General features: G+C 72.6%; 20 protein-coding genes and 1 pseudogene (2 of these 21 only partly in view). 16 read left to right on the top strand and 5 right to left on the bottom strand.

Annotated features, from left to right (window positions below):
• Positions 1-762, top strand: partial view of an MFS transporter gene (locus tag M8C13_RS08530; protein ID WP_252479941.1) — the 3' portion only. It extends 471 nt beyond the left edge of the window; the window shows 762 of its 1233 coding nt (coding positions 472-1233); its start codon lies beyond the left edge, outside the window; the stop codon is at positions 760-762.
• On the opposite strand, the gene M8C13_RS08525 is transcribed toward M8C13_RS08530, so the two are convergent.
• On the bottom strand, positions 728-1201 hold the full coding sequence (locus tag M8C13_RS08525; protein WP_252479940.1) for a hypothetical protein: 474 nt from the start codon (positions 1199-1201) through the stop codon (positions 728-730). The two genes, M8C13_RS08530 and M8C13_RS08525, sit on opposite strands and share 35 nt — an antisense overlap.
• Positions 1188-1892, bottom strand: coding sequence for a TetR/AcrR family transcriptional regulator (locus M8C13_RS08520; RefSeq protein WP_252479959.1), 705 nt, complete (start codon positions 1890-1892; stop codon positions 1188-1190). Before M8C13_RS08520 ends, M8C13_RS08525 begins: the two co-directional genes overlap by 14 nt.
• 88 nt (positions 1893-1980) lie before the next feature.
• Here M8C13_RS08520 and M8C13_RS08515 point away from each other — a divergent pair, with 88 nt between their 5' ends.
• Positions 1981-2283, top strand: a complete 303-nt coding sequence (locus tag M8C13_RS08515; RefSeq protein WP_252479939.1) for a DUF1330 domain-containing protein — start codon at positions 1981-1983, stop codon at positions 2281-2283.
• Here M8C13_RS08515 and M8C13_RS08510 read toward each other — a convergent pair.
• Positions 2280-2714 carry a nitroreductase/quinone reductase family protein gene (locus M8C13_RS08510; protein WP_252479938.1) on the bottom strand — a complete coding sequence of 145 codons (435 nt, stop codon included), beginning with the start codon at positions 2712-2714 and terminating at the stop codon, positions 2280-2282. The two genes, M8C13_RS08515 and M8C13_RS08510, sit on opposite strands and share 4 nt — an antisense overlap.
• Positions 2711-3859, bottom strand: a complete 1149-nt coding sequence (locus M8C13_RS08505) for a GDSL-type esterase/lipase family protein (RefSeq protein WP_252479937.1) — start codon at positions 3857-3859, stop codon at positions 2711-2713. Before M8C13_RS08505 ends, M8C13_RS08510 begins: the two co-directional genes overlap by 4 nt.
• A gap of 526 nt (positions 3860-4385) precedes the next feature.
• Between M8C13_RS08505 and M8C13_RS08500 the strand changes: the two genes are divergently transcribed.
• The 3 genes from M8C13_RS08500 (at position 4386) to M8C13_RS08490 (ending at position 6131) form a co-directional block, all read left to right on the top strand.
• Complete coding sequence (locus M8C13_RS08500; RefSeq protein WP_256508779.1) at positions 4386-5024, top strand: helix-turn-helix transcriptional regulator; 639 nt, start codon at positions 4386-4388, stop codon at positions 5022-5024.
• Positions 5025-5153: 129 nt separating this feature from the next.
• Positions 5154-5840 (top strand): thioesterase II family protein, encoded by a 687-nt coding sequence (locus M8C13_RS08495; protein WP_252479935.1) that lies wholly within the window; start codon positions 5154-5156, stop codon positions 5838-5840.
• Between the two features lie 84 nt (positions 5841-5924).
• Positions 5925-6131: a DUF5988 family protein gene (locus tag M8C13_RS08490; protein ID WP_252479934.1), complete on the top strand. Its 207-nt coding sequence runs from the start codon at positions 5925-5927 to the stop codon at positions 6129-6131.
• A 159-nt stretch (positions 6132-6290) separates the two neighbouring features.
• On the opposite strand, the gene M8C13_RS08485 is transcribed toward M8C13_RS08490, so the two are convergent.
• On the bottom strand, positions 6291-7322 hold the full coding sequence (locus M8C13_RS08485) for a GDP-mannose 4,6-dehydratase (protein WP_252479933.1): 1032 nt from the start codon (positions 7320-7322) through the stop codon (positions 6291-6293).
• Positions 7323-7951: 629 nt separating this feature from the next.
• On the opposite strand from M8C13_RS08485, the gene M8C13_RS08480 reads away from it, so the two are divergent.
• The 11 genes and pseudogenes from M8C13_RS08480 to M8C13_RS08425 form a co-directional block, all read left to right on the top strand.
• Positions 7952-10513: a LuxR family transcriptional regulator gene (locus M8C13_RS08480; protein ID WP_252479932.1), complete on the top strand. Its 2562-nt coding sequence runs from the start codon at positions 7952-7954 to the stop codon at positions 10511-10513.
• Positions 10514-10516: 3 nt separating this feature from the next.
• Positions 10517-13345 carry an AAA family ATPase gene (locus M8C13_RS08475; RefSeq protein ID WP_252479931.1) on the top strand — a complete coding sequence of 943 codons (2829 nt, stop codon included), beginning with the start codon at positions 10517-10519 and terminating at the stop codon, positions 13343-13345.
• Between the two features lie 196 nt (positions 13346-13541).
• The gene (gene asnB / locus M8C13_RS08470) at positions 13542-15389 is read left to right on the top strand and encodes an asparagine synthase (glutamine-hydrolyzing) (RefSeq protein WP_252479930.1); all 1848 of its coding nucleotides are present in this window, start codon (positions 13542-13544) and stop codon (positions 15387-15389) included.
• 74 nt (positions 15390-15463) lie between these two features.
• Positions 15464-16903, top strand: a complete 1440-nt coding sequence (locus M8C13_RS08465) for an NDP-hexose 2,3-dehydratase family protein (protein WP_252479929.1) — start codon at positions 15464-15466, stop codon at positions 16901-16903.
• Between the two features lie 75 nt (positions 16904-16978).
• The gene (locus M8C13_RS08460) at positions 16979-18379 is read left to right on the top strand and encodes a glycosyltransferase (protein WP_252479928.1); all 1401 of its coding nucleotides are present in this window, start codon (positions 16979-16981) and stop codon (positions 18377-18379) included.
• Positions 18380-18400: 21 nt separating this feature from the next.
• Positions 18401-19387, top strand: coding sequence for an aldo/keto reductase (locus M8C13_RS08455; RefSeq protein WP_252479927.1), 987 nt, complete (start codon positions 18401-18403; stop codon positions 19385-19387).
• Between the two features lie 24 nt (positions 19388-19411).
• Positions 19412-20671 carry a nucleotide disphospho-sugar-binding domain-containing protein gene (locus tag M8C13_RS45340; protein WP_252479926.1) on the top strand — a complete coding sequence of 420 codons (1260 nt, stop codon included), beginning with the start codon at positions 19412-19414 and terminating at the stop codon, positions 20669-20671.
• A 32-nt stretch (positions 20672-20703) separates the two neighbouring features.
• Positions 20704-21429, top strand: coding sequence for a class I SAM-dependent methyltransferase (locus M8C13_RS08445; protein WP_252479925.1), 726 nt, complete (start codon positions 20704-20706; stop codon positions 21427-21429).
• Between the two features lie 13 nt (positions 21430-21442).
• Positions 21443-22615: a DegT/DnrJ/EryC1/StrS family aminotransferase gene (locus tag M8C13_RS08440; RefSeq protein WP_252479924.1), complete on the top strand. Its 1173-nt coding sequence runs from the start codon at positions 21443-21445 to the stop codon at positions 22613-22615.
• Between the two features lie 149 nt (positions 22616-22764).
• Positions 22765-45543 (top strand): type I polyketide synthase, encoded by a 22779-nt coding sequence (locus M8C13_RS08435; RefSeq protein WP_252479923.1) that lies wholly within the window; start codon positions 22765-22767, stop codon positions 45541-45543.
• 2 nt (positions 45544-45545) lie between these two features.
• Positions 45546-57671, top strand: a pseudogene (locus tag M8C13_RS08425) (SDR family NAD(P)-dependent oxidoreductase) (its annotated part continues 3108 nt past the right edge of the window); the annotation flags it as partial.

Here is a 57671-nt window from a genome sequence, read left to right as displayed (position 1 = left end):
GCACTGTTGCTCAGCGCCCTGGTGCTGGTGCTGCTGCCGGACCGCCCGGAGACCGCCCGCTGGCTGCCCGAGACCGAGGCGACCGCGCTGCGTCTGGCGCTGGCGGCGGACCGGGCGGCGGTGGCCGGGCACGGCCGGAGCTCGCTGCGCGCGGCGCTGCGGGACTGGCGGGTCTACCTCATCGCGCTGATCGGCTTCGGCATCAGCGGCGGGCTGTACGCGCTGACCTTCTTCCTGCCCCAGATCGTGGCCGGACTGCGCGGCGATCTTTCCACTGTCCAGATCGGCCTGGTGGCCGCGGTGCCCTCGGCCGCCGCCGCGCTGTCGATGTGGTTCTACGCCCGCCACTCCGACCGGTCGGGGGAGCGCATCCGGCACATCGCCGTCCCGCTGGTCCCGGCCGCGCTGGCGCTGGGCCTCGCGCTGTACCTGGACTCGCCGGTGCTGGTCATGCTGGCGATCACGGTCACCACGGTGGGCGCGTTCATCACCCTGCCGGTGTGGTGGCAGCTGCCCGGCGCGTTCCTGACCGGGGCGGCGGCCAGCGGCGGCATCGCGGTGATCGCCTCGCTGGCCAACACCTCCGGCTTCCTCGCCCCGTACCTGACCGGCTGGCTGCGCGACCTGACCGGCGACTACCGGGCCGGGATGCTGGTCATCGCCGGGTTCATGCTGCTCGCGGCCGGGTGCACGCTGCTGCTCGGCCGGGATCCGGCCTTCCGCGCGGTCACAGGTAGTCGAAGAAGCGGTCCCACCAGCTGAACCGCTGGTAGCGGCGGTGGTGGGGAATGGCTCCGTCGTAGGTCTGCCACAGCAGGTGCTCGGAGATGGCGTGGTAGCCGAGGGCGGCCAGCGCGGCCGCGATCTTGTCGCGGTCGGCCTGCTCGAAGAGCACGTCCTGCTCTTCCTGGTCGTGGCTGTCCGGGTTGCCCAGGGTCACCGCCACCAGCGAACCGAAGTTGGAGACGGTGAGGGTGAGGTGCTCGGTGGAGGCGGTCGCCTCGGCCGGGATGACGATGGTGCCGTGGTGCGGGACCCACTGCGCCTGCCGCTCGACCGAGCAGGGGCCGAAGCTCGCCTCCAGCCGGGTCACCAGCTGCTCGAACCGGCGGCGGTTGGCGGTGCTGTGGTAGTCGGCCGGATGCTCGGCGGTGTCCAGCTCGCGCAGCAGCGCCCAGGCCCGCTGCTCATCGAGGAACATCGGCGCCCACCGAGTCGAGCAGGTCGAGCAAGTCGGCCCGGTAGAGCGCGGCCGGATCGGCGGAGACCGAGCCCAGGTGCCCGAAGACCTCCAGCGTGACCAGCCCGTGCAGCCGCCCCCAGACCCGCAGCGCGAGTGAGACCACCGCGGGCGAGACCTCGGGCACGTCCGCCCTGACCTTGGCCGCGTACCCGGCCGGGAACGCCGACCAGTCCACCTGGTCCGCGGCCCTGGGCCGCCCCACCTCGGCGACCAGTCGGTTGAGGCCGGCGCAGATCCGGCGCGCGGCCTGCTCGGCCGGGCCGCCGGGCGGAGGCTGGTAGCCGGGCACCGGGTCGCCGTAGACCAGCCGGAAGCCCGCCGGGTTGGCCACCGCCCAGGCGCGCAGGGCCTCACCCCAGGCGAGCAGCCGGTTGCCGGGTTCGGTGGCGGGCACCGCGTCCCGCGCGGACTCCAGCGCACTGGCCAGCGACTCGCTCAAGCCGCCGATCAACGCGGTGACCAGGTCGTCCCTGGTCGGGAAGTAGCTGTAGATGGCCCTGGCGGTCATGCCCATCTCGCGCGCGATGCCGCGCAGCGAGATCGCGCCCGGCCCGCCCTCGGCCATCTGCGCCAGCGCGATGGTGGTGATCTCCCGGATGGTCTCCGCGCGCAGCCGCTCCCGCCGGGTGGGCGGCTGGTCCGTGGTCATCGGCACCATTGACACTCTACTGCGTTGCCGTAGTATCCGGCGTGTCAAAGGTACACGCCGTGTAGTAAATGACCGCTGGGGAGCAGACATGCCCGCGTACGTGCTGGTGGACGCAGTGCAGCTGGACGAAGAGGGCGCGCTGAAGTACCGCGAGCTGGCCGAACCGTCGATCCACCGCTACGGCGGCCGCTACCTGGTGCAGGGGCAGGTGCCGGAGGTGGCGGCAGGCAGTTGGCCCTCGCCGGACCGGGTGGTCACGGTGCTGGAGTTCCCGGACATGGCGCGGCTGCGGGAGTGGCACGACTCGCCGGAGTACCAGGCAGCGGTGAAGTTCCGGGAAGGCTCGATCGAGCTGCGGATGCTCTTCGTCGAAGGCAAGCGCGCCGGCTAAGGGGTGAGGCGGATGACCGCGATCTCGGTCAGGTGCTCGCGGATCACCGAGGCGGGCGCGTCCTTCGGGAACGGCCACATGTTCGCCCCGCCCGGCCGGACGTTGCCCAGATAGGTGGCCAGGACTGTGGCACCGATGTCCGTTTCCACCAGCTCCGCGCGGTAGGTCCGGCCGGGGTCCTGCTCGATCCGGCACGCACCGGCGGCGAGCAGGTTGGCGGTCCAGTCCCGGCGGCGGCTGGGCGAGCAGATGTAGTACTGCCCGTCCAGCTGGGTCACCGCCAGCGGCACCTCGCGCGGTTGGCCGGTGCGGCGGCCGGGCATGTGCAGGATGCGGAGCACGTGGCGGCCCTCGGTGTAGGGCTGCGGCTCGGCCTCGCGGATCTTGGCGATCATCATCGCGTTGCGCTCGCGGGGAGTCGGGTCGGTCACCGTGGCGCTCCGTTGCTCAGCGGGCCGCCGGGGCCGAAGGCCAGGGCGGCGAAGCGGGCCCCGATGCGGCGGTGGGCGGCGGCGTCCGGGTGTAGCCGGTCGGGCAGCGGCAGCTCGGCGAAGTCGGCCTCGCCGTAGAGCTCGCGGCCGTCCAGGTAGTGCAGGTTGGGGTCCTCGGCCTGGCGCTGGGCGACGATGCGGGCCAGCTCCTCGCGGATGACGGTGAGCGTCAGCTTGCCGGGCGCGGGTTCGCCGGTGGCGTAGAAGAGGACCTGGCCGGTGCTGAAGTCGGGCATGCCGGGGCCGGGGGTGTGCTCGTGGATCGGGCACAGGATGGGGGAGACCACCAGCAGCGGGGTGTCCGGGTGGCCCTCGCGGATGGTGTCCAGGAAGCCGTGCACCGCGGGGCCGAAGGCGCGCAGCCGCATCAGGTCGGCGTTGACCAGGTTGATGCCCAGCTTGAGGCTGATCACCTCGGCCGGCAGGTCACGCAGGGTGCGCGCGGTGAACGGGTCCAGCAGGGCGCTGCCGCTGAAGCCCAGGTTGACCAGCTGCACGCCCGCGCTCGCCGCGGCCCGCGCGGGCCAGGTGCCGGTGGGGCTGGCCGCGTTGGAGCCGTTGCTGATCGAGCTGCCGTGGTGTAGCCAGGTCCGGCCCTGCGGCGGCACGGGCTCGATCGGAGCGTTCGTGCGCAGGTCGACCAGCTCGGTCAGCTCGTTGTGCGGCAGCCAGATCTCCACCTGCTTGGCGCGCTCGGGCAGCCCATCGAAGCGGACCGTGCCGACCGGGCCCTGCTGCGCCTGGGTGGTGCCGGTGGCCAGGTCGATCAGCACGGTGAGGCCGCCGGTGGTGCTCGCCTGCGCGGTCAGCTCGCCGTCGACGAGCAGGTCGTAGACGCCGTCGGGCCGCGGTGGCGCGCCTTGGTAGTTCATCGTGGTGCGCAGGGTGTCCAGCTCGATGGCCGTGGCGGTGGTGCGGAAGACCAGGCGGACGCCGGAGGGCTGGGCCTCGGCCATGGCCAGCTGGCCGTCGGCGCACTGCGCGCGGGCGCGAGCCGGCAGGCGGTGCGGCCGGAGACCGTGCTCGGTGCGCTCCAGTTCCAGCGCGCCGCGCACCAGGTCCGCGGTGATGGGGCAAGTGATCACCAGACCAGCCTAGACCGCGTCCGGAAATCGCCAGGCACCTTAACGACACCGCGCTTATGGCCCTACCTTAAGAATTAGTCAAATCGAGGGGTGACCGGCTCTTGAGGTCCAGTTGAGGTGTTGTGCGGGCATGGATGACAGGAAATGTAGTACTTCCATTCGCAATCACCGGACAAGGCCGCACATCCGGCTACTGCGGGTGATTATCGGCTGCGTTCGGTCACAAAACCGGTCGAATTGGCCGGTGGTCGCCGGTCCGGCTACCGCCAACTGGCCGCATTGCTCCAGGTCATTGCGGGGGTCCGCACGGTCCGAACCTGCTCCGCCTGCGGACCACAGTGTTAAGACGGGCTGTTGGACTCTCGTTGACATGACTTGGGTGGCCACAGACGATCCATTCCGTAAGGGGCCACCCAACCGGGTGAAGGTGCCGGGCGGGTTTGGATCACAATCTCTCAACGGGAGGACTGATCATCCGATGAGTGCTGACGTGGCGGCGACGGCTTTGCATGAGTCGGTTAGCGTAATGCGGAAGGTTGACGACGCGCAGGAAATAGTGCGGTCTCTCTTCGACCAGTCCGGAATTTGTGTGGCGACGCTGGACTCGTCACTCCGCGTCATCGAAGCCAACGCGAAGCTTCTTCGTCTCTTTGGCAGGTCCGCTGGCGACACCTGCGGGCGAACGTTCGTGGAGCTGCTGCACGCCAGTGTGCGGGAGAGCGTCACGCAGGGCCTCGGCCGGCTGCTCGACGGGCAGAAGACCCGGTTCACCAGCCAGATCGCGGGCCTGCGCAGCGGCGAGCCGGACTTCAGCGGTGAGCTGACCGGGGTGGCCGTGGCTGGCGAGGGTGGCAAGGTGCAGCGCATCATGGTCATCGTGCGCCCGGAGGCCAGCGACCGCAGCGGTCACATGCTGTCATCGAGCCGGAAGCTGCTCACGGACATGGACGCGCGCATTCTGGAAGGCGTGGCGGCCGGAATTTCCACCGTGCAGCTCGCCTCCATGCTCCACCTGAGCCGGGGCGGCGTCGAATACCACGTGACCACGCTGTTGCGCCGGTTGAAGGCGAAGAACCGTCCCGCGCTGGTTTCCAAGGCGTATTCTATGGGCCTGTTCGGGGTGGGTTCCTGGCCACCCCGGGTGCTGCCCAGCTACGTCAAGTGACCGCACTGGCATGAGTGCGACAGTGGCGTGGACATGACGAAGGGATCAACGCCCGTGTCGATAGCCGATACCGAGACGACCCAGTGGATCCGTCGGTTCCACCCCTCGGCGGCAAGTACTACCAGACTGGTGTGCTTACCGCACGCCGGGGGTTCGGCCAGCTTCTACTACCCGGTATCCCAGAAGCTCGCGCCCGCGGTGGACGTGGTCGCGATCCAGTATCCGGGCCGGCAGGACCGGCTGCGCGATCAAGGTATCCCGGATATCGGGGAACTGGCTGACCACATTGCCGAAGAGCTTGCCCGGTTGACGCCCAAACCGACGGTGTTGTTCGGGCACAGCATGGGCGCGGCGATCGGTTTTGAGCTCGCGCTCCGGCTGGAGCGGGCGGGCGCCGGTGCGGTGGAGCTGGTCGCCTCCGGGCGGCGGGCTCCCTCGACCACCCGGCCGGAACGGGTGCACCTGCTCGGCGATGACGCGATCATCGCCGAGATGGCCGCCCTCAACGGGACCTCCGGCGCGGTGCTGGCCGATGAGGAGATCCTGCGGATGAGCCTGCCCGCGCTGCGCAACGACTACCGCGCCATCGAGACCTACCAGGCCCCGGCCGACCGTCGGCTGCGCACCCCGATCACCGTGCTGACCGGAGACGCGGACCCGAAGACCACCATGGCCGAGGCGGAGGCATGGCGCGGACACACCGAGGGCGAGTTCCGGGTCGAGGTGTATCCCGGCGGCCACTTCTTCCTCGCCGAGCACCAGGAGGCGGTGCTCGCCCAGCTGAGGCGGGCGCTGGCCGCAGGCACGGCGGTGTGACGAAACCCCAGGGCCGCATCCTTTGGAGATTTCCCTAGTGATGAATGTCGCACAATAAAGATAACCCAGAGGAGGCATCGAAAGATGAGCACTCGAATCTTTTTGTCCGGCGGTCCGGTCGAGCAGTCCAGGATTGAGCAGGTCTGGCACGTGGACCGGCTCGACGAGAAAATCAAGGTGGCATTCGGGGCGGGGTACGAGCACTTCGCCTACCATGGCCAGAACCGTCGGATCGGCGAGGAGAACCTGCCGGTCTACACCTGGTGCGGGAGCACGAAGATCGCCGAATGAAGTGAGCTGCTGATCAGGGCCGGTACGACCCGCTGTCGTACCGGCCCTGTCATGTGTCCGAAGTCGGACAGCCTTTGTCGTCCGTTGTCCTTCGTTCGGCTGACAACACAACGGCGCGCCGGCGGAGTGGCTCCGCCGGCGCGCCGGGAGTACCGCGGACTACCAGCCCGCGGCTGGCAGCAGTTCCTCGATCTGGTTGTTCCTGGTGGCCGAGCGGAGATCGGACTCCACCATCATGTTCATCAGTTCGGTGAAGTCCACGCTGGGCTTCCAGCCGAGTTCCACCTGGGCCCGGCTGGCATCCGCGCACAGGGTCTCCACCTCAGCGGGGCGCACCAGCTCGGGGTCGATGACCACGTAGTCGCGCCAGTCCAGGTCCACCGCCTCGAAGGCGATCCGGACCGCGTCCTTCACCGAATGCATCCGGCCGGTGCCGATGACGTAGTCGGTGGGCTCGTCCTGTTGCAGCATCAGATGCATGGCCCGCACGTAGTCCCCGGCGAAACCCCAGTCGCGCACCGCGTCCAGGTTGCCAAGGCGCAGCTCCTTCTGCAGGCCGAGCTTGATCTGGGCCACCGCGAGGGAGATCTTGCGGGTGACGAACTCGGCGCCGCGGCGGGGCGACTCGTGGTTGAACAGGATGCCGGAGACCCCGTACATGCCGAAGGACTCGCGGTAGTTCTTGGTGATGAAGTGCCCGTAGGCCTTGGCCACGCCGTAGGGGCTGCGCGGGTGGAAGATGGTGGTCTCGCTCTGCGGGGTCTCGGCCACCTTGCCGAACATCTCCGAGGAGGAGGCCTGGTAGAACCGGATCTGGTCGTTGCCGCCGGTCCGGGACTTGTCCAGGCCGCAGACCAGCCGGATCGCCTCCAGCATGCGCAGCGCGCCCATGCCGTTGACCTCGGTGACCAGCTCGGCCTGCTGCCAGGACAGCGGCACGAAGGAGATCGCGCCCAGGTTGTAGACCTCGTCCGGCTGGACCAGGTCCACCGCCGAGATCAGGCTGCCCTGGTCGAGCAGGTCCCCGTCCACGAACGACAGGTCCTTGACCAGCCTGCTCACCCGCGACTTGCGCGGGTTGGACTGCCCACGGATCAGGCCCCACACCTGGTATCCCTGCTCCAGCAGGTACTCGGCCAGGTAGGAGCCGTCCTGTCCGGTAACTCCAGTGATCAGCGCTCGCCTACACACGCGGTCTCCTTGATGCGGTCACAAGTGCGGTGTCGCGAGTGGACCATCAGGGTGACTCACCCGCTCTTCGGACTAATGAAACAGTTGCGGCACTTGGAAACGGCTAGATGATGTGGATCTTGCGACGGCCTGGTCAGCCCTGGCGGATGGGGGAGGCGCGACCCCCGGCGTCGGGTTATCGCCAGGGGGCCGCGCATCCCGGGGAGAGGTGGCCGTCGCAGGCGAGTCTCGGCTGGCCCGGACCGGGAAACTGCTAGGAGTGGGTCCGGGAGTGGCCAAAGGATCCTGGAATCGAGGTTTCTGTTCCGCCTGGTCGGAGATGAGCCGTACCGCCTCCGAGCTGGCGGGAACCTGTCATCAGCGGGTAAGTCCAGGTCGGCGCTCTTCGAAACCAGCGCGTTCCTGGATCAAGCGCAGCTCAAATTTTCGGCAAAACCCCAGGAGTGGCTTCAATATACTTGATATGGGTCTTTGCTGGTCGTCGCCGGTCATGGAGAGTGCGAACTCCAAACCGTACTAAGGGCAGCGGGTTCGAGGGATGCGGATGTGTCGGTCGCCGATCACGAATAGTGCTCGGAGCTGGGTGGGGCTTGCCTTCTGTCGGTTGCAGAACCCGGATAGGGGTCACCATGAGCCTTGTCCACCTCGTCGTCGAGGACGAGTCAGCAAGTGATACTTCGGCGGTCAGCGTTCTGGATGAGTTGGTTGACGAACTGGAAGCAGGTCAATCGAACATTGCCGGTGTCAGCGGCCCGATAGGTTCGGGTCGCTCGTTCCTGTTGCGGCACGCGGTCAACCGCGCGCGTTCATTGGGACTCGGTGTGACGTTAGCGCCGTGCCCACCCTCGGAGTCGGGGATTCCGTACGCGGTGGTGACCAGGCTGCTCTCCGAGCTGCTCCCGCCGGAGCGGATCGCCGACCTCGCGGTCAGCTGCGAGCGCGCCCCGTGCGCGGCCGGCCTCAACGCGCTGCTGTGCCGCGAGTTCACCGCGCTGGCCGCGGGCAGGCCGCTGCTGGTGGCCGTGGACGACCTGCACTGGGCGGACCGCTGGTCGCGGGACTGGTTCGCCGAGATGGCCGGCCGGGCGCCGGAGACGCCGATCCTGTTGCTGGGCTCGGCGCACGGCCCGCTGGAGCGGGTGGTGGCCACCGCCGCGCCGGTCCAGCTGCGGCTGCCGCCGTTCTCCGTGCGGGAGGTCGCCGACCTGCTGACCAAGGCCACCGGCCACCCGGTGGAGGAGGCGGTGGCGCGGGCGACCGCGCGGGCGGCCATGGGCCGGCCCGCGGTGGCGGCCGCGGTGGCCGGGCACTTCGCCGCCACCGGCCAGCCGCTGTCCCCGCCCCGGCTGACCGAGGTCTACGAGGTCGCGCGGCGGGACTGGTCGGAACGGATCGCCAGGGTGGTGCGCACGCTGCCGCTGGACGCGGTGGCCCTGCTGCGCGCGATGGCCGTCGGCGGCCGGGACTTCGGCTTCGAGATGACCGCCGCGCTGGCCCAGCCGCGGTCGGCCGGGGTGCTGGACGCGCTGGAGATCCTGGTCGACGCCGGACTGGTGGTCGGCGGCGGCGCACCCCGGCTGGCCTGCCCCTCGGTGGCGGTGGACGCCTTCTCCGGACGGGACGCCGCGGAGCGCGCCGCCTTGAGCATGCGCGCGGCCGAACTGGGTCGCGCGGTCGAAATGGGAGCGCTCACAGTGGCCGAGCTGCTCGGTGGCGTGCCGGTGGCCGGGCAGCAGTGGGTGGGCGAGGTCTTCGCCGAGGCGTCGGAGTGCCTGCTCAGGGAGGGCAAGCGGGCCGCGGCGGTAGCGGCCCTGCGGCGCGCCCTGCGCGAGCCGATGACCGAGGTCACCAGGGCCCGGCTGCTCATCCGGTTGGCCGGTCTTGAGGTGGTGGACCTGCCGGAGGCCAGCGACGGCAGGCTCCGGCAGGTCCTCATCCGGCACACCGGCCTGGACGCCTGGAGCCCGGTGGTCGAGGCGGCCGACCTGCTGCTGAGCCGGGGTGACGCGGAGACCACCCGCAGGCTGGTCTCCGACGTGCACCGGGAGGCGGCCGCCACCCGGCCGCGCGCCCAGCTCACTCCGCTGGCCGCGCTGGGCTGGCTGGCCCAGGACGAGGCGGGCCCCGACCTGGAGACCCCGGCCGCGGTGCTGCCCGCGCCACCGCCGGTCCCGCGGGACGGGGCCGAGGCCGCGGTGCTGGCCTGGCAGCTGGCCAGCCGGGCCGAGGACCGGCCCAGGGTGCTGGAGCTGGCCAGGACCGCGCTGGCCGAGGACAGCGGCGCGCCGCTGATGTGCCGCTTCGCCGCGGCCCGCGCGCTGATGTGCGCCGATGAGTTCGGCGAGGCCTACGCCGGGTACGAGTCGGTGGTGCGGCTGGCCCGCAGGCGCGGGGCCAGGGCGGCCGCCGCGCAGGCGCTGCTGGCCCAGGCCGGACTTATCCTGCGGCGCAGCGGCGAGGCCGAGCACGCGCTGGCCGGGGTGGAGGCGGCCAAGCTGGAGCTGCCGCCGGAGTCCTGGCACCCGGCGCTGGGCTCCCGGCTGACCGCGGCCGAGATCATGGCCAACATCCGCCTCGGCAGGCTGGACGCGGCCCGGCGGCTGGCCGCTCGGCAGTCCGCGCCGCTGGCCGACCACGGGGTGGGCTGGAGCTTCCTGCTCTTCGCCCGCGCCGAGCTGCTGCTGGTCGGCGGCGAGCCGGAACGGGCGCTGGTGCTCTTCGAGGAGTGCGGCCGGGTGCTGCTCAGCCGGGGCTGGCGCAACCCGGTGCTGCTGCCCTGGCGCTTCGGCGCTTCCCTTGCCCACCAACTGCTGGGCGCCACCGAGGAGGCGCTGGCGCTGCGCGCGGAGGAGGACGCGGTGCTGGAGCGGTGGGGTGTGGCCGACGCGCTGGCCCTGCCGGGGGAGGGGGCGCTGGTCGCCTTCCGGGCGATCGGGCTGGAGATCCCCGACCTGCCCGCGCAGCCGGACGATCAGGCGCCCGCGGCTGATCCGCTGGCCGCGTTGACCCCGGTGGAGCGCGAGGTGGTGCTGCTGGTGCTGGGCGGCAAGGCCAACGGCGAGATCGCCGCCGAGCTGGGCGTCACCCGGCGCACGGTGGAGCTGCGGCTGACCAAGGTCTACCGGAAGCTGGCCGTGCGCGGGCGGGACGAGCTGCTCGCGCGCCTGGGCCCCGCCGTGAGCAGGTGCTGAGTGATGCTGCGGGAACGCGGGCCGGAGCTGCGGATGCTGCGCGAGGCGGTGCAGGAGGTCGACTCCGGCCGCGGCGCCGTGCTGCACATCGGCGGAGCGGCGGGCACCGGCCGCACCGCGCTGGCGCGGGCGCTGGCCGAGCTGGCCCAGGCCGAGGGCGCGATGGTGCTCAAGGCCAGCGCGGCGGAGTCCGAACGGGACCTGCCGGTCGGCGTGGTGCGGCAGCTGGTGAACCCGTTGGTGTCGCGGGGCGGTGATCCGGGGGACACCTCGCACGGCATGCTCTCGGCCATCCTCAACGGCGGGCTGGACCAGGACAGCGAGCTGGGGCCGGGTTCGCTGAGCTGTTTTGTGCACGGGCTGCACGCCACGCTGAAACGGCTCAGCGGGGACCAGACCGTGGTGGCGGTGGTGGACGACCTGCACTGGGTGGACGAGGCCTCGCTGCGCGCGCTGGCCTTCCTGGCCACCCGGCTGCGCGGGGCCAGGCTGCTGCTGGCGGTGACCGCGCCGGACGCGGTGTGCGAGCGGGCCCCGCTGGTGCAGGAGGTCCTGGACTCGGCGGAGTACCGGCTGGAGTCGCGGGCCTTCAGCCCGGCCACCACCGCCACCCTGGCCGCGCAGCGCTTCGGCGCGGACTGCGACCCGGCCTTCGCCGCGGTCTGCCACGAGGTCACCGGCGGGGTGCCGAAGTCCTTGCTCGCTCTGCTGGATCGCGCTGCGGCACAACGGTTGTGGGGCCAGTCGCCGGATGTGCCGCGGATGCGCGAGCTGGCCGGGTCGCTGCGCCGGGAGCAGCTGCGCGGCCTGCTGCGCCGGGACCGGGTGGTCTCGGCCTTCGCCACCGCGATGGTGATCCTGGGCGAGCAGGCCACCGATGTGCTGCTGGCCAGGCTCAGCGAGCTGACCCCCGCCGAGTGCCGCACCGCGGAGAGCGTGCTGCGCCGGATGGGCGGCGCGGTGGAGGAGGTGGTGGGCAAGCTGGTGCCCACCCCCGCGCTGACCAAGGTGGTCTCGGAGGTCATCGGCTCCGCGGAGAGCTCCCGGCTGCACCGCGCGGCCGCCGACCACCTGGAGGAGTGCGGGGCCGGCCCGGAAGAGGTGGCCGGGCAGCTGGTCCAGGTGGACGGTATGCACGACCGCAGGGGACTCGATCTGCTCAAGGCGGCCGCGGTCTCCGCGCGCAGGCGCGGCGCGCCGGAGACCGCGGTCCGCTACTTCCGGCGGGCGCTGCTGGACTCACCGCCGGATGACGGCCGCCGCGCGGAACTGTTGCTGGAGCTGGCCGCCACCGAGCTGGATGCCTGGCCCGCGGCGGCCAAACAGCACCTGGTGCAGGCCGCGCGGCTGCTGCCGGATGACCGCAGCCGGGCCGTGGCGCTGTCCTGGATGCCGCTGCGGGTCTCCGGCTACGACCCGCAGCTGGCCGAGCTGCTGCGCGAGGTGCGCGGCAAGCTCGGTCCGGAATGCGCGCTCAGCGGGCACGAGCGCAACGTGGCGCTGCGGCTGGAGGCGCGCTGGCGGCAGGCCGGGATGACCGACGGCAAACTGCTGGCCACGGCGGGAAACCGCTTGCGGGAACTGGGTTTTGACGGCAGCCGGGCCTGTCCGGCCGAGCGCGAGCTGCGGGTGGTGCTGCTGGAGGCGGTGACGCTGACCGGGGAGGTGCACTGCGCCGAGGTGGCCAGGATGGCCCGCCAGATCGTCGCGCAGGTGCCGGCCAGCTCGGTGCAGATCAGCTCGTTCATGCAGATCCTGCCCGCGGTGCTGCTGGCCGCGGACCAGGGCGACGCGGCCTCCTCCTGGCTGGAGGCGGTGCTGGCGCACACCCGCAGGCCCGCGCCGCCGGCCTTCCAGTCCCTGGTGCAGGCGCAGCTCGCCTTCACCCAGCTGGGCCGGGGCGAGGTGGCCAGGGCCAAGGAGACCGCGATCAAGGCGGTGGACCTGGTCGGCGGGGACACCCAGGAGATGATCGTGACCTCGGCGCTGGCGCTGGGCGCGGTCGCCATGGTCACCCGCGACGTGGAGCTGGCCAAGCGGGCGCTGGAGATCACCGGTTCGGAGACCGACCTGCGGATGTACACGTTGCGGCGCACCATGCGTGGCGCGCTGGCCGAGGGCGCCGGTGACCACGAGGGCGCGCTGGCCCAGGTGCTCGACGGCGGCAACCGGCTGGAGCGCGCGGGCTGGCGCAACCAGGCGGTGCTGCCCTGGCTGTGCCTGGCCGCCGGGCTGCACCACCGGCTCGGGCAGCGCAGCGAGGCGGTCGCGCTGGCCGAGGAGCACCTGCGCCGGGCGGTGGCCTGGGGCTCGCCCAACGGGATCGGCCGGGCCAGCCACGTGCTGGGCCTGCTCACCCCCGGCCCGCGCGGCATCGAGCACCTGCGGCAGGCCGCGGAGACCTTCCGGCAGACCGGCAACCGGACCGAGCTGTCCTGGACGCTGCGGCGGCTGGGCAAGCGGATGCGCACCACCTCACCGGCTGAGGGCGAGCGGGTGCTGGCGCACGGGATGCGGCTGGCCGAGCAGCTTCTGGAGTCCTCAGGGGCAGAAGAAGGCATCCTGACGAGAACTCGCCAGCGGCCCGATCCGGTGCTCAGCCCGAGCGCGCCTGCCCCGGCTTCGCGGCTGACCAGGACCGAGGCGACGGTGGCCGAGCTGGCCGTGCGGGGGCTGGGCAACCACGAGATCGCGACCCGGCTGGAGATCAGCCGCAGGGCCGTGGAGAAGCATCTGACCAGCTCTTATCGCAAGCTGGGCATCGAGCGCCGGGCCCAGCTCGCGGACGCGCTCGGGGTGGTCGCGGGACCCGCCGGCGGACCGGCGGGCTGACCGCGAAGGGGACGTCGACGGGGGTGGCGGGCTGGCCGGAACCGGCCGCTCGCGGCCCCGTCGGCGATTGGTGCATCCCGCGACACTGGGGAAGTCACTAGATCTGCGCCGGTACCACTGCATCGCTGCGGCCGTCGGCATCCGGCGAGCGCTGGATGTCGTCTTTCCTGTTCCCGAGCGTGGTGGAGGCTTTCGCATGTGCGGAATCACCGGCTGGATCGCATTCGATCGTGACCTGACCCAGGAGCGGCAGGCCCTGGAGGCGATGACGGACACGATGTGCTGTCGTGGCCCCGACGACGGCGGCGCGTGGGTCCGCCGCCACGTCGCCTTCGGCCACCGCCGCCTGGCGATCATCGACCTGGCCGGTGGCAAGCAGCCGATGAGCGTGGACACCCCCGACGGCGAGGTGGCGCTGACCTACAGCGGCGAGGTCTACAACTACGTCGAGCTGCGCGACGAGCTGCGCGCCAGGGGTCACCGGTTCACCACCGCCAGCGACACCGAGGTGGTGCTGCGCGCCTACCTGGAGTGGGGCCCGGAGTTCGCCGAGAAGCTCAACGGCATGTACGCCTTCGGCATCTGGGACGCCCGGTCCGACCGGCTGGTGCTGGTGCGCGACCGCCTGGGCATCAAGCCGCTGTACTACTACCCGACCGAGGGCGGGCTGCTCTTCGGCTCGGAGTCCAGGGCGATCCTGGCGCACCCCGAGGCCGAGACGGTGATCAACCTCGAAGGCATGCGCGAGATGTTCGGCGCCTGCAAGACACCGGGACACGGCGTGTGGGCCGGGATGCGTGAGGTGCGGCCCGGCGGACTGGTGCTGCTGGACCGGAGCGGGTTGCGCGAGCGGGTCTACTGGAAGCTGACCCCGCGCGAGCACACCGCCGACCTGGACACCACCATCGGCGAGGTGCGGGACCTGCTCGGCGACATCGTGCGCCGCCAGCTGGTCTCCGACGTGCCGCGCTGCGTGCTGCTCTCCGGCGGCCTGGACTCCAGCTCGCTGACCGCGGTGGCCGCGCGGGAACTGGCGGAGCAGGGTGAGCGGGCGCGCAGCTTCACCGTGGACTTCACCGGCCTGACCGACAACTTCCAGCCCGACTCCATGCGCGGCACCCCGGACTCGCCGTATGCCAGGGAGGTGGCCGCGCACGTCGGCGCCGAGCACCGGGACATCGTGCTGTCCCCGGATGCCATGCTGGACCCGGAAACCAGGGCCGCGGTGGTGCGGGCGCGCGGGTTCCCGATCGGCATCGCCGATGTGGATGTCTCGCTGTACCAACTGTTCAAGGCGATCCGGGAGCACTCCACGGTGGCCCTCTCCGGCGAGGGCGCGGACGAGGTGTTCGCCGGGTACCCGTGGTTCCACATCCCGGCCATCCGCGAGTCCGGCATCTTCCCGTGGATGATGCCGCTGGTGGAGATGCTGGCCGAGGCCGAGGTCGACGAGATCTTCAACGACCGGCTCTCGGCGAACCTGGACCTGGAGACCTACATCCAGGACCAGTACCGCACCGCGGTCGCCGAGATCGACCGCTTCGACGGCGACGACGATGACGAGCACGCCACCAAGGTGCTGAAGTACCTGCACATCACCCGGTTCCTGCCGCTGCTGCTGGACCGCAAGGACCGGATCAGCATGGCGGTCGGGCTGGAGGTGCGGGTGCCCTTCTGCGACCACCGCCTGGTGGAACAGGTCTACAGCGTGCCGTGGGACATGATGACCTTTGACCGCAGGGAGAAGAGCCTGCTGCGCGCGGCCACCGGCCCGCTGCTGCCGGACAGTGTGGCGCAGCGGGTGAAGAGCCCGTACCCGGCCACCCAGGACCCGCGCTACGCTGCCGAGCTCCAGCGGATGGCCAAAGAACTGTTGGCGGGCAAGGACCACCCGGTCTTCGAGATCATGAACCGCAAGTGGGTGGAGGAGACGATGAGCGTGGATCCGGCCGCCATGCCCGAGGTGGTGCGGGAGAGCCTGGACCGGGTGCTGGACGCGGCCTCCTGGCTCGAGGTGTACCGGCCGCGGCTGGACCTGGGCTGAACTCTGGGGAAGTCCCTACCCCAGCGCGTGTACCAACGGCAGTGAGCATGCAGCCGATGGCGCGAGGAGCCGTTATGAGCAGTCGGACCGGAACCCCGCCCCTGCGCAAGCCGGACCAGGTCCTGCGCCATCGGCTGGCCCGCTCGGCCTGTGAGGTCGCGGGCACCCGGCACTCGCCGGGCGATGTGCTGGCCTGGATGGACGAGCGTGCCCAGGTGCAGACGCACGAGGTCGAGGTGATCCCGTTCGACGAGCTGGACCGCTGGGGCTTCGACCGGCTCACCGGCAACATCCAGCACGACACCGGCCGCTTCTTCAGCGTGCAGGGCCTGAGCGTGCAGACCAGTTCGGGGCCGGTCGGCAGCTGGACCCAGCCGATCATCAACCAGCCGGAGATCGGCATCCTGGGCATCCTGGTCAAGGAGTTCGACGGGGTGCTGCACTGCCTGATGCAGGCCAAGCAGGAACCGGGCAACGTCAACGGCATGCAGCTGTCCCCGACCGTGCAGGCCACCCGCAGCAACTACACCCAGGCGCACGGCGGGGCCGCGGTGCCGTACCTGGACTACTTCCGCGACTTCGCCCGGCACCGGGTGCTGGCCGATGTGCTCCAGTCCGAGCAGGGCACCTGGTTCTACCGCAAGCGCAACCGCAACATGATCGTGGAGGTGGACACCGAGGTCGAGCTGCTGGCGGACTTCCAGTGGGTCACCCTCGGGCAGCTCAACGCGTTGCTGGCGCACGACGACGCGGTGAACATGGACGCCCGGACCGTGCTCTCCTGCATGCCCGCGGGCTTCGAGGGCGCGCACGACACCGTCGGCGACGGGCTGGCCGAGGCGATCGCGCGCTCCTGCGACGCCTACGCAGGCAGCATCTCCTCCAGCGCGGAGGTGCTGAGCTGGATCACCTCCCGGCAGTCCGAGCACCAGATCAGCACCGAGCTGATCCCGTTGCGCTCGGTGCGGAACTGGCGGCACACCGAGCGGGAGATCCACCACGAGAGCGGTGGCTTCTTCAGCGTGATGGCGGTGCGGGTCAAGACGAACAGCCGCGAGGTCTCCGGCTGGACCCAGCCGCTGATCCAGCCGCACGGCCTGGGCGTGGTGGCCATGCTGGTGAAGAACGTGGACGGCGTGCTGCACGCGCTGGTCAACGCCCGCGTCGAACCGGGCTACCTGGACGTGGTCGAGCTGGCCTCCACCGTGCAGTGCAGCCCGGAGACCTACACCAAGCTGGGCATGGAAGAGCACCGGCCCCCGTTCCTGGACCACGTGCTCAGCGCCGAGCCCGGCCGAATCCTGTTCGACACCGTGCTCTCGGAGGAGGGCGGGCGGTTCTACCACGCGCGCAACCGATACATGGTGATCGAGGTGGCCCCCGACTTCGGCGGTGACGAGCTGCCCGACTACCGCTGGCTGACCCTGCACCAGCTCAACGGGCTGCTCCAGCACAGCCGCTACGTCAACGTCGAGGCGCGCAGCCTCATCGCCTGCCTCCGCGGCCTGCGCTGACGCTGTGGTACTGGGGTATTCCCGGTGGCGGGTGTGGGAGAACGTACTGGTGTCGTCTCTGGGAAGGTGCTGCGGATGAGTGCGGATGACCGGCGGCCCGTGTTGTTCGTCAGCAGGCCGGAGAGCGGGTTGCTGAACCCGATGCTGGTGCTGGCCGGTGAGCTGGCCGATCGGGGGGTGCCCGAGGTCTGGTACGCCACCGACGAGTCGCGGCGCGGCCAGATCGAGGGGCGGGGGCTGTCCTTCGCCTCGCTCGGCAGGGGCGCGCCGGAGCTGTCTCTGTCCACAATGGACGATGAGGCGTATTCCCGGTTCTCCAGCCGGAAGCGGTTCGTCTCGCACCGGGAGTCGCTGCGGATGGTCATGCAGCCCAAGCTGATGGCCGAGGAGTACCGCAAGCTGACCGCGGCGGTGGACGAGCTCAAGCCCGCGCTGATGGTGATCGAGAGCGCCAGCAGCTTCGCCACCTCGCTGGCCATCGCGCGCGGCATCCCGTTCGTGGCCACGCTGCCCTTCCTGCCCAGCCACTCCTACGCCTCCTGGGTGCCGCTGCTGGCGAAGTCGCACCTGCCCAAGGGTTTCCCGCGCCCGAACACCGGGCTGCCCTACCCGATGAACCCGCTCCAGAAGCTGCAAAACACGCTCTTCGGGCTGCGCACCTTGGCGATGTATATGGGGCCGAAGATGCGGCCGCACCTCCAGGAATATGTCAAGTTGCAGATCGAGTGCGGCATCACCCGGGAGGCGATGCGCACCGACGGGCAGGTCACCGACTCCAAGATGGTGATGGCGTTCTCGGTGGCGGAGGTGGACTTCCCGTTCCCCAAGCCGGAACGGCTGGAGCTGACCGGCGCGATGTTGCCCCCGCTGCCGGAGGTGTCCGGCCGCACCGAGGTGGGGGACTGGCTGGATGTGCGCGACTCGGTTGTCTACATCGGACTCGGCACGCTGGCCAGGCTCAGCCGCGCCGACGTGGCCGGCATCGTGCAGGTGGCCAGGAACCTGGACGGCCGGCACCACGTGCTGTGGAACCTGCCCAGGGAACGTCACCAGCTGCTGCCCGCGGACCTGCCGTCGAACCTGCGCATCGAGTCCTGGCTGCCCTCCCAGTACGACGTGCTGGCCCACCCCAGCGTCAAGGTCTTCTTCACCCACGCCGGCAGCAACGGTTTCCACGAGAGCCTGTACTTCGGCAAGCCGATGGTGACCCGGCCGATGTTCGCCGACTGCCACGACATCGCCACCCGCGGCGAGCACTTCGGCGTCAGCCTGACCGTGCGCCGCCCGCACCTGATCGAGCCCGCGGACATCACCGCCAAGCTGACCAGGGTGCTGACCGAACCGTCCTTCCGGGACAACGCCGAGCGGATCGCCAAGGTGCAGCAGGCCGCCGGTGGCCGGGAACGGGCCGCGGAGCTGCTGCTCCAGCTGCTCAAGGGCGAGTTGGCCGAGCAGCCGACCCGGTCTGCCACCTGAGCGCGGGCCGGAGGAGGAGTCATGGAGTACACCACGTTGGGCCGCACCGCGTTGCGGATCAGCCCGCTCTGCTTCGGCACGTTGAACCTGGGGGTGCGCACCACCACCGAGGAAGCCTTCGCGCTGCTGGACCTGGCGCTGGAGCGCGGGATCAACTTCCTGGACACCGCGAACCAGTACGGCTGGCAGAAGCACAAGGGCTACACCGAGGAGCTGCTCGGCGAGTGGTTCGCCCTGGGCGGCAACCGCCGGGAGAAGGTGGTGCTGGGCACCAAGGTCGGCAACCCGATGACCGACCTGCCCAATGACTCCGGCCTGTCCGCGCGCAACATCATCGCCTCCTGCGAGCAGTCGCTGCGGCGGCTGGGCACGGACTGGATCGACGTGTACTACATGCACCACATCGACCGGTCCGCGCCCTGGGAGGAGGTGTGGCAGGCGATGGAAACCCTGGTGTGGCAAGGCAAAATCCGCTACGTCGCATCCTCCAACTTCGCCGGCTGGCACCTGGTGGAGGCCCAGGCCAGCGCCAGGGAACGCAACTTCCTCGGCCTGGTCGCGGAAAGCTGCGTCTACAACCTGGTCACCAGGACGGTGGAACTGGAGCTGATCCCGGCCGCGCAGAAGTACGGCCTGGCCGTGCTGCCCTGGTCGCCGCTGCACGGCGGACTGCTCTCCGGCGCGACGAAGAAGCTGGCCGAGGGCACCGCGGTGAAGACCGCGCAGGGCCGGGCCCAGGTGGCCATGGCCAAGCACGCCGACGCGGTGGCCGCCTACGAGAAGCTGTGCCAGAGCCACGACCTGGACCCGGCCGAAGTGGGCCTGGCCTGGGTGCTGAACCGGCCGGGGGTGACCGCGCCGGTGATCGGGCCGCGCACGCAGGCCCAGCTGACCGGCGCGCTCAACGCGCTGGAACTGAAGCTGCCCCAGGCTTTGCTGGACGAACTGGACCTGATCTTCCCACCCGTCGGCAACGGCGGCCCCGGCCCCGAAGCGTGGGCCTGGTAAGTCTACTGAGGACGGAGTTCGGCTGTGCGGGTTCTCTTCGTCAGCTTCCCGGCTGCGGCCCATGTCTACCCGATGGTGCCGCTGGCCTGGTCGCTGCAGGCGCAGTGCCACCAGGTGCGGGTCGCGGTGCACCCGTCGATGGCGCACGAGGTCGGGCAGAGCGGCCTGAACGCGGTCGCCTTCGGCTCCTGCGAGAACGAGCGCATGCAGGCCATGCTGGAGTTCAACGCGAACCTGCACGACCTGGAGGAGCTGGACAACGACCTGGCCATCCGCGGCTTCGAGCCGGATGAGCCCTGGCACCAGGCCTGGCTGACCCTGGTCGGCGCGTTGTCCTTGCACACGCCCGATCTGGACGAGCTGGTGCGGCTGTGCCGGGACTGGAAACCGGACCTGGTGCTGTGGGACCCGCTGTGCATCCAGGCCGCGGTGGCCGCCGAGGCCACCGGCACCCCGCACGGCAGGCTGTTGTGGGGCCAGGACAACGTGGGCTGGATCTGGGAGCGGTTCTCCCGCCGGGAGAACACCGGCGACATGATCATCGAGGGCTCGCTGGACTGGATGATGGCGCCCATGCTGGAGCCGTACGGGCTGGAGTTCAGCGAGACCCAGATCCTCGGCGAGTTCAGCATCGACCAGCGGCCCGCGGACTGGCGCATCCCCACCGAGATCGACTACCTGCCGATGCGCTGGGCGCCCTACAACGGTGGCGCGGTCACCCAGGACTGGGCCACCACCGCGCCCGAGCGGCCCCGGGTGGTGATGACCTTCGGCACCTCCGGCCGCGGCCGGATGCTGTTCCAGGTCAGCGGATCCAGCTTCGAGGACACCGTGCGCGCGCTGTGCGAGCTGGACATCGAGCTGGTGGTCACCCTGGACAAGACCAAGCCGATCGAGAACCCGCCGGAGAACCTGCGGATCGTGGACTACGTGCCACTGAGCCAGATCCTGCCGACCTGCTCGGTGATCATCAACCACGCCGGCGAGGGCTCGGTGATGACCGCGGGCGTGCACGAGGTCCCGCAGCTGCTCTGCCCGGTGCCCAACTGGGGCGAGCACAACGTGGCGCGCGGGGTGGCCGCCACCGGCAACGGGCTGGTGCTCGGCGCCGAGGAGTTCACCCCGGAGAAGGCCAAGCAGGCGGTGGCCCGGCTGCTGACCGAACCCGGGTTCCGGGCCGGCGCGGCCCGTTTCCACCAGGAGCTGCGAAGCCTGCCGTACCCGGTGGAGCTGGTGCCGCTGCTGGAAGAACGGGTCCGGCAGCACCAGCGGCGCACCGGCTGACCCCGGACCACCCGAGACGAAAGAGACGACCCATGGGCACCGAGTACGGCCGCCGCCAAGCGGCGATCTACGACGCGATCTACGGCAACCGCAACGGCAAGGACTGGCACGCCGAGGCCGAGCTGCTGGCCGGCCAGATCCGCGAGCTGAAGCCGGATGCCACCAGCCTGCTGGACGTGGCCTGCGGCACCGGCAACCACCTGGCCACCCTGGCCAAGCACTTCGACACCGCCGACGGCGTCGAGCTCTCCGCCGGCATGGCCGAGGTGGCCGAGGCCAAGGTGCCCAGTGCGACCATCCACGTGGCCGACATGCGCGAGTTCGACCTCGGCCGCCGCTACGACGCGATCGTCTGCATGTGTTACAGCATCGCCTATCCGACCTCGGTGGCCGAGCTGAAGAAGGTGCTCAGCCGGATGGCCGCGCACCTGGAGCCCGGCGGCGTGGTGATCGTGGAACCGTGGTGGACGCCGGAGACCTTCCTGCCCGGCTACTTCACCGCCTCGGCCTACCAGACCGAGGAACAGGCCATCACCCGCGTCTCGCACACCGTGCGGGACGGCAAGACCAGCCGGATGACCATCCACTACACGGTCGCCGACGCCGACGGGGTGGAGAGCTTCACCGAGCTGGACGTGCTGTCGCTGTTCCACATCAGCGAGTACACCGAGGCGTTCGAGTCCGCGGGCCTTACGGTGGAGTACCACCCCGGTCCGCCCACCGGCCGGGGCCTCTTTATTGCCACCGCGCCGCGCTAGGGGAGAGAACCTGATGGCCAAGATCAACGTGTTCCAGCCGACGCTGGGGGCGGACGAGGCGGCGGCGGTCGCCGAGGTGTTCGAGAGCAACTGGCTGGGGTACGGGCAGCGGGCGCAGGCCTTCGAGGCCGAGTTCGCCGCCCACCTGGACGTGCCTGCCGAGCAGGTGTTCTTCATCAACTGCGCCACGGCGGGCCTGTTCCTGGCCATCGAACTGCTCGGGCTGGGCCCCGGTGACGACGTGGTGCTGCCCTCGGCCCACTTCGTCGCCGCGGGCAACGCGGTGGCCGCCTCCGGTGCGCGGCCGGTGTTCTGCGATGTGGACCCGCACACCATGAACCCCAACGCCGAGCACATCGCGGCGGCGCTCACCCCGGCCACCAAGGCCGTGCTGACCCTGCACTTCGGCGGCTACCCCGGCGACATCGAAGCCGTGGCGAAGCTGTGCCGGGACCGGGGGATCGTGCTGATCGAGGACGCCGCCTGCGCGGTGGCGTCCACTGTGGACGGTCGAGCCTGTGGCACCTTCGGCGACATCGCGGTGTGGAGCTTCGACGCGATGAAGATCCTGGTCACCGGGGACGGCGGCATGTTCTACGCCAAGGATCCCGAGCTGGCGGCCAGGGCCCGGCGGCTGGCCTACTTCGGGCTGGGCAAGTCGGCCAGCGGGTTCGTCAAGTCGAAGGCGCGGGCGCAGCGCTGGTGGGACCTGGAGGTCGAGGAGTTCGGCCGCCGGATCATCGGCAACGACATCACCGGCGCGATCGGCAGCGTGCAGCTGCGCAAGCTGCCCGGATTTGTCCAGCGACGGGTGGAGATCAGCGCGGCCTACGACCGGCTGCTGGCCGAGGTGCCCGGCGTGCGCACCCCGCCGCCGCTGCCCGAGGGGCACACCACCTCCGGCTACTTCTACTGGATCCAGTGCGACTCCGCGCTGCGCGACAAGATCGCGGCCGACCTGCTGGCGGCCGGGGTCTACACCACCTTCCGCTACCCGCCGCTGCACCGGGTGCCGATCTACGGGGCCGCCGACCTGGTCCTGCCCGGCACCGAGGAAGCGGCCGAGACCTCGATTCTGTTGCCGCTGCACCAGGGCATGAGCGATGAGGACGTGCGGGTGGTGGTGGACTCGGTGACCCGCTCGGCCGCGGAGTACGCCGCCACCCCGGTGGCCGCCGAGGCCTGACCCGATCCCGCCTGCGCACCAGGATTTCCCGGCTTCGGAGACTAGGGATTTCCGCTCAGTCACTGCGTGAGACTCCAGGCACCGGATTCCACCCTTGTGACTCGACGCGGAGTGGTAACTCACCGAGTCCCCGACTGATCCAGGTGCCGATGGACAACGAACAGAAACTCCGCGACTACCTCAAGCGCGCCAGCGCGGATCTGCAACGGACCCGGCGCAGGGTGCACGAGCTGGAGGCGGCCTCGCACGAGCCGATCGCCATCATCGGGATGGCCTGCCGCTATCCCGGCGGCATCGCCTCGCCCGAGGACCTGTGGCGGCTGGTGGAGTCCTCCGCCGACGGCGTCGGCGGCCTGCCGACCGACCGCGGCTGGTACCTGGACGAGGGCGCCTCCGCCTCGCCGATCAGCGGCGGGTTCCTCTACGACGCGCCCATGTTCGACCCGGAGTTCTTCGGCATCTCCCCGCGCGAGGCGCTGGCCATGGACCCGCAGCAGCGGCTGCTGCTGGAGGTCTCCTGGGAGGCGATGGAGCGGGCCCGGCTGGACCCGTTGTCGCTCAAGGGCTCCCGCACCGGCGTGTTCGTCGGCGCGATCCCGCAGGACTACCGGCTCGGCCCGCGCGACAACGTCGGCGGCTACGCGCTGACCGGCACCACCTCCAGCGTGCTGTCCGGCCGGCTGGCCTACGTCTTCGGCCTGGTCGGGCCGACGCTGACGGTGGACACCGCCTGCTCGACCTCGCTGGTGACGCTGCATCTGGCGGCCAGGGCGCTGCGCGCGGGGGAGTGTTCGCTGGCGCTGGCCGGTGGCGTCACGGTGATGTCCAGTCCTGGCACCATCACCGAGTTCAACAAGCAGGGCGGCCTGGCCGCTGACGGCTACTGCCGCTCCTTCTCCGACGACGCCGACGGCACCGGCTGGTCCGAGGGCGTCGGCGTGCTGATGCTGGAACGCCTCTCCGACGCGCGCCGCAACGGGCACCGGGTGCTGGCCGTGGTCAGCGGGTCCGCGGTCAACTCTGACGGCGCGTCCAACGGCCTGACCGCCCCGAACGGCCCGTCCCAGCAGCGGGTCATCGAGCAGGCCCTGCTGGACGCGCGGCTGTCCGCCCGGCAGGTGGACGTGGTGGAGGCGCACGGCACCGGCACCCCGCTGGGCGACCCGGTCGAGGCCGAGGCGCTGCTGGCCGTCTACGGGCAGGACCGGGAGCGGCCGCTGCTGCTCGGCTCGATCAAGTCCAACCTCGGCCACACCCAGTCCGCGGCCGGGGTCGCCGGTGTGATCAAGATGGTGCAGGCCATCCGGCACGGCGTTGCCCCGCAGACCTTGCACGTGGCCACGCCGACCACCCAGGTCGACTGGTCGGCGGGCGAGGTCCGGCTGCTGACCGAGGCCCAGCACTGGCCGGAGACCGGTGAACCGCGCCGGGCCGGCGTGTCCTCCTTCGGGCTCAGCGGCACCAACGCGCACGTGATCGTCGAGCAACCGCCCGCCGAGGAGGAGACCCCCGCCGCCGAGCCGGTGGCGGGACCGCTGCCGCTGCTGGTCTCCGGCCGCACCGCTGAAGCACTGCGCGAGCAGGCCGCGAACCTGTTGTCCCTGCTGGAATCCGGCGACACGCCACACCCGGCGGACCTGGCCTACTCGCTCGCGGTGGCCCGCTCCTCCTTCGAGCACCGGGCCGCCCTGGTGGTGGCTGACCTGGAGGCCGCCCGCGCCGGACTGACCGCGCTGGCTGACGGTGAGACCGCCGGGAACGTGGTGCACGAGCGGCCGAAGCTGGCCGTGCTCTTCGCCGGACAGGGTTCGCAGCGCCTGGCCATGGGCCGCGAGCTGCACGCCCGCTTCCCGGTCTTCGCCGAGGCTTTTGACGCGGTGCTCGCCGAGTTTGACGAGGACCTGCGCGAGATCATCTGGGGCGAGGACGCGGAGTTGTTGGCGCGCACCGGGAACGCTCAGCGGGCGATCTTCGCGGTCGAGGTGGCGCTGTACCGGCTGCTGGAGTCCTGGGGCGTCAGCGCGGACTTCCTGGCCGGGCACTCCGTGGGCGAGATCGCCGCCGCGCACGTGGCCGGGGTGTTCTCCCTGTCTGACGCGGCAACGCTGGTGGCCGCGCGCGCCCGGCTGATGCAGGAGCTGCCCAGCCGGGGCGCGATGATCGCGGTGGACGCCACCGAGGCCGAAGTCCTTCCGCTGCTTGAAGGTCGGGAGCACGAGGCCAGCCTGGCCGCGGTGAACGGCCCCCGGCACGTGGTGCTATCCGGCGACGAGGACGCGGTCGCCGAGATCGCCGCGGTGTTCGCCGAGCAGGGCAGGCGCACCCGCAAGCTGCACGTCTCGCACGCCTTCCACTCCGCGCACATGGACCCGGTGCTGGCCGAGTTCCAGCGCGTGGTCGAAGGCCTGTCCCCGCAGCCGCCACGCATTCCCGTGATCTCGACGGTGACCGGCGCGCAGGCGAGCGTGGCCGAGCTGGGCAGCGCTGAGTACTGGGCGGGACAGGTCCGCGCCACCGTGCGGTTCGCCGACGCGGTGTCCTGGCTGCACAACCACGGCGTCGGCGCGTTCCTGGACGTCGGCCCGGACACCACCATCGGCACCCTGACCGAGAGCTGCCTGGCCACCGCCGAACCCGCGCCCGCGATCACCTCGATGCTGCGGCCGGACCGCGGCGAGACCGAGGCGGTCACCACCGCGCTGACCGTGCTGCACACGCACGGGGTCTCGGTGCGCTGGCCGGAGTTCTTCACCGGCACCGGCGCCGCGCTGATCGACCTGCCGACGTATCCGTTCCAGCGCAGGCGGTTCTGGCCCAGGGACGGCTACAAGGCGGACAGCGGCAATGTGCGCTCGGCCGGCCTGGGCGCGGCCCGGCACCCGCTGCTGGCGGCCACCGTGTCGCTGGCCGGGGCCGAGGGCACGCTGCTCACCGGACGGCTGTCCGTCCGCGACCAGCCCTGGCTGGCCGGGCACCGCGTGGGCACCGCCGTGGTGCTGCCCGGTGCGGCCCTGATCGAGCTGGTCACCAGGGCTGGCGACGAGGTCGGCTGCGACCACGTCCGCGAGCTGACCACGATGACCGCGCTGCGCCTGCCCGCCGACGGCGGTGTGCAGCTCCAGCTGCACATCGGACCGGACCTGGACGGGCTGCGCGAGGTCGCGGTCTACTCCCGGCCGGACGGCGACGACGAAGGCCCGTGGACCAAGCACGCCAACGCGATCCTGGAACGCGGCCAGGCCCAGGCCACCACCTGGGAGTGGCTGCCGGCCGGGGCCGAGCCGATCGACGTGTCCGCGCTGTACGCCACCGAAGGCGAAGGCGTGAACTACGGCCCGTCCTTCCAGGGCCTGCGGGCCGCCTGGCGGGCCGGGACCGAGGTCTACGCCGAGATCGAGCTGCCCGCCGAGGTCGCCGGTGACGCCGGCGAGTTCGGCCTGCACCCGGTGCTGCTGGACGCCGCCCTGCACGCGGCCAACTTCGCCGAGCTGGACGACAGTGTGCGCGGCGGCCTGCCGTTCCACTGGTCCGATGTCCACCTGCACGCGGCGGGCGCGCGGACCGCGCGGGTGCGGCTGACCCCGGCGGGGGACCGGATCTCGCTGGAGATCGCCGACCAGGACGGCGCGCCGATCGCCTCGGTGGGCGAGCTGCTGCTGCGCACGCCCAGCGGTGCCGCGCCGGTGGCCACCGGCAACCTCTACCGTCTGGAGTGGACGGAGACCGGGCAGGAGCCGGACGCGGATGCCCGCCTTGCCCTGCTCGCGCCCGATTCCCTTGGCCTGGCGAATATTCTCGGTGTTGAGCCCGCCGCAGACCTGGACTCGCTCGCCGAGGGCGACCTGCCCACGGCCGTGCTGCACCCGGTGTTCGCCACCGCCGACCCGCGCACCGCCGCGCACGAGCTGACCTCGGCCGCGCTCGCCCGGTTGAAGGAATGGCTTGCCGACGAACGGTTCCCGGGCGTTGAGCTGGTGTTCGTCACCCGGGGCGCGACCGGCGAGGTGGCCGATCCGGCCGCCGCCGCGGTGTGGGGCCTGGTGCGCACCGCGCAGTCCGAGCACCCCGGCCGCTTCCGGCTGCTCGACCTCGATCCGGCCGCGACAGCCGACGCGATCCAGGCCGGGCTGGCCGGTGACGAGCCGCAGCTGGCCATCCGCGGCGGCAAGGTGCTGGCCGCCAGGCTGGCCAGGGTCGCCGCCACCGAGACCGCCCCGGAACCCTGGGACGACAACGGCACCGTAGTGATCACCGGCGGCGTCAGCGGCCTGGGCGCGGTGCTGGCCAAGCACCTGGTGGCCGAACGCGGGGTGCGCAACCTGTTGCTGCTCAGCCGCCGTGGCCCCGCCGGGGCCGAGGACCTGGTGGCCGAGCTGACCGGACTCGGCGCCTCGGTCGCCGTGGCCGCCTGCGACGTGGCCGACCGGGAAGCGCTGGCCCAAGCGCTGCACGGGGTCCGGGTGGCCGCGGTCTGCCACTCGGCCGGCCTGCTCGCCGACGGCGTGATCTCCACCCTCACCAGCGAGCAGTTGACCGCCGCGCTGCGCCCCAAGGTGGACGGGGCCTGGCACCTGCACGAGCTGATCGGCGACACCGCGCCGCTGATCGTGTTCTCCTCGCTGGCCGGACTGCTCGGCGCGCCCGGACAGGGCAACTACGCCGCGGGCAACGCCTTCCTGGACGCGCTGATCGCCCACCGCCGCGCCACCGGCGCCCCCGGCCTGTCCCTGGCCTGGGGACCGTGGGCGGACACCGCGGGCATGACCGCCGAGCTGGGCGGCGCCCAGGTGCAGCGGCTGCGCAGGCTCGGCACCCCGCCACTGTCCACAGAGGACGGTCTGGCGCTGTTCGACCTCGCGGTGTGCACTGGCGAACCGGTGGTCGCGCCGGTGCGGCTGGACTTCGGCGTGCTGCGCGAGGCCCCCGAGGTGCCCTCGGTGCTGCGCGGCCTGCTCGGCCAGACCCGCCGCCGGGTGGCCAAGAACGGTCCGGTCCGCGCCCGGCAGCGGGCCGTGCTCGGCCGCCGCGAGGCCATCGACCTGGTCACCCAGCAGATCGGCGCGGTGCTCGGCCACTCCGACGGCGGCGCCATCGACCCGGGCCGTCCGCTGGCCGAGCTCGGCTTCGACTCGCTGACCGCGGTGGAGCTGCGCAACCGGCTCAGCGCGGCCACCGGCCTGCGGTTGTCCCCGACCCTGGTCTTCGACCACCCCAACCTGGGTGAGCTGGTCGAGCACATCCTGCGCGAGAGCGGCGATGTGGCCGGTGCGGAGCCGGTCACCGCGGTGCCCGTCAACGGTTCGGCAGCCGACGACCCGATCGTCATCGTCGGCATGGGCTGCCGCTACCCCGGCGACGTCAACTCGCCGGAGGACCTGTGGCAGCTGCTGGCCGAGGGCCGCGACGCGATCACCGGCTTCCCGGACAACCGCGGCTGGGACCTGGCCACCCTCTACCACCCGGACCCCGACCACCCCGGCACCGCCTACACCCGCTCCGGCGGGTTCCTGCGCGACGCCGGGCAGTTCGACCCCGCCTTCTTCGGCATGGGCCCGCGCGAGGCCCTGGCCACCGACGCCCAGCAGCGCCTGCTGCTGGAGGTCTCCTGGGAGGCGGTGGAACGCGCGGGCATCGACCCGAAGCAGTTGCGCGGCAGCCGGACCGGGGTCTTCGCCGGGGTCATGTACGGCGACTACGGCGCGCTGCTGGCCGGTTCGGACTTCGAGGGCCACGCGGGCACCGGCACCTCCGGCAGCATCGTCTCCGGCCGGGTCGCCTACGCCCTCGGCCTGGAAGGCCCCGCGGTCACCGTGGACACCGCGTGTTCCTCTTCGCTGGTGGCCATGCACTGGGCCATGCAGGCGCTGCGCTCCGGCGAGTGCACGCTCGCGCTGGCCGGCGGCGTCACCGTGATGGCCACGCCGGGCGCGTTCATCGAGTTCTCCCGCCAGCGCGGACTGGCCAAGGACGGCCGCTGCAAGGCATATTCCGACCAGGCCGACGGCGTCAGCTGGGCCGAGGGCGTCGGCGTGCTGGTGCTGGAACGCCAGTCCGACGCGGTCCGCAACGGCCACCGCATCCTGGCCGTGGTGCGCGGCAGCGCGGTCAACTCCGACGGCACCTCCAACGGCCTGACCGCGCCCAACGGCAGCGCGCAGCAACGGGTCATCCGCGCCGCGCTGGCCGGGGCCGGACTCGCCACCGCCGACGTGGACGTGGTCGAGGGTCACGGCACCGGCACCGCGCTGGGCGACCCGGTGGAGGCCCGCGCCCTGCTGGCCACCTATGGCCAGGACCGCGCCGAACCGGTGCTGCTGGGCTCGGTGAAGTCCAACCTCGGCCACACCCAGGCCGCGGCCGGGGTGGCAGGCGTGATGAAGATGGTGCTGGCCATGCGGCACGGCCAGGTGCCGCGCACCCTGCACGTGGCCGAGCCATCGTCCCATGTGGACTGGACCGAGGGCGCGCTGTCCCTGCTGGCCGATCCGGTCGACTGGCCGGAAACCGACCGCCCGCGCCGCGCGGCGGTGTCCTCCTTCGGTTTCAGCGGCACCAACGCGCACGTCATCCTGGAAGCCCCCACCGTCCAGCCGGTCGCGGAAACCGTTGCCGCGCCGGACTTCGTGGCTCCGGTGCTGCTGGCCGCGCGCAGTGCCACCGCGCTGCGCCGCCAGGCCGCGCGACTGCTGCCGCTGGCCGACGCACCCCTTGCTGACCTGGCCTACTCGCTGGCCACCACCCGGTCCCGGTTCGAGCACCGCGCGGTGCTCACCGCCACCGATCCCCAGTCGCTGCGCAGCGCGCTGACCGCGCTGGCCGAGGGCAGCCCGAGCCCGGCCGTGGCAGTCGGCGAGGCCACCCCGAACCTGCGGCTGACCACCCTGTTCACCGGCCAGGGCAGCCAGCGCGCCGGCATGGGACACGAGCTGTGCCAACGGTTCCCGGTTTTCGCCGCGGCCATCGACGAGGTGTTCGCCGCCTTCGCCCCGCATCTGGGCCGCCCGCTTGCCGAGGTGATGTTCGGCGCGGACTCCGGTCTGCTGGACCGCACCGAGTGGACCCAGCCCGCGGTGTTCGCGCTGGAGGTCGCGCTGCACCGGCTGCTGGCGTCCTGGGGCGTGCGGCCGGACTTCCTCATCGGCCACTCCATCGGCGAGCTGGCCGCCGCGCACGTCGCCGGGGTGCTGTCGCTGCCTGACGCCGCCAAGCTGGTCGCCGCGCGCGGCGCGCTGATGCAGGCGCTGCGCCAGGATGGCGCGATGGTCGCGGTGCAGGCCACCGAGGAGGAGGTGCGCGCAGAACTTGTCGACGGCGTGGTGGTCAGCGCCGTCAACGGACCGCGTTCGGTGGTGCTGGCCGGCGATGAGGAACCCGTGCTCGTGGTCGCCGCCCGGTTCACCGAGCAGGGCAGGCGCACCCGCAGGCTGAACACCAGCCACGCCTTCCACTCCCACCACATGGACGGCATGCTGGCCGATTTCCTCGCGGTGGCAGCGGAGATCACCTACCACCAGCCGAACATCCCGATCATCTCCACGGTCACCGGACAGCTCGTCGAGGACTTCTCGCCGCAGTACTGGGCGGACCAGGTGCGCGGCGCGGTCCGCTTCGCCGACGCGGTGCGCACCGCCGCCCGGCTGGGCGTGGGCTCGTTCGTGGAGGTCGGCCCGGACAGCGTGCTCTCCGCGATGGCCGCGGAAACCCTGGGGGAGAGCACCGAGGTCGAACCGGTCGCCACCCTGCGCGCCGGTCGCGAGGAGGAACGCACCCTCGTCGAAGCCCTGGGCCGCCTGCACATCCAAGGCGTGGACGTGGACTGGGCGAAGTTCTTCGGTCCCGGCCGGGCGGTCATCGACCTGCCCACCTACGCCTTCGACCACCAGCTGTACTGGCCGCGCGTGGCGGCCACCGCCGAACGCCCGCAGGAGATCCGCTACCGCGTCGACTGGACCCGCCTGCCCGCGGTGGCCGAGCCCGAGCTGCCGGGCACCTGGCTGCTGGTGCGCCCGGAGGGCCACGGCGACGAGATCGCGGAAGCCTTGGCGGACACCGAGATTCGCGAACTGTCCTTCGCCGACCTCGACCCCGCCGAACTGGCCGGAGACTTCGCCGGTGTGCTCTCCGCTGGCGATCTGACCGACACGCACAACCTGCTGCGCGCACTCACCGAAGCCGGTCAGAACGCTCCACTGTGGACGGTCACCCGAGCCGCGGTGACCACTGGCTCCGACGAGCTGGCTCCCCGGCCAGACCAGGCGCTGCTGTGGGGCTACGGCCGCGCCGCCGCACTGGAGTTCCCGGACACCTGGGGCGGCCTGATCGACCTCGCCGAGGACGCCGACCCGGCTGACCTGCGCCGCGCGCTCAGCGGCGCCTGGCCGGGCGAGGACCAGATCGCGCTGCGCGCTGACGGCGCGTTCGGCCGCAGACTTGTCCGACACCAGGGCGTCGAGCCCGCCGCTGAGCTGCCCACCGACGGCACCGTGCTGGTCACCGGCGGCACCGGCGGCCTCGGCAGCGAGGTCGCCCGCTGGCTGGCCACCGCCGGTGTCCGGCACCTGGTGCTCACCAGCCGCCGCGGCCCGGACGCCCCCGGCGCCCGCGAGCTCGCCGCCGAGCTGCTCGAACTTGGGTCCACTGTGGACTTCCGCGCCTGCGACGCGGCCGACCGCGAGGCGCTGGCCGAGGTGCTCAAGGCCGTCCCGGCCGAGCACCCGCTGATCGGCGTGGTGCACGCGGCCGGGGTCGCCGAGCTGCGGCCGATCGCCGAGACCAGCCCGGCCGAGCTGGCCGAGTCGATGGCGGCCAAGGTGCGCGGCGCGGCCAACCTGGACGCGCTGCTGGCCGACCGCGAGCTGGAACTGTTCGTGCTCTTCGGCTCCATCGCCGGGGTCATCGGCAGCGGCGGCCAGGCCGCCTACAGCGCGGCCAACGCCTACCTGGACGCCCTCGCCGAGAACCGCCGTTCGCGTGGCCTGCCCGCGACCAGCGTGGCCTGGGGACCGTGGGCGGAGACCGGCCTGGCCAGCGACCAGACCGCGCACGAACGTCTGGCCCGGCACGGCATGCGTCCGCTGCTCACCGGCCCCGCGCTGGCCGAGCTGCGCCGCGCGCTGGCCGACGAGCGCCCGGTGCTGGCCATCGCCGACTTCGACTGGTCCACCTATCTCCCCGTCTTCACCGCCCGCCGCCCCAGCCCGCTGCTCTCCGGCCTGGCCGGAACCGCCACCGAAACCCAGTCCACCGGCGCGGAAACCGAACTCACCGCGCGGCTTGCCCGACTGTCCGAAAAGGACCAGCTGCGGGTGCTGGTGGACGTGGTGCGCGCCGAGGCCGCCGCCGTGCTCGGCCACGACAGCCCGGCCGAGCTGAACGAACGCCGCGCCTTCCGCGACCTCGGCTTCGACTCCCTGGGCGCGATCGAGCTGCGCAGGCGGCTGGGCAAGCTCACCGGCAGACCGCTGTCCAACACCATGGTCTTCGACCACCCCACCCCGGAAGCGCTGGCCCGCTACGTGCGCGGCGAGCTCGCCGGGGCAGGGGCCAGCGTGACCGGCCCGCTCGCCGCGATCGCCGCGGACGAGCCGATCGCCATCGTGGGCGCGGGCTGCCGGTTCCCCGGCGGCGTCACCACGCCGGAAGAGCTGTGGCAGCTGGTCTTCGACGGCGTGGACGCGATCACCACCTTCCCGCCCGCGCGCGGCTGGCCCGAGGCCGCGCTCTACGACCCGGACCCGGACAACCCGGCCACCACCTACACCACCAAGGGCGGCTTCCTCAGCGACCCGGACGCTTTCGACCCCGGTTTCTTCGGCATCTCCCCGCGCGAGGCGCTGGGCATGGACCCGCAGCAGCGCCTGCTGCTGGAGGTCACCTGGGAGGCACTGGAGCGTTCCGGCATCGACCCGCAGACCCTGCGCGGCAGCCTCACCGGCACCTACGTCGGCTCCAGCTACACCGAGTACGGCGCGGGCCACGAGGTCGACGGCCAGGTGGTCACCGGCACCATCCCGAGCATCCTGTCCGGCCGGGTGGCCTACGTGCTGGGGCTGGAGGGCCCCGCGGTCACCGTGGACACGGCGTGTTCGTCCTCCCTGGTCGCGATCCACCTGGCCGCCCAGGCCCTGCGCAACGGGGAAACCACCCTCGCGGTCGCCGGCGGCGTCACCGTGATGCCGAACCCCGGCCCGTTCATCGCCTTCAGTCGCCAGCGCGCACTGGCCGCCGACGGCCGCTCCAAGGCCTTCTCCGACGCCGCCGACGGCATGGTGCTGGCCGAGGGCGTCGGCATGGTTGTGCTGCAACGACTCTCCGACGCCCGCCGGGAAGGCCGCCCGGTGCTCGCGGTGATCAAGGGCTCCGCGATCAACTCCGACGGCGCCTCCAACGGCCTCACCGCCCCCAACGGCCCGTCCCAGGAACGCGTGATCCGCCAGGCGCTTGCCAACGCCCGACTGTCCACTTCGGACGTCGACGTGGTCGAGGCGCACGGCACCGGCACCGCCCTCGGCGACCCGATCGAAGCCCAGGCCCTGCAACGCACCTACGGCGCCGAGCGGGAGCAGCCGCTGTGGCTGGGCTCGGTCAAGTCGAACATCGGACACTCCCAGTCCGCGGCCGGTGTGGCCGGTGTGCTCAAGATGATCATGGCGATGCGGCACGGGCTGCTGCCCAGGACGCTGCACGTGGACACGCTATCCACGCACGTGGACTGGACCGCGAGCAACCTGACGCCGCTGGTCGAGCCGGTGGCGTGGGAGGAGCCGGGTCGGCCGAGGCGGGCCGCGGTGTCCTCGTTCGGGATCAGCGGCACCAATGCGCACCTGATCCTGGAGCAGGGCGATCCCGCACCGCAGCCCACCGCACCGCCCGCGGACCTGCCCGCCCCGCCCGCAGCGCTAGCCGCGGAACTGCCCGCGGACCTGGCCACCGTGCCCGCGGCATTGGCCGTGAAGTCGTCGGCGGAGCTGGTTGCCGCCTCTGCGGCGCTGCCCGCGCGATCGCCCGCCACGCCCACGCTCCTTCCCTGGATCATCTCCGCCAAGAGCGAGCCCGCCCTCCGCGCCCAGGCCGAGGCCCTCCTGTCCACAGTGGACACTGCCTCGGCCCTGGACATCGGCCACTCCCTCCTGCACAGCCGCTCCCTGTTCGACCACCGCGCGGTCCTGGTCCACGCCAACCGCGACCTGCTCAGCGCCCTCGCCGAGGACCGCCCCGCCCCCGGCGTGGTCACCGGCGTCGCCGACATCGACGGCCGCACCCTGTTCGTCTTCCCTGGCCAGGGCGCGCAGTGGCTGGGCATGGGCGCCCGGCTGCTCGACGAGTCCCCGGTGTTCGCCGCCCGGATCGCCGAGTGCGCAGCCGCGCTGGCTCCGTTCACCGACTTCGACCTCATCGACCTGCTGCGCACCGGCGCATCCCTGGACGACGTGGACGTGGTGCAGCCTGCCTCGTTCGCGGTGATGGTCTCGCTGGCCGCGCTGTGGGAGTCCTACGGCGTCCGGCCGGACGCGGTGCTCGGCCACTCCCAGGGTGAGATCGCCGCGGCGGTGGTCTCCGGTGCGCTGTCGCTGGCCGATGGGGCGCGGGTGGTCGCGTTGCGCAGCAAGGCGATCCGTCGCCGGATGGGCGGCAGCGGCGGCATGATGTCGGTGGCGCTGTCCGCCGAGGAGATCGCGCCCCGGCTGGCGCGCTTCGGCGAGCGGATCAGTGTCGCCGCGCTGAACAGTCCGCATTCCGTCGTGGTCGCGGGTATGGCCGAGGCACTGGATGAGCTGGGTGCGGAGCTGGGCGTAGAGGAGATCCGGTTCCGCCGGGTCGCGGTGGACTACGCCTCGCACACCCCGGCGGTCACCCAGCTGCGCGAGGACCTGCTCACCGAGCTGGCCCCGATCCAGCCTCGCCCGGCCGAGATCCCGTTCTTCTCCACGGTCACCGGCGACTGGCTGGACACCACCGCGCTCAACGCCGAGTACTGGTACACCAACCTGCGCGGGCAGGTCGGCTTCGCGCCCGCGGTGCGCACGCTGATCGAGTCGGGCTACCGCAGGGTGATCGAGTCCAGCAGCCACCCCGTGCTCACCTTCGCGGTCCAGGAGACCGCGGACGAGCTGGGCAGACCGATCGCGATCACCGGCACCCTGCGCCGCGAGGACGGCGGCCTGGACCGCGTGTTCACCTCGCTGGCCGAGGCGTTTGTGCGCGGCGTCGAGGTGGACTGGACCACGGTGTACGCCGGCACCGGGGCCAACCGGGTCGACCTGCCCACCTACGCCTTCCAGCACCAGAGCTTCTGGCTCGCCCCCAAGTTCCCCGAGGCGCCCGAGACCGGCGTGGACGCCTCCTGGGCTGAGCTGGAGGCGGCCGACCCGGCGCAGCTGGCAGCAGACGTCGGCGTGGACGCGGACTCGCTGGCCACCGTGCTGCCCGCGCTCTCGGACTGGCGGCGCAAGCGAAACCAGGCCGCCACCGTGGACTCCTGGCGCTACCGGACCCGCTGGGTGCCGACCAAGGTCCGCCGCCAGGCCACCCTCAGCGGCACTTGGCTGCTGGTGACCAGTGGCGCGGAGCCCGAGCTGGCCGACCTGCTCACCGCACACGGCGCGGAGGTGCGCCTGCTCGAAGCGAGTGACGGGTTCGCCGAGCGCCTGGCCGAGATCGACACCCCGCTGGCCGGTGTCCTGTCCACCCTCGCCTTCGACGAGGACCTGCTCCCCGGACACACCTTCCTGCCCCGCGGCCTGGCCGCCACCCTCGCCCTCACCCAGGCCCTCGCCGGCCTCGACGCCCCGCTCTGGCTGCTCACCCGCGGCGCGGCCGCGATCGGCGGCGCCGACCAGGTGACCAACCCGGTGCAGGCCATGGTCAGCGGCTTCGGCTGGACCGCGGCCCTGGAACACCCGGACCGCTTCGGCGGCGTGCTCGACCTGCCCGGCGAACTGGACGCCGCCACCGGCAACGCCCTGGTGTTCGCCCTCACCGGCGGCACCGGCGAGGACCAACTGGCCGTGCGCGCCGGCGGCCTCTACGCCCGCCGCGTGGTCCCGGCGACCCCCTCTGGCCACCAGCGGCGCTGGCAGCCCGGCGGCACCGCGCTGATCACCGGCGGCTCCGGCACGCTGGCCCCGCACGTGGCCCGCTGGGCGCTCGCCCAGGGCGTCGAGCACCTGGTGTTGCTCAGCCGCGGCGGTCCGGAACACCCACGCTCGGTCGCGCTGCTCGCCGAGCTGGGCGAGCGGGCCGAGGCGGTGGCCTGCGACGTCACCGACAAGGCGGCGCTGACCGCGCTGCGCGACCGGCTCGCCGAACAGGGCCGTCCGGTGCGCACCGTGCTGCACGCCGCGGCCACCATCGAACTGGCCTCGATCGCCGAGACCGACCCAGCCGGACTCGACCGGGTGCTGGCCGCCAAGGTGGCCGGCGCGGCCAACCTGGACGAGGTCTTCGCCGAGGTCGAACTCGACCGGTTCGTGCTGTTCTCCTCGGTCGCCGGACTGTGGGGCACCGGCAGGCACGCCGCCTACGTCGCGGGCAACGCCTACCTGCACGCCCTGGCCGAACGCCGTCGGGCCGCCGGACTGCCCGCCACCGCGGTGTTCTGGGGCATCTGGGCCGATGACAAGGAGCTCGGCCGGGTCGACCCCAGCCAGATCGTGCGCAGCGGCCTGACCTTCATGGAACCCGAACTGGCCCTCACCGGGCTGCGCGCGGCCCTGGACGCCGACGAGACCGCCATCGCGGTGGCCGACGTGGACTGGGCCAGCTACTACCCGGTCTACACCGCGGCCCGCGCCAGCACGCTGTTCGAGGAGATCCCGGCGATCCGCCGGCCCGTGGCCGAGGCCGCGAGCAGCACGGTCGCGGCCACCGGCGAGCTGGCGGCCACCCTGGCCGCGCTGCCGCCGGTGCAGCGGGAGCAGAAGGTGCTGGAGCTGGTGCGGGCCGAGGCGGCCACCGTGCTGGGACACAGCACCGCCGACGCGCTGCCCGACCACCGCGCCTTCCGCGAGGCCGGGTTCGACTCGGTGATGGCGGTCGACCTGCGCAACCGCCTCGGCCGCGCCACCGGCCTGACCCTGCCCGCCACCCTGGTGTTCGACCACGCAAACCCGAGCGCACTGGCCAAACACCTGGTCACCGAACTGACCGGTGCCGCACCGCTTGTACCGGTGGCCACCAGTAATACCGGTGCGCTCGACGAGGACCCGATCGCGATCGTGGGCATGGCCTGCCGCTACCCCGGCGGCGCGAACACCCCGGAGGCGCTCTGGCAGCTCGCGGTGGACGGGGTGGACGCGATCACCGGCCTGCCCGCCGACCGCGGCTGGAACATCGACGGCCTCTACGCCGCCGACCCGGCCGAGTACGGCCGCAGCTACTCGGTCAAGGGCGGGTTCCTGCACGAGGCAGCCGAGTTCGACCCCGGCTTCTTCGGCGTCTCCCCGCGTGAGGCCCTGGCCATGGACCCGCAGCAGCGCCTGCTGCTGGAAACCGCCTGGGAGGCCTTCGAACGCGCCGGACTGGACCCGCACACCCTGCGCGGCAGCAAGACCGGCACCTTCGTCGGCGCCAGCTACACCGACTACAACGCCGCCGCGGCCGCCGCGGCCGACACCGGTGGCGCGGACGTCACCGGGCACCTGGTCACCGGGGCGCTGCCCAGCATCATCTCCGGCCGGATCAACTACCTGTTCGGCTTCGAGGGCCCCTCGCTGACCCTGGACACCGCCTGCTCCTCCTCGCTGATGGCCATCCACCTGGCCGCCCGCTCGCTCAAGACCGGCGAGAGCAGCCTGGCCCTGGCCGGCGGCGTGGCGATCATGTCCACGCCGAATGCCTTCATCGGGTTCAGCCGCCAGCGGGTGCTGGCCAAGGACGGCCGCTGCAAGGCCTACTCCGACGAGGCCGACGGCATGACCCTGGCCGAGGGCGTCGGCCTGGTGCTGCTGGAACGACTCTCCGACGCCCAGCGCAACGGGCACCGGGTGCTCGCCGTGCTGCGCGGCTCCGCGGCCAACTCCGACGGCGCCTCCAACGGCCTCACCGCGCCCAGCGGACCGGCCCAGCAGCAGGTGATCCTGGACGCGCTGGCCGCCGCGAAGGTCCGCCCGGACGAGGTGGACGCGGTGGAGGGCCACGGCACCGGCACCGCGCTCGGCGACCCGATCGAGGCGCAGGCGCTGCTGGCCACCTACGGCAGGGACCGGCAGCGGCCGCTGCTGCTGGGCTCGGTGAAGTCCAACATCGGGCACACCCAGATGGCCTCCGGCGTGGCCAGCGTGATCAAGATGGTGCAGGCCCTCGGCCACGGCGTGCTGCCGCGCACCCTGCACGCGGACACCCCGTCCACGCACATCGACTGGTCCTCGGGCACGATCAACCTGCTGCACGAGCAGACCCCGTGGCCCGAGGTGAACCGGCCCCGCCGCGCCGGGGTGTCCTCCTTCGGGCTCAGCGGCACCAACGTGCACGTGGTGCTGGAACAGGCACCGGAAACCGTTGCGGCGGAACCGGTCCCGAAGGCCGACGGTCCGATGCCGGTGCTGGTCTCCGGCCGCACCCCGCAGGCGCTGCGGGCGCAGGCGGACCGCATTCTGTCCACTGTGGACGGAGTGGAGCTGGTCGACCTCGCGGCCACCCTGGCCGTGCACCGGGCGTCCTTCGAGCACCGCGCCGCCCTGATCGCCGCCGACCGCGACGAACTGCGGCACGCCCTGCGCGAGCTGAGCGCCGGCCGGCCCGCGCCCGGGCTGGTCACCGGCCGCACCCGGGGCGACCGGACCGCCTTCCTGTTCACCGGCCAGGGCAGCCAGCGGATCGGCATGGGAGCCGAACTGGCCCAACGCTTTGCGGTCTTCGCCGAGGCCCTGGACGAGGTGATCGCGCACCTGGACACCGAGCTGGACCGCCCGCTGCGCGAGATCCTCTTCGCCGAGCCCGGCACCCCGGAGGCCGAGCTGCTCAACCGGACCGGCTTCGCCCAGCCCGCGCTGTTCGCGGTCGAGGTGGGGCTGTACCGGCTGCTCGAATCCTGGGGCGTCACACCGGACTACGTGGCCGGGCACTCGATCGGCGAGCTGTCCGCCGCGCACGTGGCCGGGGTGTTCTCGCTGTCGGACGCCTGCGCGCTGGTGGCGGCTCGGGCCAGGTTGATGGACGCGCTGCCGGACGGTGGCGCGATGGCCGCGATCGAGGCCACCGAAGCGGAATTCCTGGAACTGGCGGCGGATCGGGTCTCGCTGGCCTCGGTCAACGGCCCGCGTTCGCTGGTGGTCTCCGGCGACGCCGACGCGGTGGCGGAGGTCGCCGCGCACTTCAAGGCAGCCGGCCGCCGGACCTCGCGGCTCAACGTCAGCCACGCCTTCCACTCCGCGCACCTGAACCCGATGCTGGCCGAGTTCGCCGCGGTCGCCCGGACCCTGACCTACCGCGCCCCGGCCGTCGCGGTGGTCTCCAACCTGACGGGCACGCTTGCCAGCACCGACCAGCTGTGCTCGCCGGAGTACTGGGTCGACCAGGCCCGGCAGGCCGTCCGGTTCGCCGAGGGCATCGCCTGGCTCGCCGCGCAGGGCGTGGCCAACTTCGTCGAACTGGGCCCGGACGGCGTGCTCTCCGGCCTGGTCCAGGGCTGCCTGCCCGAGGACGCGGACGCACTGCGGATCCCGTTGCTGCGCAAGGACCGCCCCGAGGTCACCAGCACCCTCGGCGCGATCGCCGCGCTGCACGTGCGCGGGGTCGAGCTGGACTGGTCCGCGTTCTTCGCCGGCACCGGCGCGGAGCGGGTCGAGCTGCCCACCTACGCCTTCCAGCGGGAGCGCTTCTGGCCCGGTCCGGCGACTCCGGCCCGAGTGTCCACTGTGGACGACCTGCGTTACCGGGTGGACTGGCGTCCGCTCACCGAAGCGCCTGCCCCGGCGCCGGACGGTCGCTGGCTGGCGCTGGCGGCCGGGGCCGAACCGGAGTGGTTGCCGGGCCTGCTCGGCCTCGTCGGCACCGAGGCCGAGCCGGTCACCGCGATCCCGGACCGCGCCGCGCTGGCAGAACGCTTGCGGGCGCTGGAATCCCCGGTACGCGGGGTGCTCTGCCTGACCGCGCCTTCGCTGCCGTTGACCACGGTTTCCTTGCAGGCACTGGCGGACGCGGGTGTGACCGCGCCGGTGTGGTGCCTGACCCAGGGCGCGGACCGCGATCCGGAGCAGGCCGCGGTGTGGGGCTTCGGCCGGGTCGCGGCACTGGAGTACCCGGACAGCTGGGGCGGGCTGGCCGACCTGCCGGAGGAGGTGGACGAGGCAGTTCTTGCCCGCCTGGCTGCTGTGGTCACCGGCGGATTTGGCGACGAGGACCAGCTCTTCGTGAGTCGGGAGGGGGTGGCGGCTCGCAGGCTGGTCCGCGCCCCGGGAGCTGGCTACGCCGTCGGCACCGGTGCGACGCCGGAGTATCAGCCCGCCGGCACCGTGCTCGTCACCGGCGGCACGGGCGGGATCGGCGCGCAGGTGGCCCGCTGGCTGGCCCGCGAAGGCGCGAGCCACCTCGTGCTCGCCAGCCGCCGCGGCCCGGACGCCCCCGGTGCCGCCGAGCTCACCACCGAGCTCACCGGACTCGGCGCCCAGGTCACCGTGCTGGCCTGCGACGTCGCTGACCGCGCCGCGATCGCCGAACTTCTTGAGGCGCACCCGCCCAACGCGGTCTTCCACGCCGCGGGCGTGCTCGACGACGGCGTGATCGACAGCCTCACCCCGGACTCCTTCGCCAGGGTGCTGGCCGTGAAATGCGCTGCCGCACAACACCTGCACGAGCTCACCACGGACCTGGACGCGTTTGTGCTGTTCACCTCCACCGCCGGGGTGATCGGCGCGGCCGGGCAGGCCAACTACGCCGCCGCCAACGCCTACCTGGACGCCCTGGCCCGGTCCCGCCGCGCCGACGGGCTGCCCGCGACCGCAGTGGCCTGGGGTCCGTGGGCCGGTGCGGGCATGGCGGCCGAGGCCGGTGCGGCCACCGAACGGATGCGGCGCGCGGGCCTGTTCCCGCTGCCGCCGTCCCGGGCGATCGAGGCGCTGGCCGGTGCGATCGGCGGGGCGGAAGCCGTGCTGACCGTGGCGGATGTGGACTGGTCGCGGTTCGCCCCGGCACTGGCCGCGGCCCGGCCGATGCCGCTGTTCGCCGACCTGCACGGGACCACCGCGCCGGTCGAGGCCGAGCCAGTGGCCACGCTGCGCGAAGAGCTGGCCGAGGTTTCGGGCCCCGCCCGGCAGCGGCGGCTGGCCGAACTGGTCCGCACCCAGGTCGCGATGGTGCTAGGGCACACCGGGATCGACACCGTGGACGTGGAACTTCCCTTCCGCGACCTCGGTTTCGACTCACTGACCACCCTGGAGCTGCGCAACGGCCTGGCCGCGGCCACCGGCCTGAAACTGGCCGCCTCCCTGGTCTACGACCACCCGACCCCGCGCGAGCTGGCCGCCTTCCTGCTCGGCGAGCTCTTCGGCGACAGCACCAGCTCCGCGCCCGCGCTGACCGCGGCCAGGACCGACGAGCCGATCGCGGTGATCGGCATTGGCTGCCGCCTGCCCGGTGGCGTCCGCTCGCCGGAACAGCTGTGGGAGCTGCTGGTGCAGGGCCGGGACGGCATCGTGGAGTTCCCGGCCGACCGCGGCTGGGACCTCGGACAGCTCGCCGAGGCCGGCTCCGCCACCACCCGGGGCGGCTTCCTCGCCGGGGTTGGCGACTTCGACGCCCCGTTCTTCGGCATCTCCCCGCGTGAGGCGCTGGCCATGGACCCGCAGCAGCGGCTGCTGCTGGAAACCGCGTGGGAGGCGCTGGAGCGGGCCGGGATCGACCCGAACTCCTTGCGCGGCACCGACGCCGGGGTCTTCGTCGGCACCAACGGCCAGGACTACCTGGACCTGCTGCGGCACTCCGACCTGGAACGCCTCGGCGGGCACGTGGCCACCGGCAACACCGCCAGCGTGATGTCCGGCCGCCTGGCCTACACCTTCGGCCTGGAAGGCCCGGCGATCACCGTCGACACCGCCTGCTCGGCCTCGCTGGTCGCGCTGCACTGGGCCGGGCGCGCGCTGCGCGACGGCGAGTGCTCGCTGGCCCTGGTCGGCGGCGTGTCGGTGATGTCCACGCCGGGTTCGTTCATCGAGTTCAGCCGGGCCGGTGGGCTGGCCGCGGACGGGCGCTGCAAGCCCTTCGGCGCCGCCGCCGACGGCACCAGCTGGGCCGAGGGCGCCGGAATCCTGGTGCTGGAACGGCTTTCCGACGCCCGGCGCAACGGGCACGAGGTGCTCGCGGTGGTCAGCGGATCGGCGATCAACTCCGACGGCGCCTCCAACGGCCTCACCGCGCCCAACGGACCGGCCCAGCAACGCGTCATCCGCGCCGCGCTGGCCGATGCCGGACTGTCCAATTCGGACGTTGACGCGGTGGAGGCGCACGGCACCGGCACCACCCTGGGCGATCCCATTGAGGCACAGGCACTCCTGACCACCTACGGTCAGGACCGGGACACTCCGCTGCTGCTGGGCTCGGTCAAGTCGAACCTGGGCCACACCCAGGGCGCGGCGGGCGTCGCCGGGGTGATCAAGATGGTGCTGGCGCTGCGCAACGGCCTGCTGCCAAAGACTCTCGGCGCGGAGGAGCCCTCGCCGCACATCGACTGGTCGGCCGGTTCGCTGGCGCTCAACACCGAGAACACCGAGTGGCCGGTGACGGACCGGCCGCGCCGGGCCGCGGTGTCCGCCTTCGGCATCAGCGGCACCAACGCGCACGTAATCATCGAGGAGGCGCCGGCCGCGGAACCGGTCGACGGGATCGAGGAGCGGGACGTCGTGCCGTGGCTGGTCTCCGCCGCGACCGCCGCCGCGCTGCCCGCCCAGATCGAGCGCATTTCCGCCTACGCCAAGGAAAACCCCGGCCTCTCCCGCACCGAGATCGGCCACGCGCTGGCCACCCGCCGGGCCGCGCTGCGCCACCGCGCGGTGATGCTCAGCACCCCCGACGGCCTCACCGAGGTGGCCAGGGACACCGCCGCCGCACCCGGCGAGGTCGCGTTCCTGTTCACCGGCCAGGGTTCCCAGCGCCTGGGCATGGGACGCACGCTGCACCAGCGGTTCCCGGTCTTCGCCGAGGCCTTCGACGCGGTGGTCGCCGAGTTCGGCGAGGACCTGCGCGACATCCTCTGGGGCACCGATGCCGAGGCCCTGACCAGCACCGACAACGCGCAGCGGGCACTGTTCGCGATCGAGGTGGCGCTGTTCCGGCTGCTGGAGTCCTGGGGCGTGGCCCCGGCCTTCGTCACCGGGCACTCCATCGGTGAACTGGCCGCCGCGCACGTGGCCGGGGTGTTCTCCCTGGCCGACGCCTGCGCGCTGGCCTCGGCCCGCGGCCGCCTGATGGCCGCGCTGCCCGCCGGTGGGGCGATGGTCGCGGTGGAGGCCGCCGAGGACGAGGTCGCCGACCTGGTCAACGGGCGGGTCTCGGTGGCCGCGGTGAACAGCCCCGGCTCGGTGGTGCTCTCCGGCGAGGCCGACGCGGTGCACAACGTGGCCGGCAAGCTCGCCGGGATGGGCCGCCGCACCACGACCATGCAGGTCAGCCACGCCTTCCACTCCGCGCTGATGGACCCGATCCTGGACCAGCTCCGGGCCGTGGCGGCGAAGCTGGACTACCGGCGGCCGCGCATCCCGGTGGTGTCCGGGCTGACCGGGCAGGTCGCCACCGCCGAGGAGCTGTGCTCGCCGGAGTACTGGGTCCGGCAGGCGCGGGAGGCGGTGCGCTTCGCCGACGCCGTGCGCACCCTGTACGACCTGGGCGCGCGCACCTTCGTCGAGGTCGGCCCGCACGGGGTGCTCACGCCGATGGCCGAGCAGACCCTGCGCGAGCGGTCCGCGCTCATCACCCCGGTGCTGCGCGGCGACCGGGACGAGGAGCGCACGCTGCTCACCGCGCTCGGCCGGGTGCACGCCCATGGGTCCACAGTGGACTGGGCCGCGTACTTCGGCTCACCGCGCTCGGCCGCGCTGGAGCTGCCCACCTACGCCTTCCGGCACGAGCGCTACTGGCCCGAGATCCTCGCGCCCGAACCCACCGCGAACGCCCCGGCCGACAGCGAGTTCTGGTCCGCCGTCGACGAGGGCGACCTGACCGGACTGGCCGGCACCCTCGGCCTGGACGAGCAGGCGCTGGCCGCGGTGCTGCCCGCGCTCACCGCCTGGCGGCGCAAGCGGCGCGACCAGCTGGCCGCCCGCTCCTGGTGCTACCAGGTCGCCTGGACCCCGCTGGCCCCCGTCGCCGAGGCCGCGCTGACCGGCCGGTGGGCGGCGCTGGTGCCCGCGGACTGGGCCAAGGACGAGTGGTGCGCCGCGGTGGTGGCGGCCCTGGGCGAGGCGGTGACGCCGGTGGAGTACACCGGGCCGGCCAGCCTGCCCGAGGGCCTCACCGGCGTGGTGTCCCTGCTCGGCCAGGACTGCCCGGACGCGCCGGCCCCGCTGTGGTGGATCACCCGGCAGGCGGTCAGCGTGGACGAGCAGGACGCCGAACCCGTTGCGGCCCAAGCGGCCCGCTGGGGCGCTGGCCGGGTGGCCGCGCTGGAGAACCCGCAGGGCTGGGGCGGCCTGGTCGACCTGCCCGCGCGGTTCGAGCCGAGTCTGGCCCCGGCGCTGCTGGCCGCGCTGACCGGCGAGGAGGACCAGGCCGCGGTGCGCGCCAACGGTGCGCACGCCCGGCGACTGGTCCGCGCCCAGCTCGGCGACCAGCAGTGGATACCCAGCGGCACGGTGCTGGTGGTCGACGCGCACGGCGTCGAACTGGCCAGGCAGCTGGCCGCAGCGGGTGCCGGCCACGTGGTGCTGGTCGGCCCGGAGATCGACTCGGCGCTGGCCGCCGAGCTGGACGCACGCGGGGTCGGCCTGACCCAGCTCGCGGGCGATCCGGCCAACCGGGACACCCTGGAGGTCGCGCTGGAGTCGGTGCCCGAGGACCAGCCGCTCACCGCGGCCGTGGTCTCGGTGGCCGCCGCGGACAGCGTTACCGACGCGATCGCGCCCGCCACCCGGCTGGATGAACTCCTCCATGATCGGGAACTGGACGCCTTCGTCTACTGCGCGCCGATCTCGGCCACCTGGGGCGCGGCCGGACGCGCGGTGGAAGCGGCGGCGGGCGCGCACCTGGAGGCGCTGGCCGAACGACGTCGCCGTCGGGGCCTGGCCGCCACCACCGCCGCCTGGGGCGCCTGGCGCGGCCAGGACTCCGACCTGGTGCGGCACCTGGAGGCCAACGGCCTGCTCGCGGTCGACCCGCTCGCTGCGGTCTCGGCCCTGCGCGGCCTGGTCGCCGCCGGCGCGAGCTCGGTGGTGGTGGCCGAGGTGGACTGGACCAAGTTCGCCCCGGCCTTCACCGCCAACCGCCAGAGCCGGCTGCTCACCGGGGTGCCGGAGGTGCGCGCCGCACTGTCCGAGGCGCAACGGGAAAGCCGCAACAGCGCCACCGCCGCGGCCGAACTACGCACCCGCCTCGCCGAACTGCCGGGGGAGGAGCGGCTGCCGGTGCTGGTCGAGCTGGTCCGGGAACGGGCCGCCGACGTGCTGGGCCTGCCCGGCGCGCAACTGGTGGAGGCCGGCCGGGCCTTCCGCGAGCTCGGCTTCGAGTCGCTCACCGCGGTGGACCTGCGCAACCAGCTGGGCGCGGCGACCGGGCTGGACCTGCCGGTGACGCTGGCCTTCGACCACCCCACCCCGGTGGAGCTGGCCGAGCACCTGCTGGCCGAACTGCTCGGCGATCCGGATGCCGAACCCGACGAGGACCACTCGCCAGCCAACGCGGGCGAGCACCACGAGACCGGCGAGATCGACGCACTCGACGTCGACGACCTGGTGCGGCTGGCGCTGGGCGCCGGCACGGAGGAAGAGGGGCCGAGGGCGTGAACGACAAGGTAGTTGAGGCGCTGCGGGCGGCGCTGAAGCAGACCGAGGTGCTGCGCCAGCAGAACGCGAAGCTGGAGTCGGCCGCGAACGAGCCGATCGCCATCCTCGGCATGGCCTGCCGCTACCCCGGCGGCGTGGCCTCGCCGGAGGACCTGTGGCGGCTGACCAGCGAGGGCGTGGACGCCATCGGCGACATGCCGACCGACCGCGGCTGGGACTTCGCCGCCCTGGACGCCCTGCCCGGCCAAGGCGGCCCCGAGGTCCCGCGCTACGGCGGTTTTGTCGAGGACGTGGCGGGCTTCGACCCCGGTTTCTTCCGCATCTCCCCACGCGAAGCCCTGATCCTGGACCCGCAGCAGCGGCTGCTGCTGGAGGTCACCTGGGAGGGCCTGGAACGCGCGGGCATCGACCCGGCCGAGCTGCGCGGCGGCGACACGGGCGTGTTCGTCGGCGGCGGCACCGGCGACTACCGGGTGCCGATGGGTGCGATCGAATGGCAGACCGCCCAGTCCAGCAGCCTGTTGTCCGGCCGGGTCTCCTACATCTTCGGCTTCCGCGGCCCCACCCTGACCGTCGACACGGGCTGTTCTTCTTCGCTGGTGGCCCTGCACCTGGCCGCGAAGGCGTTGCGCGCGGGCGAATGCTCGCTGGCCGTGGTCGGCGGCGTCAGCGTGCTCTCCAGCACCGCGGGTTTTGTCGAGTTCGCCGCCCAGGGCGCGCTGTCCGCGGACGGCCGCTGCAAGGCCTTCGCCGACGCCGCCGACGGCACCGGCTGGGCCGAGGGCGCCGGAGTCCTGGTGCTGCAACGCCTTTCCGAGGCCCAGGCGCAGAACCGGCGCATCCTCGCGGTGATTCGTGGCACCGCGATGAACTCCGACGGCGCCTCCAACGGCATGACCGCCCCCAGCGGCCCAGCCCAGCGCCGCGTCATCCGGGCGGCGTTGCGCAACGCCCGCCTGACCCCGGCCGAGGTCGACGTGGTCGAGGCGCACGGCACCGGCACCAAGCTCGGCGATCCCATTGAGGCGCAAGCACTGCTGGCCACCTACGGCAAGGACCGGGAAACCCCGCTGCTGCTCGGCTCGGTGAAGTCGAACATCGGGCACACCCAGGCCGCGGCGGGCGTGGCGGGGATCATCAAGGTGGTGCAGGCGATCCGGCACGCGGCGGTGCCCAGGACGCTGCACGTGGACCGGCCCAGCTCGCACGTGGACTGGAGCGCGGGGGCGATCGAGCTGGTCACGGAGCACACCCCGTGGCCGGAGGTGGACCGGCCGCGCCGGGCGGGAGTGTCGTCCTTTGGCGCGAGCGGAACGAACACGCACGTGATCGTGGAACAGGCGCCGGAACCCGCCACGCCCGAGACCGCGACGCCCAGCGCCGCCACGCCCGCCGCCGCGACGCCCAGCGCCGCCACGCCCGCCGCCGCGACGCTCAGCGCTGCCGCGCCCACGGCTGCCGCGCCTGGCACCGCCGCTCTCGTCGCCGCCGCGCCCGCCGCCGCGCCCGAAACCTCCGCGCCCGCCGACGGTGCCGCTGCCACCCCCGCGCTCGTCCCTTGGATCCTCTCTGCCCGCACCGAAGTCGCCCTCCGCGCCCAGGCCACCGCCCTCCGATCCACAGTAGACAGTCATCACCCCCTCGACCTCGGCCTCTCCCTGGCCACCACCCGATCCCTGTTCGCCACCCGCACCGTCGCCCTCACCCCCGAAGCCCTCATCGCCCTCGCCGACGGCGACCGCCACCCCGCCCTCGTCGAAGGCGCCCCGGTCGCGGGCAAGACCGCCTTCCTCTTCCCCGGTCAGGGCGCCCAGCGTCTGGGCATGGGACGCGAGCTGTACCAACGGTTCCCGGCCTTCGCGCGGGCCTTCGACGAGATCGCCGACGCCTTCGACGGCCACCTCGGCGACTCCCTGCGCGCGGTGGTCTGGGGCACCGACGAAGACCTGTTGCAGGACACCGGCTGGGCGCAGCCCGCGCTGTTCGCGGTCGAGGTCGCGCTGTTCCGGTTGCTGGAGTCCTGGGGGGTCCGGCCGGACTTCCTGATGGGGCACTCGGTTGGCGAGATCGCGGCCGCGCACGTGGCCGGGGTGTACTCGGTCGCCGATGCCTGCGCGCTGGTGGCCGCCCGCGCCCGGCTGATGAGCGCGCTGCCCGCCGGTGGGGCCATGGTTTCGGTGGACGCGCCCGAGGACGAGGTCGCGCCGCTGCTCGCCGGGCACTCCGACGTGTCCATCGCGGCGGTGAACGGACCGCGCTCGGTGGTGCTGTCCGGGGCGGCGGAGACGGTCGCGGCGCTGGCTGAGACGCTGGCCGCGCGCGGGCACCGCACCAAGGCGCTCAAGGTGAGCCACGCGTTCCACTCGCCGCTGATGGCCCCGATGCTGGCGGAGTTCCGGGCGGTGGCGGCGGGGCTGACCCCGCAGCGGGCCCGGATTCCGCTGGTGTCCACGGTGACCGGTGCGCCGGGCGCGGAGCTGGACGCCGACTACTGGGGCGAGCAGGTGCACCGCGCGGTGCGGTTCGCCGACGGGGTGCGCACGCTGGCCGCGGCGGGGGTCGCCCGGTTCGTGGAGGTCGGGCCTAGCGGGGCGCTGTCCTCGATGGTGCACGAGACCCTGGCCGAGGGCGAGCGCGCGGTGGTCGCGGTGCTGCGCCCGGACAAGGACGAGCCGGACAGCACCGAAGAAACCACGGTCCTCCGCTCCCTGGCCCGGCTGCATGTCGCGGGTGTGCCGGTGGACTGGGCGGAGTTCTTCCGCGGCACCGGCGCTTCCGTGGTCGACCTGCCCACCTATGCCTTCCAGCGTGAGCGCTACTGGCCGGTCGGCGAGCAGCGTTCCACCAACTCCGCCGCCGGACTCGGCCTGATCCCGGTCTTCCACCCCATGCTCGGCGCGGTCACCACCTCCGCCGCCGACGGCAGCCTGCTGGTCAGCGGCCGCCTCTCCACCGGTGACCAGCCCTGGCTGAGCGACCACGTGGTGGACGGCCGGATCTGGTTCCCCGACTCCGGTCTGCTGGAGCTGGTGCTCACCGCCGCGGACCAGGTCGGCTGCGACCGGATCGGCGAGCTGTGGGCCGGCGCGCCCTTGCTGCTCAACGACTACGACCAGCTCGCGGTGCAGGTTCGGGTCGGTCCGGCCGACGACCTGGGCCGCCGCGCGGTGAGCGTGCACTCCCGCCCGGCGCGCTCCGACGTGGAGTGGGTCGAACACGGCAGCGGCACGCTCACCCCGGCCGACCACCGGCCGGTCGAGGACCCCGCGCCCTGGCCGCCGCCCGGCGCGGAACCGGTGCCGCTGGCTAGGTCCACTGTGGACAGAGGCCCACTTTTCCATGGCCTGCGGGAGGTCTGGCGGCTCGGTGACGAGGTGCACGCCGAGGTCGCGCTGCCCGAGCGCCTGGACAGCCGCAGCCAGGAAGCGGCCGCGTTCGCGCTGCACCCGGCGCTGCTGGACGCCGCGCTGCAGGCCAGCGCCTACCTGCCCGGCCGGTCGGAGCTCGCGCCCGGCACGCTCGCTGAATGGCGGGGCGTCACCCTGCACGCCGCTGGTGCCGCCGTGTTGCGGGTCCGCTGGACCGAAGGACCGGACGGACTCAGCCTCTCCGCCGTCGACCCCGCCGGTGGACCGGTGTGCACCGTGGACGCCGTGCGCACCCGCGCCGCCGGGCAGGTAGCCCGGCCCGGTGTGACCGACTCGCTGTTCGCCATCGACTGGCCCGCCCTGCCAGTAGAAACCACCGCGCCCGCGTCCTGGGCGATGCTCGACGAACTCGGCGACGGCCAGGTGCCGGAGGTGGTCTACGCGCCACTGCGCGGCACCGACCCGGCCGCGCTCGCCGACCTGACCGGCCAGGCCCTGGCACTCGTGCAGCGCTGGCTGAGCGAGGAGCGCTTCGCCGCCTCCCGCCTGGTCGTGGTGACCGAGGCGGGCGACCTGGCCGCCGCCGCGGTGTGGGGACTGCTCCGCTCCGCCGCCACCGAACACCCCGGCCGCTTCGCCCTGCTCGACGTGGAGACCCTGGCCGACCTCCCGGTCAGCGTGCCTGCCGACGAGCCGCAGCTGCGGGTCCGCGACGGCGTGCTGCGCGCCGCCCGCCTCACCCGCCTGCCCGCCACCCAGACCGAGGCACCGGCCTGGGACCCGGACAAGGCGGTCCTGATCACCGGCGGTAGCGGCGAGCTCGCCGGGGTGCTGGCCCACCACCTGGCCGCCCGCGGCCAGCGGAAACTGGTGCTGGCCAGTCGTCGCGGCCCGGACGCGCCCGGTGTGGATGTGCTGCGCGAGTCGCTGGCCGAGCTGGGCGCGGAGACCGAGTTCGTCGCCTGCGACGTTTCCGACCCGGCCGCGGTGCGCGCGCTGACCGACCGCCCGCTGACCGCCGTGGTGCACACCGCCGCGGTCATCGACGACGGCGTGGTGGAATCCCTTACCCCGCAGCGGATCGCGACCGTCCTCGGTCCGAAGGCCACCGCCGCCTGGCACCTGCACCAGGCCACCCTCGGTCAGGACCTGGCCGCGTTTGTGCTGTACTCCTCGGCCGCCGGCGTGCTCGGCAGCCCCGGCCAGGGCAGCTACGCCGCCGCCAACGGCTTCCTGGACGCGCTGGCCGCGCACCGGCGCGAGCTGGGCCTGCCCGCGACCTCGATCGCCTGGGGCCCTTGGGAAGGCGGGCTGACCAGCGGGCTGGGGGAGGAGCACGGCAAGCGGCTGGCCGCCAAGGGGCTGGCGCTGATCGACGTCGAACAGGGCAACGCGATGTTCGACGCGGCCACCGCCAGCGACCGGCCGGTGGTCGTCGCGGCCACCGCGGTGGGCACCGGCGCGGCGGCCTCGCCCGCCCTGGTCCCGGCCATCCTGCGCAACCTGGTCCGCACCACCCGCCGGACCGCCGCCGCCACCGGTGGCAGCACTCCGGCCACCGACCTCGGTTCCCGGCTGGCCGCACTGCGCCCGGCCGAACGCCAGGACTTCCTCACCGACCTGGTCCGCACCGAGGTCGCCGCGGTGCTCGGCCACCCCTCGGTGAAACTGGTCGGCCCGCGCCAGGAGTTCCGCGACCAGGGCTTCGACTCGCTGTCCGCGGTGGAGCTGCGCAACCGCCTCACCGCCGCCACCGGCCTGCCCCTGCCCGCCACCCTGGTCTTCGACTACCCGACCCCGGTCCAGGTGGCCGCTTTCCTGCTCACCCGCCTGGACGGGTTCGCGGAATCCGTTGACGCGCCGATGATCCGGGCCACCTCGGCGCACGACGACCCGATCGTGATCGTCGGTATGAGCTGCCGCTACGCCAAGGGCATCGGCTCGCCGGAGGACCTGTGGCAGCTGGTGCTCGACGGCACCGACGCCATCACCGGCTGCCCGCCCGACCGCGGCTGGGACGTCGAAGGAGCCGAGGACCTGCGCGGCGGCTTCCTGCAGAACGCGGCCGGTTTTGACGCCGGGTTCTTCGGCATCTCCCCGCGCGAAGCGGTGGCGATGGACCCGCAGCAGCGCGTATTGCTGGAGGTGTCCTGGGAAGCCCTGGAACGCGCGGGCATCGATCCGACCAGCCTGTCCGGCAGCCCCACCGGCGTCTACGTCGGCGCGGGCGATGCCAACTACGTCTCGCTGCTGGCCGGCGAGGGCGCTTCGGTGGCCGGGTTCATCATGACCGGCACCACCTCCAGCGTGCTCTCCGGCCGGGTTTCCTACGTGCTGGGCCTGGAAGGTCCGACGCTGACCGTGGACACGGCCTGTTCCTCCTCGCTGGTGGCCATCCACCTGGCGGCGCGGGCCTTGCAGGCGGGGGAGTGCTCGCTGGCGCTGGCCGGTGGGGTCGCGATCCTGTCCACGCCGGGCCCGTTCGCCGAGTTCGCCAAGCAGGGCGGGCTTTCCCCGGACGGCCGCTGCCGCTCCTACTCCGACGACGCCGCGGGCACCGGCTGGGCCGAGGGCGCGGGCGTGCTCGTGCTGGAGCGGCTCTCCGACGCGCAGCGGCGCGGGCACCGGGTGCTGGCGGTGGTCAAGGGCTCCGCGGTCAACTCCGACGGCGCGTCCAACGGCCTGACCGCGCCGAACGGTCCGTCCCAGCAACGGGTCATCCGCGCTGCGCTGGCCGATGCCGGTCTGTCCACTGTGGACGTTGATGTGGTGGAGGGGCACGGCACCGGCACCCGCCTCGGCGACCCGATCGAGGTGCAGGCGCTGCTGGCGACCTACGGGCAGGAGCGGGAAACGCCGCTGCTGCTGGGGTCGATCAAGTCGAACCTGGGGCACACCCAGGCCGCGGCGGGCGTGGCGAGCATCATCAAGATGGTGCAGGCCATCCGGCACGGGGTGGTGCCGCGCACGCTGCACGTGAGCACGCCGTCCACGCACATCGACTGGGCCGCAGGGGAAATCCAGCTGGCCACCGAGCAGACCGCGTGGCCGGAGGTGGATCGGCCGCGCCGGGCCGCGGTGTCCGCGTTCGGGGTGAGCGGCACAAACGCACACCTGATCATCGAGCAGCCGGACGAGCTGGCCGCAACACCCGCCGCCGCCCCGGCCGCGACCCTCGCCACCGCTCCGGAATCCGCGCCCGCGGCCGACGTGCGGGTGCCGCTCCTCGTGGCTGCCCGGTCCGAGGCCGCGCTGGACGCCCAGATCGAGCTCATCCGCTCCGTCGAGCCTTCGCTCGACCTCGCCTTCTCCCTGGCCACCACCCGGGCCGCACTGGAACACCGCGCGGTGCTCTTCGACGGAGCCACCATCGCCCGTGGCGTGGTCGCCGACGGCCGGACCGCCTTCCTGTTCTCCGGCCAGGGTTCGCAGCGCCTGGGCATGGGACGCGTTCTGTACCAACGCTTCCCAGCGTTCGCCGAGGCCCTTGACGCCGTGCTCGCCGAACTGGGCGAGGACCTGCGCGAGGTGATGTGGGGCGCGGACGCCGAAATGCTCAACCAGACCGGTCACGCCCAGCGCGCGCTGTTCGCCGTCGAAGTGGCGCTCTACCGGCTGGTCGAGTCCTGGGGTGTGCGACCGGACTACCTGGTCGGGCACTCCGTCGGCGAGATCGCCGCGGCGCACGTGGCCGGAGTGTTGTCGCTGTCCGACGCCTGCGCCCTGGTCGCCGCGCGCGCCCGGCTGATGCAGGCACTGCCCACCGGCGGCGCGATGGTCGCCGTACGCGCCACCGCCGAGGAGGTCGCGCCACTGCTCACCGCGGAGGTGGCGATCGCCGCGGTCAACGGGCCGACCAGCGTGGTGCTCTCCGGTGCTGAGGACGCGGTGCTCGCGGTCGCCGAAGTGCTTGCCGGACAGGGACACAAGACCAAGCGGCTCGCGGTCAGCCACGCCTTCCACTCGCCGCTGATGGACCCGATGCTGGCCGAGTTCGTCGCCGCCATCGACGGGATCTCCTTTGGCCGCGCGGACATCCCGGTGATCTCGACGCTGACCGGGAAGCTGGCCGAGCTGGACTCGGCGGAGTACTGGGTCCAGCAGGTGCGCGGCAGCGTGCTCTTCGCCGACGCGCTGACCGAGCTGGCCGCCCTGGACGTCAGCGCGGTGCTGGAACTCGGCCCGGACGGCCTGCTGGCCGCCGCCGCGACCGAGGTCCTGCCGCAGGGCACGGTGTGCACGAGCCTGCTCCGCGCGGACACGCCGGACGAGGAGACCGCGCTGGTCCGGGGCCTGGCCGCGGCCCACGTGGCCGGGGTGGGCGTGCGCTGGGCGGACTTCCTCGGCGGTGGCAAGGTGATTGACCTGCCCACCTACCCGTTCCAGCACCAGCGCTACTGGCCCAGCGCCGCCGTCCAGCCCGGTGATCCGGCCGGCCTCGGCCAGTCGCCGACCGGGCACCCGCTGCTCGGCGCGGCCGTGCTAATGGCCGACGACGCCAGCGTCACGCTGACCGGTCGCCTGTCGCGAGCCGCCCAGCCCTGGCTCGCCGAACACCCGGCGGCTGCCCAGATCGCCTTGCTGGAGATGGCGATCCGGGCCGCTGACCAGGTTGGCAAGGGGCAGATCCGTAGGCTGAGCACCGAGGTTCCGCTGGCGGTGCCCGAGCGCGGCGGCCTCCAGGTCCAGGTGCGGGTGACCGGTGACGAGCTGGCCATCTACTCCCGGACCGAGGAGAACCCGTGGCTGCGCAACGCCATCGGCGAACTCGCCGACGCGGCCGTACCAGAGCCGTTCACCGCCACGGACAACGACATCGAGGTTGAGCGCTCCGGCGGCGCGGACTACGGCCTGCACCCGGCGCTGCTCGCGGCGGTGCTGGAACCGCGCATCCCAGCCGAGTGGGAGGGCGTGACGCTGCACGCCTTCGGCGCTTCGGCCCTGCGGGTCCGCCTGACGCCGCTGGCTGAGGACCGGGTCGCGATTGAGGCGGTGGACGGGGCCGGGTTACCGGTGCTGTCGGTGACCTCGATGCGGGACCAGGAGATCGAGGCCGCCAGAAGGTCCACTGTGGACGGACAGGTGCTGCTTGGCGTCGACTGGGTAGCCGCGCCGGAGGTGCGGGCGGCGGAGGTCGCGGCGGCAGAGCTGACCACGGCGGACGTCGCCGAACTGGTCGCGCTGAGCGAGGTGCCCGCCCTGGTGGTGGTACCCGTTGCTCCGCCAGTCGGCGAGGTGCCCGCCGCGGTCCGGGCGCTCACCGGGCAGGCGCTGGAACTGATGCAGCACTGGATTGCCGAGGACCAGTTCGCGGACTCGCGCCTGGTGTTCCGCACCCGGGGCGCGGTCGACGGTGGCGCACTGGCCGCCTCGGCGCTGTGGGGCCTGGTGCGCTCGGCCCAGACCGAGCACCCCGGGCGGTTCGGCCTGCTCGACGCCGAGCCCTCGGACGTGGCCAAGGCCCTACCGGTGCTGGCTTCCGGCGAACCGCAGGTCATCGTGCGTGACGGCGTGCCGCTGGTGGCCCGCCTGCACAAGCTCCCGCCGACCACCCCGCAACCCTGGGACCGCAACGGTTCCGTGCTGCTCACCGGCGGCACCGGCGCGCTCGGCCTGACCCTGGCCCGGCACCTCGCCGCCCAGGGCCAGCGGCACCTCGTGCTGGCCAGCCGCCGCGGTCCGGACGCGCCCGGTCTTGACGCCCTCGGCCCCGGGATCTCCGTGGTGGCCTGCGATCTCACCGATCCGGCAGCCGTGCGGGAGCTGGTCGCCGGGATTCCGGACCTCACCGCCGTGGTGCACCTCGCCGGTGTGCTGGACGACGGCATCGTGGACCGCCTCACCCCCGAGCGCGTCAACGCCGTGCTCGCGCCCAAGGCCGAGGCGGCCTGGCACCTGCACCGCGCCACCGAGGACCGCGAGCTGGCCGGGTTTGTGCTCTACTCCTCCTCCGCCGGCGTCATGGGTTCGCCGGGACAGGCCAACTACGCCGCGGCCAACACTTTCCTGGACGCCCTCGCCGAGCACCGCCGACAGGCTGGACTGCCCGGGTTGTCGCTGGCCTGGGGACCGTGGGAGTCCGGCATGGCGGCCGGACTCGACGCGGCGGACCTGCGCCGGGTGACGGCCAAGGGTTCGCAGGCGATCACGGCGGAGCTGGGCATGGCGCTGTTCGACGCCGCGCTCGGCGCGGACCGCGCGCTGGTGGTGCCGCTGGTGCTCGGCGGCGGATCGGCGCCGGACGGGACCGAGGTGCCACACCTGTTGCGGGACCTGGTGAAACAGGGCAGGCGACGGGCCGTCGGCGCCCAGCAGTCCGGGACCGGGCTGGCGAAGGAACTGGCCGGGCTGGCCGCGGACGAGCGGCTGGACCACCTGGCCAACCTGGTCCGCAAGCACGCGGCCGCGGTGCTCGGACACGAGGCCGCGGCGGAGGTGGACACGCGGCGGGACTTCCGGCAGCAGGGCTTCAGCTCGCTGACCGCGGTGGAGCTGCGCAACCGGCTCGCCGAGGCCACCGGACTGCGGCTGCCCGCCACACTGGCCTTCGACTACCCGAACCCGGAGCAGGTCGCCGCCTTCCTGCTGGAGGCGGTGGCAGGCACCGGGCAGGTCGCCGCCGCGCCCGCGGTCACCAGGGTCGCCGACGACGATCCGATCGTGATCGTCGGCGCGGGTTGCCGCTATCCCGGCGGGGTCGCCTCGCCGGAAGGGTTGTGGCGCTTTGTGCTCGACGGCACCGACGCGGTGGCCGAGATGCCGGCCGCGCGCGCCGCCGACCTAGGGCTGCCCGCCGGTGCGACGCCGCCCTCTGGTGGGTTCATCGAGGACGTGGCCGGGTTCGACGCCGCCTTCTTCGGCATCTCCCCGCGCGAGGCGACCGCGATGGACCCGCAGCAGCGGCTGGTGCTGGAAACCGCGTGGGAGGCGGTGGAACACGCGGGCATCGCGGCGGACAGCCTGGCCGGCAGCGCGACCGGGGTGTACCTCGGTTCCTCCGACCCGGCCTACGCCAGCCTGGTCGCCCGCGACCCGCGCCTGGAGGGCTTCGCCATGACCGGCGCGGTGTCCAGCGTGATCTCCGGCCGGGTGTCCTACGCGCTCGGCCTGGAAGGACCCGCGGTCACGGTCGACACGGCGTGCTCCTCCTCGCTGGTGGCGCTGCACCTCGCGGTGCGGGCGCTGCGGTCGGGGGAGTGCACGCTGGCGCTGGCCGGTGGCGTGACCGTGCTGTCCTCGCTGTCGCCGTTCTCCGAGTTCGACAAGCAGGGCGGGCTCGCGCACGACGGCCGCTGCCGCTCCTACGCCGAGGAGGCCGACGGCACCGGCTGGTCCGAGGGCGCCGGTGTGCTGGTACTGGAACGGCTTTCCGACGCCCAGCGCAACGGGCACCAGATCCTCGCCGTGGTCAAGGGCACCGCGGTCAACTCCGACGGCGCGTCCAACGGCCTGACCGCGCCGAACGGCCCGTCCCAGCAACGCGTCATCCGCGCCGCGCTCGCCGACGCCGGACTGTCCACTTCGGACGTCGACCTGGTGGAGGGCCACGGCACCGGCACCCGCCTCGGCGACCCGATCGAGGTGCAGGCCCTGCTCGCGACCTACGGCCAGGAGCGGGAGACCCCGCTGCTGCTGGGCTCGATCAAGTCGAACATGGGCCACGCCCAGGCTGCTGCGGGTGCCGCGGGCATCATCAAGATGATCTACGCGCTGCGCCACGGGATCGCGCCGCGCTCGCTGCACTCGGACCACCCGACCGGACACGTGGACTGGACCGAGGGCGCGGTGGAGCTGCTGCCCGCGCAACGGGACTGGCCCGCGGTGGACCGGCCGCGCCGGGCCGCGGTGTCCTCCTTCGGCATCAGCGGCACCAATGCGCACGTGATCCTGGAGCAGCCACCCGCGATCGAGTCCACTGTGGACACTGTTGCGCCGGATGTGCCGTTGCCGCTGGTGGTCTCGGGCAAGTCCGAGGCCGCGCTGCACGCGCGGATCGAGCAGCTGAGTGGTCTACCAATCACAGTTGAGCTGGCGCACTCGCTGGCCACCACCCGGGTCGGCTTCGAGCACCGGGCCGTGCTGCACGAGGGCGCGGTGCTGGCCAAGGGCCGGGTGACCGAGGGCCGCACGGCGTTCGTGTTCTCCGGCCAGGGCTCGCAGCGACTGGGCATGGGACGCGAGCTGTACGAGCGGTTCCCGGTGTTCGCCAAGGCTTTCGACGCGGTGCTGGCCGAGTTCGAGCCGGACCTGCGCGAGGTGGTCTGGGGCGAGGACGCCGAGCTGCTCAACCAGACCGGTCACGCCCAGCGGGCGCTGTTCGCGCTGGAGGTGGCGCTGTTCCGGCTGGTCGAGTCCTGGGGCGTGCGACCGGACTTCCTGGTCGGGCACTCCATCGGCGAGGTGTCCGCGGCGCACGTGGCAGGGGTGCTCTCGCTGACCGACGCGTGCGCGCTGGTCACGGCCAGGGCCCGGCTGATGCAGGCGCTGCCTGCCGGTGGCGCGATGGTCGCCGTGCAGGCCACCGAGGCCGAGGTCGAACCGCGGCTCACCGAGGGCGTGGCGATCGCCGCGATCAACTCGCCGGAAGGCGTGGTGCTCTCCGGCGCCGAGGACGCGGTGCTCGCCCTGGCCGAAGCGCTCGCCGGACAGGGGCACAAGACCAAGCGGCTCGCGGTCAGCCACGCGTTCCACTCACCGCTGATGGAACCGATGCTGGCCGAGTTCAAAGCGGTGATCGACCGGTTGAACTACGCTGAACCG

It is taken from the genome of Crossiella sp. SN42 (assembly GCF_023897065.1).
Taxonomy (GTDB): Bacteria; Actinomycetota; Actinomycetes; order Mycobacteriales; family Pseudonocardiaceae; genus Crossiella.
The sequence above is the reverse complement of the archived record's forward strand: the minus strand, read 5'-3'. Positions and strand labels throughout refer to the sequence as shown.

Coding starts and splice junctions, on each gene's coding strand:
- asnB (WP_252479930.1), top strand. CDS start 13,542: ATGTGCGGAATCACCGGCTGGATCGCATTCGATCGTGACCTGACCCAG.
- M8C13_RS08525 (WP_252479940.1), bottom strand. CDS start 1,201: ATGTTCCTCGATGAGCAGCGGGCCTGGGCGCTGCTGCGCGAGCTGGAC.
- M8C13_RS08435 (WP_252479923.1), top strand. CDS start 22,765: ATGGACAACGAACAGAAACTCCGCGACTACCTCAAGCGCGCCAGCGCG.
- M8C13_RS08460 (WP_252479928.1), top strand. CDS start 16,979: ATGAGTGCGGATGACCGGCGGCCCGTGTTGTTCGTCAGCAGGCCGGAG.
- M8C13_RS08440 (WP_252479924.1), top strand. CDS start 21,443: ATGGCCAAGATCAACGTGTTCCAGCCGACGCTGGGGGCGGACGAGGCG.
- M8C13_RS08520 (WP_252479959.1), bottom strand. CDS start 1,892: ATGACCACGGACCAGCCGCCCACCCGGCGGGAGCGGCTGCGCGCGGAG.
- M8C13_RS08500 (WP_256508779.1), top strand. CDS start 4,386: ATGCGGAAGGTTGACGACGCGCAGGAAATAGTGCGGTCTCTCTTCGAC.
- M8C13_RS08465 (WP_252479929.1), top strand. CDS start 15,464: ATGAGCAGTCGGACCGGAACCCCGCCCCTGCGCAAGCCGGACCAGGTC.
- M8C13_RS08480 (WP_252479932.1), top strand. CDS start 7,952: ATGAGCCTTGTCCACCTCGTCGTCGAGGACGAGTCAGCAAGTGATACT.
- M8C13_RS08445 (WP_252479925.1), top strand. CDS start 20,704: ATGGGCACCGAGTACGGCCGCCGCCAAGCGGCGATCTACGACGCGATC.
- M8C13_RS08455 (WP_252479927.1), top strand. CDS start 18,401: ATGGAGTACACCACGTTGGGCCGCACCGCGTTGCGGATCAGCCCGCTC.
- M8C13_RS08490 (WP_252479934.1), top strand. CDS start 5,925: ATGAGCACTCGAATCTTTTTGTCCGGCGGTCCGGTCGAGCAGTCCAGG.
- M8C13_RS08515 (WP_252479939.1), top strand. CDS start 1,981: ATGCCCGCGTACGTGCTGGTGGACGCAGTGCAGCTGGACGAAGAGGGC.
- M8C13_RS08475 (WP_252479931.1), top strand. CDS start 10,517: ATGCTGCGGGAACGCGGGCCGGAGCTGCGGATGCTGCGCGAGGCGGTG.